55 protein-coding genes and 2 pseudogenes (2 of these 57 cut by a window edge) are annotated in these 57,671 nt (G+C 43.9%); 44 read left to right on the top strand and 13 right to left on the bottom strand.

Features of this window, described 5'->3' with window-relative positions; translation table 11 throughout:
• Nucleotides 1-1,276, top strand: partial view of a dicarboxylate/amino acid:cation symporter gene (locus KIK04_RS08305; RefSeq protein ID WP_232277798.1) — the 3' portion only. It extends 110 nt beyond the left edge of the window; 1,276 of the gene's 1,386 nt are visible here — the last part of the coding sequence; its start codon lies off the left edge, out of view; the stop codon is at nt 1,274-1,276.
• A 146-nt stretch (nt 1,277-1,422) separates the two neighbouring features.
• Here the strand turns inward: KIK04_RS08305 and KIK04_RS08300 are convergent, their stop codons facing one another.
• Complete coding sequence (locus KIK04_RS08300) at nt 1,423-2,511, bottom strand: YheC/YheD family endospore coat-associated protein (RefSeq protein WP_232277797.1); 1,089 nt, start codon at nt 2,509-2,511, stop codon at nt 1,423-1,425.
• Between the two features lie 334 nt (nt 2,512-2,845).
• Here KIK04_RS08300 and KIK04_RS08295 point away from each other — a divergent pair, with 334 nt between their 5' ends.
• Nucleotides 2,846-3,685 carry a M15 family metallopeptidase gene (locus tag KIK04_RS08295; RefSeq protein ID WP_232277796.1) on the top strand — a complete coding sequence of 280 codons (840 nt, stop codon included), beginning with the start codon at nt 2,846-2,848 and terminating at the stop codon, nt 3,683-3,685.
• Nucleotides 3,686-3,891: 206 nt separating this feature from the next.
• On the opposite strand, the gene KIK04_RS08290 is transcribed toward KIK04_RS08295, so the two are convergent.
• Nucleotides 3,892-4,629: a GTP pyrophosphokinase gene (locus tag KIK04_RS08290; RefSeq protein ID WP_232277795.1), complete on the bottom strand. Its 738-nt coding sequence runs from the start codon at nt 4,627-4,629 to the stop codon at nt 3,892-3,894.
• Nucleotides 4,630-4,757: 128 nt separating this feature from the next.
• Nucleotides 4,758-7,232, bottom strand: a complete 2,475-nt coding sequence (locus tag KIK04_RS08285; RefSeq protein ID WP_232277794.1) for an ATP-dependent helicase — start codon at nt 7,230-7,232, stop codon at nt 4,758-4,760.
• 299 nt (nt 7,233-7,531) lie between these two features.
• Between KIK04_RS08285 and KIK04_RS08280 the strand changes: the two genes are divergently transcribed.
• From KIK04_RS08280 to KIK04_RS08270, 3 genes are all read left to right on the top strand, one after another.
• A complete protein-coding gene (locus KIK04_RS08280) occupies nt 7,532-8,215 on the top strand; it encodes a zinc ribbon domain-containing protein (RefSeq protein ID WP_232277793.1) in 684 nt (227 codons plus the stop codon).
• Nucleotides 8,216-8,384: 169 nt separating this feature from the next.
• Nucleotides 8,385-9,326, top strand: coding sequence for a helix-turn-helix domain-containing protein (locus KIK04_RS08275; protein WP_232277792.1), 942 nt, complete (start codon nt 8,385-8,387; stop codon nt 9,324-9,326).
• 204 nt (nt 9,327-9,530) lie between these two features.
• A complete protein-coding gene (locus KIK04_RS08270; protein ID WP_232277791.1) occupies nt 9,531-9,842 on the top strand; it encodes a dipeptidyl aminopeptidase in 312 nt (103 codons plus the stop codon).
• A gap of 78 nt (nt 9,843-9,920) precedes the next feature.
• On the opposite strand, the gene mscL is transcribed toward KIK04_RS08270, so the two are convergent.
• Nucleotides 9,921-10,418 carry a large conductance mechanosensitive channel protein MscL gene (gene mscL, locus KIK04_RS08265; protein ID WP_232277790.1) on the bottom strand — a complete coding sequence of 166 codons (498 nt, stop codon included), beginning with the start codon at nt 10,416-10,418 and terminating at the stop codon, nt 9,921-9,923.
• Between the two features lie 330 nt (nt 10,419-10,748).
• On the opposite strand from mscL, the gene KIK04_RS08260 reads away from it, so the two are divergent.
• Nucleotides 10,749-11,525 (top strand): sporulation protein, encoded by a 777-nt coding sequence (locus tag KIK04_RS08260; protein WP_232277789.1) that lies wholly within the window; start codon nt 10,749-10,751, stop codon nt 11,523-11,525.
• A gap of 178 nt (nt 11,526-11,703) precedes the next feature.
• On the opposite strand, the gene KIK04_RS08255 is transcribed toward KIK04_RS08260, so the two are convergent.
• From KIK04_RS08255 to KIK04_RS08240, 4 genes are all read right to left on the bottom strand, one after another.
• On the bottom strand, nt 11,704-11,985 hold the full coding sequence (locus KIK04_RS08255) for a transposase (RefSeq protein WP_232277788.1): 282 nt from the start codon (nt 11,983-11,985) through the stop codon (nt 11,704-11,706).
• A gap of 116 nt (nt 11,986-12,101) precedes the next feature.
• Nucleotides 12,102-12,707: a TVP38/TMEM64 family protein gene (locus tag KIK04_RS08250; RefSeq protein ID WP_232277787.1), complete on the bottom strand. Its 606-nt coding sequence runs from the start codon at nt 12,705-12,707 to the stop codon at nt 12,102-12,104.
• Between the two features lie 64 nt (nt 12,708-12,771).
• Nucleotides 12,772-13,950 (bottom strand): MFS transporter, encoded by a 1,179-nt coding sequence (locus tag KIK04_RS08245; RefSeq protein ID WP_232277786.1) that lies wholly within the window; start codon nt 13,948-13,950, stop codon nt 12,772-12,774.
• A gap of 125 nt (nt 13,951-14,075) precedes the next feature.
• Nucleotides 14,076-15,221 carry a serine hydrolase domain-containing protein gene (locus tag KIK04_RS08240; protein WP_232277785.1) on the bottom strand — a complete coding sequence of 382 codons (1,146 nt, stop codon included), beginning with the start codon at nt 15,219-15,221 and terminating at the stop codon, nt 14,076-14,078.
• Between the two features lie 252 nt (nt 15,222-15,473).
• Here KIK04_RS08240 and KIK04_RS08235 point away from each other — a divergent pair, with 252 nt between their 5' ends.
• Complete coding sequence (locus tag KIK04_RS08235; RefSeq protein WP_232277784.1) at nt 15,474-15,662, top strand: hypothetical protein; 189 nt, start codon at nt 15,474-15,476, stop codon at nt 15,660-15,662.
• Nucleotides 15,663-15,942: 280 nt separating this feature from the next.
• On the opposite strand, the gene KIK04_RS08230 is transcribed toward KIK04_RS08235, so the two are convergent.
• A complete protein-coding gene (locus tag KIK04_RS08230; protein ID WP_232277783.1) occupies nt 15,943-16,632 on the bottom strand; it encodes a hypothetical protein in 690 nt (229 codons plus the stop codon).
• Between the two features lie 573 nt (nt 16,633-17,205).
• On the opposite strand from KIK04_RS08230, the gene coxB reads away from it, so the two are divergent.
• The 31 genes and pseudogenes from coxB to KIK04_RS08075 all read left to right on the top strand — a co-directional run bounded on the left by coxB (nt 17,206) and on the right by KIK04_RS08075 (nt 45,212).
• Nucleotides 17,206-18,273 carry a cytochrome c oxidase subunit II gene (gene coxB / locus KIK04_RS08225; protein WP_232277782.1) on the top strand — a complete coding sequence of 356 codons (1,068 nt, stop codon included), beginning with the start codon at nt 17,206-17,208 and terminating at the stop codon, nt 18,271-18,273.
• 74 nt (nt 18,274-18,347) lie between these two features.
• Nucleotides 18,348-20,198: a cytochrome c oxidase subunit I gene (ctaD, locus tag KIK04_RS08220; protein ID WP_232278656.1), complete on the top strand. Its 1,851-nt coding sequence runs from the start codon at nt 18,348-18,350 to the stop codon at nt 20,196-20,198.
• Nucleotides 20,195-20,812: a cytochrome (ubi)quinol oxidase subunit III gene (locus KIK04_RS08215; protein ID WP_232277781.1), complete on the top strand. Its 618-nt coding sequence runs from the start codon at nt 20,195-20,197 to the stop codon at nt 20,810-20,812. The genes ctaD and KIK04_RS08215 overlap by 4 nt, the downstream gene beginning before the upstream one ends.
• A gap of 4 nt (nt 20,813-20,816) precedes the next feature.
• Complete coding sequence (locus KIK04_RS08210; RefSeq protein ID WP_232277780.1) at nt 20,817-21,140, top strand: cytochrome C oxidase subunit IV family protein; 324 nt, start codon at nt 20,817-20,819, stop codon at nt 21,138-21,140.
• Between the two features lie 119 nt (nt 21,141-21,259).
• Nucleotides 21,260-22,171 carry a cytochrome c oxidase assembly factor CtaG gene (ctaG, locus tag KIK04_RS08205; protein ID WP_232277779.1) on the top strand — a complete coding sequence of 304 codons (912 nt, stop codon included), beginning with the start codon at nt 21,260-21,262 and terminating at the stop codon, nt 22,169-22,171.
• Between the two features lie 82 nt (nt 22,172-22,253).
• The gene (locus KIK04_RS08200) at nt 22,254-22,718 is read left to right on the top strand and encodes a DUF420 domain-containing protein (RefSeq protein ID WP_232277778.1); all 465 of its coding nucleotides are present in this window, start codon (nt 22,254-22,256) and stop codon (nt 22,716-22,718) included.
• Nucleotides 22,719-22,985: 267 nt separating this feature from the next.
• Complete coding sequence (locus tag KIK04_RS08195) at nt 22,986-23,732, top strand: hypothetical protein (protein ID WP_232277777.1); 747 nt, start codon at nt 22,986-22,988, stop codon at nt 23,730-23,732.
• A gap of 52 nt (nt 23,733-23,784) precedes the next feature.
• Nucleotides 23,785-24,168 (top strand): GntR family transcriptional regulator, encoded by a 384-nt coding sequence (locus tag KIK04_RS08190; protein ID WP_232277776.1) that lies wholly within the window; start codon nt 23,785-23,787, stop codon nt 24,166-24,168.
• Between the two features lie 34 nt (nt 24,169-24,202).
• Nucleotides 24,203-25,114, top strand: a complete 912-nt coding sequence (locus KIK04_RS08185; protein ID WP_232277775.1) for an ABC transporter ATP-binding protein — start codon at nt 24,203-24,205, stop codon at nt 25,112-25,114.
• Complete coding sequence (locus KIK04_RS08180; RefSeq protein WP_232277774.1) at nt 25,111-26,016, top strand: ABC transporter ATP-binding protein; 906 nt, start codon at nt 25,111-25,113, stop codon at nt 26,014-26,016. Before KIK04_RS08185 ends, KIK04_RS08180 begins: the two co-directional genes overlap by 4 nt.
• The gene (locus tag KIK04_RS08175) at nt 26,009-27,283 is read left to right on the top strand and encodes an ABC transporter permease (protein WP_232277773.1); all 1,275 of its coding nucleotides are present in this window, start codon (nt 26,009-26,011) and stop codon (nt 27,281-27,283) included. Before KIK04_RS08180 ends, KIK04_RS08175 begins: the two co-directional genes overlap by 8 nt.
• A 252-nt stretch (nt 27,284-27,535) precedes the next feature.
• Nucleotides 27,536-27,754, top strand: a pseudogene (locus KIK04_RS08170) (IS3 family transposase); the annotation flags it as partial.
• Nucleotides 27,755-28,242: 488 nt separating this feature from the next.
• On the top strand, nt 28,243-29,256 hold the full coding sequence (locus KIK04_RS08165) for a siderophore ABC transporter substrate-binding protein (RefSeq protein WP_232277772.1): 1,014 nt from the start codon (nt 28,243-28,245) through the stop codon (nt 29,254-29,256).
• Nucleotides 29,257-29,275: 19 nt separating this feature from the next.
• Entirely contained in the window at nt 29,276-30,292 is a 1,017-nt protein-coding gene (locus KIK04_RS08160) for an ABC transporter permease (protein WP_232277771.1), read from the top strand.
• Nucleotides 30,289-31,353, top strand: coding sequence for an iron chelate uptake ABC transporter family permease subunit (locus KIK04_RS08155; protein WP_232277770.1), 1,065 nt, complete (start codon nt 30,289-30,291; stop codon nt 31,351-31,353). Before KIK04_RS08160 ends, KIK04_RS08155 begins: the two co-directional genes overlap by 4 nt.
• A complete protein-coding gene (locus tag KIK04_RS08150; RefSeq protein ID WP_232277769.1) occupies nt 31,350-32,102 on the top strand; it encodes an iron ABC transporter ATP-binding protein in 753 nt (250 codons plus the stop codon). Before KIK04_RS08155 ends, KIK04_RS08150 begins: the two co-directional genes overlap by 4 nt.
• A 275-nt stretch (nt 32,103-32,377) precedes the next feature.
• Nucleotides 32,378-32,538: pseudogene (locus KIK04_RS08145) on the top strand (RidA family protein); the annotation flags it as partial.
• Nucleotides 32,539-33,082: 544 nt separating this feature from the next.
• Complete coding sequence (locus tag KIK04_RS08140; RefSeq protein ID WP_232277768.1) at nt 33,083-34,246, top strand: hypothetical protein; 1,164 nt, start codon at nt 33,083-33,085, stop codon at nt 34,244-34,246.
• Between the two features lie 326 nt (nt 34,247-34,572).
• A complete protein-coding gene (locus tag KIK04_RS08135; protein WP_232277767.1) occupies nt 34,573-35,511 on the top strand; it encodes a ring-cleaving dioxygenase in 939 nt (312 codons plus the stop codon).
• Nucleotides 35,512-35,536: 25 nt separating this feature from the next.
• Nucleotides 35,537-36,148, top strand: a complete 612-nt coding sequence (locus tag KIK04_RS08130) for an alpha/beta hydrolase (RefSeq protein ID WP_232277766.1) — start codon at nt 35,537-35,539, stop codon at nt 36,146-36,148.
• A 72-nt stretch (nt 36,149-36,220) separates the two neighbouring features.
• On the top strand, nt 36,221-36,835 hold the full coding sequence (locus KIK04_RS08125; protein WP_232278655.1) for a flavin reductase family protein: 615 nt from the start codon (nt 36,221-36,223) through the stop codon (nt 36,833-36,835).
• A gap of 25 nt (nt 36,836-36,860) precedes the next feature.
• A complete protein-coding gene (locus tag KIK04_RS08120; RefSeq protein WP_232277765.1) occupies nt 36,861-37,082 on the top strand; it encodes a hypothetical protein in 222 nt (73 codons plus the stop codon).
• Between the two features lie 159 nt (nt 37,083-37,241).
• Nucleotides 37,242-38,531, top strand: coding sequence for a helix-turn-helix domain-containing protein (locus KIK04_RS08115; protein ID WP_232277764.1), 1,290 nt, complete (start codon nt 37,242-37,244; stop codon nt 38,529-38,531).
• Between the two features lie 401 nt (nt 38,532-38,932).
• Nucleotides 38,933-39,136, top strand: a complete 204-nt coding sequence (locus KIK04_RS08110; RefSeq protein ID WP_232277763.1) for an aspartyl-phosphate phosphatase Spo0E family protein — start codon at nt 38,933-38,935, stop codon at nt 39,134-39,136.
• Nucleotides 39,133-39,384 carry a helix-turn-helix transcriptional regulator gene (locus KIK04_RS08105; RefSeq protein ID WP_232277762.1) on the top strand — a complete coding sequence of 84 codons (252 nt, stop codon included), beginning with the start codon at nt 39,133-39,135 and terminating at the stop codon, nt 39,382-39,384. Before KIK04_RS08110 ends, KIK04_RS08105 begins: the two co-directional genes overlap by 4 nt.
• A gap of 131 nt (nt 39,385-39,515) precedes the next feature.
• Nucleotides 39,516-40,019, top strand: coding sequence for an SMI1/KNR4 family protein (locus KIK04_RS08100; RefSeq protein WP_232277761.1), 504 nt, complete (start codon nt 39,516-39,518; stop codon nt 40,017-40,019).
• A gap of 163 nt (nt 40,020-40,182) precedes the next feature.
• A complete protein-coding gene (locus tag KIK04_RS08095; protein ID WP_232277760.1) occupies nt 40,183-40,530 on the top strand; it encodes a winged helix-turn-helix domain-containing protein in 348 nt (115 codons plus the stop codon).
• A 124-nt stretch (nt 40,531-40,654) separates the two neighbouring features.
• Entirely contained in the window at nt 40,655-41,317 is a 663-nt protein-coding gene (locus KIK04_RS08090) for a hypothetical protein (RefSeq protein WP_232277759.1), read from the top strand.
• Entirely contained in the window at nt 41,295-41,714 is a 420-nt protein-coding gene (locus KIK04_RS08085) for a hypothetical protein (RefSeq protein ID WP_232277758.1), read from the top strand. Before KIK04_RS08090 ends, KIK04_RS08085 begins: the two co-directional genes overlap by 23 nt.
• A gap of 2,149 nt (nt 41,715-43,863) precedes the next feature.
• Nucleotides 43,864-44,190: a hypothetical protein gene (locus KIK04_RS08080; protein WP_232277757.1), complete on the top strand. Its 327-nt coding sequence runs from the start codon at nt 43,864-43,866 to the stop codon at nt 44,188-44,190.
• 377 nt (nt 44,191-44,567) lie between these two features.
• Complete coding sequence (locus KIK04_RS08075) at nt 44,568-45,212, top strand: HAD family hydrolase (RefSeq protein WP_232278654.1); 645 nt, start codon at nt 44,568-44,570, stop codon at nt 45,210-45,212.
• A 172-nt stretch (nt 45,213-45,384) separates the two neighbouring features.
• Here KIK04_RS08075 and KIK04_RS08070 read toward each other — a convergent pair whose 3' ends face one another.
• Both KIK04_RS08070 and KIK04_RS08065 read right to left on the bottom strand, forming a co-directional pair.
• Nucleotides 45,385-46,344 (bottom strand): leukocidin family pore-forming toxin, encoded by a 960-nt coding sequence (locus KIK04_RS08070; RefSeq protein WP_232277756.1) that lies wholly within the window; start codon nt 46,342-46,344, stop codon nt 45,385-45,387.
• Nucleotides 46,345-46,644: 300 nt separating this feature from the next.
• Nucleotides 46,645-47,355 (bottom strand): FHA domain-containing protein, encoded by a 711-nt coding sequence (locus tag KIK04_RS08065; protein ID WP_232277755.1) that lies wholly within the window; start codon nt 47,353-47,355, stop codon nt 46,645-46,647.
• Nucleotides 47,356-47,619: 264 nt separating this feature from the next.
• On the opposite strand from KIK04_RS08065, the gene bla (KIK04_RS08060) reads away from it, so the two are divergent.
• Nucleotides 47,620-48,471: a subclass B1 metallo-beta-lactamase gene (bla, locus tag KIK04_RS08060; RefSeq protein WP_232277754.1), complete on the top strand. Its 852-nt coding sequence runs from the start codon at nt 47,620-47,622 to the stop codon at nt 48,469-48,471.
• A 49-nt stretch (nt 48,472-48,520) separates the two neighbouring features.
• Entirely contained in the window at nt 48,521-49,330 is an 810-nt protein-coding gene (gene bla, locus KIK04_RS08055; protein ID WP_442951144.1) for a subclass B1 metallo-beta-lactamase, read from the top strand.
• Between the two features lie 438 nt (nt 49,331-49,768).
• On the opposite strand, the gene KIK04_RS08050 is transcribed toward bla (KIK04_RS08055), so the two are convergent.
• Entirely contained in the window at nt 49,769-50,272 is a 504-nt protein-coding gene (locus KIK04_RS08050) for a hypothetical protein (RefSeq protein WP_232277753.1), read from the bottom strand.
• Between the two features lie 233 nt (nt 50,273-50,505).
• Here KIK04_RS08050 and KIK04_RS08045 point away from each other — a divergent pair, with 233 nt between their 5' ends.
• The 4 genes from KIK04_RS08045 to KIK04_RS08030 all read left to right on the top strand — a co-directional run bounded on the left by KIK04_RS08045 (nt 50,506) and on the right by KIK04_RS08030 (nt 57,401).
• Nucleotides 50,506-52,191, top strand: a complete 1,686-nt coding sequence (locus KIK04_RS08045) for an SWIM zinc finger family protein (RefSeq protein WP_232277752.1) — start codon at nt 50,506-50,508, stop codon at nt 52,189-52,191.
• Nucleotides 52,188-55,280 carry a DEAD/DEAH box helicase gene (locus KIK04_RS08040; protein ID WP_232277751.1) on the top strand — a complete coding sequence of 1,031 codons (3,093 nt, stop codon included), beginning with the start codon at nt 52,188-52,190 and terminating at the stop codon, nt 55,278-55,280. The genes KIK04_RS08045 and KIK04_RS08040 overlap by 4 nt, the downstream gene beginning before the upstream one ends.
• Before the next feature lie 100 nt (nt 55,281-55,380).
• On the top strand, nt 55,381-56,475 hold the full coding sequence (locus KIK04_RS08035) for a hypothetical protein (protein ID WP_232277750.1): 1,095 nt from the start codon (nt 55,381-55,383) through the stop codon (nt 56,473-56,475).
• 65 nt (nt 56,476-56,540) lie between these two features.
• Nucleotides 56,541-57,401 carry a hypothetical protein gene (locus tag KIK04_RS08030; RefSeq protein WP_232277749.1) on the top strand — a complete coding sequence of 287 codons (861 nt, stop codon included), beginning with the start codon at nt 56,541-56,543 and terminating at the stop codon, nt 57,399-57,401.
• Nucleotides 57,402-57,624: 223 nt separating this feature from the next.
• On the opposite strand, the gene KIK04_RS08025 is transcribed toward KIK04_RS08030, so the two are convergent.
• Nucleotides 57,625-57,671, bottom strand: partial view of an MFS transporter gene (locus tag KIK04_RS08025; RefSeq protein ID WP_232277748.1) — the final stretch only. Its footprint extends 1,237 nt past the window's final position; 47 of the gene's 1,284 nt are visible here — the last part of the coding sequence; the start codon falls outside the window, past its right edge; it ends in the stop codon at nt 57,625-57,627.

Here is a 57,671-nt window from a genome sequence, read left to right as displayed (position 1 = left end):
TGGAACGCGCGTACTACTCGCGATGGCGTTCGGTTTAACCGTAGGTGCGGTCTTTGGTAAAGCTTCGGCAGATATCGGTATCATTGGCTCTGTGTATGTAAGCTTAATTAAAATGGTCGTTATTCCGCTCGTTTTTGCGGCCATTATTACGAGCATTACATCGGTTAAAGATGCGAGTGTGTTAAAAAAGCTAGGCACAAAGACAATCGCGATCTTCCTTGCTACAACAGCAATTGCAGCTGCGATTGGCTTAGGTACGGCACTTGTGATTGACCCAGGTGCAGGAATTGGTCAAAGTGCAGAAGCGTTGCAGAAGTTCGAGCAGCGTGAAATTCCGACATTTAAAGAAGTAGTGCTTGATCTGGTGCCATCGAATCCGATTAACGAAATGGCAGAGGGTAAAGTCGTTCCAGTTATCATTTTTGCGGTGTTTATCGCTATCGCTATTATTATTGAAGGATCACGAAATCCGGAGCGTGTGCAGCCGGTAAGAGCATTTTTCGAATCGCTGTCGCAAATTATGTTCCGCGTGACGAAGATTGTGATTAAATTGACGCCGTACGGTGTATTCGGCTTAATGACAGCCATGGCAGCTCGATATGGGTTAGCTACAATACAGGAGCTTGCATGGTTTATTGTAGCGGTGTACGTAGCGTGCTTGATTCATATGCTCGTCACATACGGTGTACTCGTTACGTTTGTAGCGCGCGTGAACCCGATTCGTTTCTTCAAGAAGGCGTATCCGACGATTGCGGTTGCCTTTACGACACGCAGCAGCTATGCGACGCTGCCAGTTAACTTGGAAGTGATTACGAAACGGATGAAAGTGTCTGATCGAGTTGCGAGCTTCGTTGCTCCACTTGGGGCAACGATTAATATGAACGGTTGCGGTGGTATTTATCCAGCAATCGTAGCGGTGTTCGTTGCTCGTGTGTACGGCATAGACTTGAACATCGCGGATTACTTGTTAATTATCGGCGCAGCAACATTGGCGTCGGTTGGGGTAGCTGGTGTACCAGGCCCGGCCTCCATTTCGACGACAGTTGTCCTCGTGCAAGCAGGCTTGCCGATCGAAGGCTTTGCCCTCGTGCTGGCAGTTGATGCGATTGTCGATATGGCGCGGACAGCGGTCAATGCGACTGGAACGACGGTTGCTGCACTCTTAGTGGGCAACAGCGAAGGTGAATTTGATCGCGCGGCGTTTAATAGTGAGCAAGACGATGATATTGACTTCGGTAACGAAGCAGGTCACGGCAAGAAGACAGTTGCTGTTTAAAGTTTAAAGAATGAAGAAGCCCGTTTCTCCGCGTAGGAGTGAACGGGCTTCTTTTTTGGCTTCTTTTTGCTAACTGGCTTAATGAACGTATGCTTCAAAAATGATGGATTGCGTTATGCTTCTCATTTTGCGTCGTCCCATGCTTCTTATTGGTGTTGGCGAGCCTTAAACATCGCATACTCCAGCGGAAGTTCAAGTCCTCTTTGATGTGCCGCATGATCGCCAACCGTAATTAATATATCTCTGCTTGGTTTGGGGTTAACCTCAATTAGCCAGACACGCCCATCAACATCGACTGCGAGATCGATTCCGATTTCATATAATTTAAACCCACGACTATCTATAACGGCGGCTAACTGCTTAGCTAGTTCTTCACAATCTTTTTCAATTTCGTCCGTGCGAGCTTCGCCAAACCGTTCAATTAAAAAGGGGCGGAATTTAGCGCCATAACTGTTGCGATTAATCAAGTTGGAATTCGGACTGCGCTCAGCGCTAATGCGCATGCCAATACCTGTCGTTTGCCATTTTCCTTCCGCATCCCGCTGATACATAAGTCTGGCATCAATAGAGCGATTGGGAATATGTTCCGTATTAATGCCTTGCTGGAGCATAAACCCTCCTGTACCTCTACGCTGATTGCGCGACCAATGGAGCAACCATCCGTTAACTCCAGCTATATTTTTAAACTTGATTTCCTGCAAACGAGCATTACGTTGTCGCCCCCACACTAAGTACGATCCCGTACTCGTACGCTTAATACGCACGACACCATAGCCCCCTGTACCGTTGCTCGGTTTCGCATATATCGTTGCATATTTTGCGGCCAACTGCTTGAGGTTGTTCGCAGTATACGGGGCTGTTTCTGGCACCCACCGAGCCGTGCGGTCGTCTGCGGCGAACATCTTAGTCGCGGGCAATTTTGAAATAAAAGGTCCATTGATAAAGGGAAATAGCTTCTTGCGCCGTAAGGCGCGGTAGTGAGGTGTAATTTTACTGCGTCGTCGATCAATAACGATATCTGGCCAAGGTTGCAGCTTGCCTACCCAGCCCTTGCCGTTATGGGTAAAGCCATAAATTTGGCGTGATTTCTCGCGTACATCGTAAGAGTCAAATATATACACGCTCACTCCTAACGATTTTCCGGCAGCTATCCATTCACGGAACATCTTTGGCTCAAAAAATCGAGTACCATTGCGGTAGGAGAGAATGCCGATCACGGTTTGCTTTGTGCTCATTTTGCGCCTCCTTTTAATAGATGCTGCGCATGCGAGTGAGGAGTTAAGGCGAGGTTTATATAGGGGGGATGATGTAATAGCATATATCATTGTATGGTCAAAGGTGCTAGGGCATATGACCGCATAACCGCGTAGTCATATAAACGTATAATCAGATGGCCGTATAACCGTATAAATGTGAAACGTGTAGCTATGATGGGAGAGGTTCTATTATTTTGTTAATAGGCGAACGACTTATTAAGTCTAGTGATAGTTCTAATAGAGAGGGAGAAAATGATATAATAGACTCTTAGTCTAATCTACTAATGACTAGACTGGGAGAGGGGATGCTAGCATGAGCAACAACGGAATGGCAGCAAAATGCCTTGCTTTTGCGCTTGGTACAGCGATTGTGTTGAGTGGATGTCAGAGTGAACAAATACCATCTAAGGAAGTGAAGGCAGCTGGACAAGCCGGCCAAGAACAAATAGATCCAGTTCTTACATCGCAAACGGGAGATTTAGCTAAGGATAACGCGGCTAGTAATGGACAAGGAGAGGTGGAGCGTTTGAAAGCGAAGCATACATTGGCCAGTACGACTGAAAATAAGGTCGGCAAAGCTGTCGTCACAAACGCAGAATCCGAGCTTGTTGTCGTCAATAAAAAGCGTTTCTTACCAGATGGATACACGCCAAGTGATTTAGTAGAGCCTAAGGTGCCATTTTCATTCAAAGGGCCGCATGAGAAGCGCCAGCTGCGACAAGTAGCGGCAACAGCGCTTGAGGAGCTGTTTGCGAAAGCCAAAGAAGACGGCATGAAGCTAAATGCTGTGTCCGGCTATCGCTCTTATAAGCGTCAGCAGTCGCTCTATAATCACTACGTGAACACGAAAGGCGAGCAGTATGCATCGCGTGTGAGTGCCGTTCCAGGATCAAGCGAGCATCAGACGGGCTTGGCGATGGACGTATCGAGCCCGAGTGCGAACAACGAATTGGAACAGCATTTTGGAGATACAGTAGAAGGTAAGTGGCTGGCTGAACATGCCCATGAGTTTGGATTCATTATCCGATATCCACAACAAGGGGAGAGTATTACTGGCTATATATATGAGCCGTGGCATATTCGCTACGTTGGCAAGACAGCTGCTGCTGCCATTTATGAGCAGCAAACAACGTTGGAGCAGTTTTTGCAATAATACGTTTATTAATATATAGACAAGAGAGCCTGATTGGCGGACAGCTTACGTTCCGCATCAGGCTCTCTTTATGTTGTAACAAGCTTATTAATTAACGATGTGAACGACGAGTTAGCATTTGCTTGCTCGTTACTTCATTCGTGCACTAACGGAATCCGTGTTGTTCCGGCGAGAGATGTCTGTTACGACACCCTTTTGCATCACGCTTAAGATGTCCAAGAAAAGCTGTTGCTATCCTTTTCCTTGTTCGTTTCGTTATGATCAGCCCCATTGCTTACCGCTATGCTGCGAACACCTTCGGCCCACTCTTCATTGTTATAGGACAATATTTCTTTGCGTAGCTCCAACATTTTGCGATCGAGCTCACCGACGGCATTGGCAGCGTCAGTCAATTCTTTCGTTACATGTGCAGGTACTTGCTGTTCGAATTTATAAAATATAATGTGCTCTAGACTAGCCCAAAAATCCATCGCCAACGTACGCATTTGTACTTCAACATGAATCCATCGTACGTCTTCGAACAATACGAGTGGAACTTGGACAATAACGTGCAAGCTTTGGTAGCCATTTGGCTTCGGCTCTGCGATATAGTCTTTAATCTCGACGATACGAATGTCGTTCCGCGTCTGTAGATGCTCTAGTATTAAATAAATATCTTTAACAAATGCGTAAACGATGCGCATGCCAGCTACATCATAAATTTTGTTCACAATCGAATCGAGTGTTAAAGGAAAACCTTTACGCTGCAATTTGTTGAAAATGCTGTTCGGCTCTTTCAAACGAGTTTTTATATGCTCAAATGGGGCATAGCCATTGCGTAATTTCCATTCAGCTTGAATAACTTTCATCTTGGTCTCCAACTGCTCTAGAGCCAATTGATAAAGAGTAGGCAACTCTTTTACTTGTTCATATTGATTCAGGATCAATTCAGACTGTTTAGACATATGCATCCCCTCAAACAAACGTATTGTGCAGGTAACAGATGCATCACATCTCTGCGACTATTCTATTGTAACGGAAAAGTTGCCTTCATTTCAAAACTAATGATCTGTGTCATACGCTTATTTTCCATTTACTGTGCTGATAACGTCCAAGCTTCTCGGATAAAGCGGCTAATTTCAGCTTTCTGTCCGTGTACAAGTGCAGGCGAGCTAATATAAAGCTGCTCACGAGCTCTCGTTACGGCTACATAGGCAAGCCTCCGCTCTTCTTCCAATAAGTTGTCTGAAGTAGATGCGGATTCTAATGCTCCTGACGGTGCCATGCTGCCTTTAGAGATGGAGCCTGCACCTTGCCTGTGCTGCACGTGGTTGAGACGCTTGGTTTGCGCATTGAGCTCACTGCGCTCAATACGCTCATTGCCGTTGGCGGACAAGCTCGCCGCTGCTTGCTTATCGGCGGGCGCTTTGTCACGCAGTGCCGTCCGGTGAGGCAGAATGCCTTCTGAGACTCCGATCATAAATACTTCTGGGAACTCTAATCCTTTGGCACGATGAATTGTCATTAGCGTGACAGCATCTTCATCGTTATGCTTGCGAACTTCCGCGTACGCTGCGGCTAAGCGGTCAATATGATTCAAAAAAGCTTCAACTGTGTCAAAGCGCTTAGCGGACGCTTCTAGCTCTTCCAGCGTTTCAGCGGCGCTGTCCTGATGAGCGGTCGCCTGCTCACCGGAAAGAGCCGTCGTATACTTGTCGTAAAATTCACGCCGCATATCGCGAATAGCTAGCGCTGGCTTCATTGCGGCCAGCTTTTTTATATAACGAATGCGCGGTTTAACCGCCTCGCGCTGAAAGTCGGCCAGCTGCGTCCATGATTGTAGATGGACGAGCGGGTACTTTTTGGCCTGTTGCTGATCCGCATCGCGTATATACGTCATTCCCGCATCACGGGAAACGTACAGCGCGGCAACGGCGCTCTCTAAGGCGTTGAAGTTCCGCGGCTGAAGCGCCAACCGCAAATGATCGATAAGCGGTCTAACAAGCCCGTGATCGTAGAACAACGGCTCAGCTCCGAATTGCCGGAACGGGATCTCGTGCATGGTGAAATACTCCACCACAGCGCGGCTTGCCTGCGCGGTGCGGTATAATACCGCGAAGTCACTCCACGGCCTTGCGCCGTTCGCGACGCGTGTTTGAATTCGTTCTGCGACGAATCGCGCTTCATCGTCCGCATCACGTGGGTTAACGTAGAGCGGAGCCGCTGGGACGGTGCTAGAATTAGCATCTTGTGCTACAGCAACCATCGTCTTCGCAAGCCGTTCGTTGTTATGACGAATAATCGCGTTCCCTAGTCCGACAATCGGCTTTGTTGAGCGAAAATTCCAGCTTAGCGTCACTTGCACTGCATCGGTGTAACGAGCTTTAAATTCCGTTATATATTTATGGCAAGCGCCATTAAACGTGTAAATCGTCTGATCATCATCCCCGAATACAGCCAGATTGCGGCTGTCCTTCGTAACGAGTCTTATCAATTCATATTGCACAGGCGTCGTATCTTGAAACTCGTCAACCATAACGTACCGAAAACGACGACGCAGCCGCATCAGAAGTGCCTCATCTTCTTGCAGCATGCGAACGATATCAACGAGCAAATCATCAAAATCTTTCAACGAACGCTCTGCTTTTTGCTCCTCAAAGCGAAGCATAGCCCGCTGCATGTCACGTTCCGTCATATCCGTCGGCTTCCATTCCCCGGGTGACAGCATACGTGCCTTTAGGGCAGAAAGTGCCGCCAATACGGTCTCTGCTTGCAGCGAATCATGCAAGCGCAACTCACGCAGCACACGTTTCATAAACCCGTGTCGAGCGCGTTCTTCCGCGAGCAGTGTGAATGGTGGTGCATAGGCTTGCAGCAAGGCGAGCGCGAAGGAATGGAATGTGCGTGCCTGAACGTTGCGTGCCATTTTGTAGGTCACGCCAGGCAGGCGGCCAAGGCGCGCACGCATTTCCGCAGCAGCCTTGTTCGTAAAGGTGACTAGCCACAGTGCTTCTGGCGCCACACCGTGAACGGCCATTAAGTAGGCTGCGCGGGTTGTAAGCACCGACGTCTTGCCAGAGCCTGCTCCTGCAAGGCAGAGCAGCGGGCCTGCATGATGGCGTACAGCATCGCGCTGTGCGCTGTGCAAGCGCATCCCCTGCTTTTCAAGGGATGCGAAAAACAGCAAATCCGCTTCGTGCTGCTCGCTATGTTGCCCACTCTGCTGCCCGTGCCCCAACTCGTGGCGCTGCCCACGCAACTGCTCGCTCTGCTGACCATGCCCTAGCTCATGCCGCTGCTCACGCAGCACACTCTGGCGTGACAAGCTTGACTGTCGCGGCTCAGTGAGCGGGTTCGTTATTTCATCGGCCATTGGAGCGGGCCAATACTTTGCTATGCCGCGCGGGCGATTATCCCATAATGCCTGTGCCGGCGGCGTGTTTGACGTACCATTAGATTTACCGTCCGTCGTATGTTTACCATAACCAGTGCCATTATATTTAACGTGCTTATCATTTTTAGAGCCTTGATCGCCTTTTGCACGTTCAGAACGTGGTAATTCTGTCATTGCCTCTGTGCTCCCTCTTGTTATAATCACCCATTTAGTATATCTATGTTAATATCTGTTCGATTTTTCGACAGCAACTTTCGACACAAATCTGCGTTAAAATAGACAAGGCATAATAGGTTTAATTATAACTTTTGGTGAATCAAAGATGGAATACATGTTTTTCCTCATTATTAGTAATGGTCAAGCATATGTTCACATAGATGCACACTATTAGGCGTTTCGTCTGTTAGAATCACGTTTAAATGTTTGAAATAAGGATGTGTTTATTAATGAAAGATGCGAATGGAGGAGCCGGGATGAACCGTTGGTTGCAAAAAATAAAGGATGGAGCGTCCAAGGCATCCGAAAAAGCTCAAGTTGTTATCGAAATTAACCGTATTGAGACGCAGATTTCGACACGGCAAAAAGATATTGATCATAACATTTTTAATATCGGTGAAATCGTATACGAAGCTTATAAAAAGGAAAACTTGGTGAAGGCAGAGGCAGACGTTAGTCAGCTAGTGGAGGCCAATCTGTTATTGGAGCGGGAAATTCGTGATTTAGAATGGCGTCAAAGCTTATTGAAAAATGAGAAGCGCTGCGAATGCGGTGAAATTGCCGCATGGAGCTCTAAGTTTTGTCCAGCTTGCGGCAGTAAGCTCCCCGAGCCGCCGCCTACTGCATTAACGAAGACTACGTTTACAATGGAAGATACAGATAACGACTTCTCCTCGTCAACGACGATTTTTGACGAACAAGAGGTAAAAGATGCTGAACCTAAGTATGTTACTTTGAATAAGTCGAATACACCGTCAAGCTACAACAAGTTCGATGAAGAGGACGATGAGCCGGTTCAGCCCTATCAAACACGACTAGGTGGTAATCGGATCGATGTGAAATCTGAACCGGAACTTTCGGCGCGCTGCTGCCCGAACTGTGCAGCTTACTCGGAGCTTGATGCGAAATGGTGCGAGCGCTGCGGTACACCGTTTATTTAGCAGACTGGGTAGAAAGAGTAGATAGCATAGATAGGCGCAGAGCATATACGTGACGTGCGAAGGGCAGGGGCTTGTCCCCTGCTTTTTTTAAGTGCGAACAAACGTACGATACGCTACAATAGAAGGTAGTCTACTTAGCATATACGGGAAGGTCGAAGGAGGATTTCGTGTGATAGACAGCCTGGTGCAACATCTACGAGCACTCGGATTGACAGAAATGGAAGCTAGAATCGTCGTTAGCTTGTCCGAGCAGGGGCCAATGACGGGGTACGAAGCAGCCAAAAAGCTAGGCGTATCCCGTTCAAATGTATATGCAGCCCTGCAACGGCTTGTTGACCATGGATTCGTCCTCCATCGACAAGGTGAGCCGTCTTATTATACATCGATTCAGCCAGAGGAATTAACACGAACGATCAATTCACGGTTGGAAGCATCGCTTCGCTATGTGGAGCAGCATATGCCTGCCACACAAGCAGATGACACGGACTTCTTCTCCATTGAAGGAGAGCGGGCGGTCACTGATGCGTTAAGACGGGCGCTGCATGAAGCGCAATTTGAGATTATTGCAGATGTTTGGCCGGAGGAAGCGACGGCACTAAGAACTGACTTAGAGCAAGCGGAAGCGCGCGGTGTGCGCGTGCTATGGTCGATTGCAGACATAGAAGAACATAAGCATGGGGTGAAACGGAGCGTTGCGTTACTGAAGCAAACGGCGCATTGGCGGAACCCCAATGTTAAGGGTGAGGGAGAAGAGCAAGCCGATCTTGGAAGTTTGATTCAAGATGAATCTAGTGCTACTACTGAAGAAGTTCAAGGTTCGTCCCAAGCGGCACTTCAAGGTATGTCACAACCTCAACAGCGTAAATTTTCAATCGTCATCGACCGCAAGCGAGCGATAATCGGAACTCGTGGTGAAGGCCGTATGGCTAAGGCGCTCGTAACTAGCCATGAAGCGGTAACTGATTTAGTGATGGGTCATTTTGCGCAGGAACTTATCTTGTATGAACTAGAGCAGCAGTGGGGCCCAGATCTAGAGCAAGTGTGCGGTGAACGGTACGAGCGAACGTTAAAACGTTATTTCGATTTTGGTGAAAATGATTCAGAACGTTAATGATCGTTTCGTTTACAACATGTTCCTGCAACGCTTATGACTATGTAACGTATTCCATATAAATGATATCGACAATAACGAATGCGTTGCACGCGATTATTCACGTCTTATGTGCATAGTTTCACGATTAAAGAGCCAGCATAATGTTAACGGTAAACTAATCGTATAGGTGTGAAATGCAATTCGTACCAGGAGGACTTCATCATGGAATACATCGTTCATTTTGACGTTGAACATAAAGGCACGAAAGAGGTATCTAAGCTGAGGGGACTTGTAATGGTTCCTAAAGGGGAGCGCCCGAGCGTTAGCGATTTGGTAGCGATGTTTAGCGCAATGGGCTATGATGTGCGTTGCGAGGACGAAGCAACTTATACGTTCGTGCCGAACGCGGCAGACACAGACTATACAGAAATTCATATTAAAAAAATGGACAACGGCGAAGAAGAGTTCGTCATTGACCCACATTTAAAAATGATGGTTGATCTGTTGGTGAATAAGCCGAATCGCCCGATGTAATTTAAATACAATGTAACGAACAAAGCCCCTCTATTCACTGCCAAGCAGTGGACGGAGGGGCTTATATATGTTCGCTTATTATGCTTTTGCTTCTGCTTCAGTAAGCACAGATGTACAATGTCCGCAGCGTGTTGCCGCTAGAGGAATTTCAGACACACAGTATGGGCATGTCTTTGTCGTTGGCTCGGCTGGTGCTTCTTCTTTGCCCTTTTTGCTATGCCACATGTTCATGCCTTTAACGACGAGAAACACGCAAAGTGCAACGATAAGGAAGTCGATTACGACGTTAATAAATTGTCCGTATGCAATAACAGGCACGCCTGCTTGTTGGGCTTGGGCAAGGGAGTTGATAGGTTCACCTGTTTTACTTGCTCCTAAAGGAAGGAACAAATCTTTGAAGTTTACTCCACCCAAGACTTTTCCGATCGGAGGCATAACTAAGTCGTTCACGATCGACGTGACGATTTTGTTGAATGCACCACCGATGATAACACCGACCGCTAAGTCGATTACGTTACCGCGCATTGCAAACTGTTTAAACTCATTCAAAAAGCCTTTAATTTTGGAATCGGCCATAGTTGGCTCCTCCTTTCCATCTCTTCATTACATTTACCTTCTCATCACGTCTTCATGCAAAGAAGGACGAGAAATTGTATGCTACGCCGTTTTGGACAAACTGTCAATGGTGCTATGGTAGCACGTGCTTGCTCATAGTAAGCCTGACGCGGGTTTGAATGGGTCGTACCCATTATTTAACTATCAGCTTAAGGGTTAATGCTTGAAACAATTGCTGATAATCGACCGTAATAGTATCATAAATATGTAGACAACATTCCATTTGCAGTGCTTATTGACTTGGCGTTACATGAAATGGAAAATTTCAACCGATAACAGGAGGTTTATGCTATGTCTATGTTCAATCGTATGTTAGCTAGCATCGGAATTGGGTCTGCCAAGGTAGATACGTTGTTAGAAAAAGCACGTTATGCGCCAGGTGAAGAAGTACGCGGTGTTGTGAAGCTAAACGGTGGACAAGTTGCGCAGCAAATTGACGGTATCCGCTTACAGTTAATGTCACAATATGTGAAAGAAGTGGACGACAGGAAGACGACATATCAGCACGAACTTGCTCGTTTTCGTGTAAGCGATGCTTTCTCCATCCAAGCGAGTGAAGCGCGTGAAATCCCGTTCTCCTTTATTTTGCCGTCGAATGTGCCATTAACGATTGGAACGGCCCCTGTATGGTTGAAAACAGAGCTGGACATCCCTAGCGCCATAGATCCGACTGACAATGACCGTATCGAAGTCGTACCGACTGTTGAGCAAAGCATCATCATCGATGGTGTAAATCGACTCGGATTTCGTCTTCGCAAGGCAGAATGCGAATATGCAGCTCGCTTAGGCGGCTCTTTACCGTTTGTCCAAGAGTTTGAATTCGTGCCAACATCTCATTTCCGTGGTGATCTGGACGAATTGGAAATTATGTTCTTCACAACGGAACAGGGCATTGAATTGCTTATCCAAATTGACCGTCGCGCGCGTGGTTTCGCGGGTCTGTTTGCAGAGGCAATGGATATGGACGAAACATTTGTCCGTTATCGTCGCAGCTTAAAGGAGTTGCGTGAGCTCGGAGCAGAAGGATTTTCACAAGAATTGGCTGATATTATTCGCCGTCACCTATAAGATAAGAAGTTACTGTTGAACAGGGCCTCCAATGTGAAATCGGAGGCCCTGTTGCTTTTTTAAAATCGAATTATATGTTGTTATTGCCATTACTCTCATTACTGCACTGCCTGAACTTCCATTACTATCCATAATATCCGTGCTGCTTGTACTGCTACCCGTAACAACCTAACCTATACTACTTGTCCCCGCGATCCGTGTGCTTGCGTGGATGTATCTGCTTAGGTGGTTCAATCTTGCTATCTGCCTTCGGCACAAGCCGCTCATCCGTATGGCCTTCAGCATGGGTATCGTAAATAAACTCCTTCAATTCCCATTCCGTAGCTCCGAGCTGATGATCGGCCGGATACTTTTGTCCGCGATAAAGCAATTCCTCGCGTCCCCATTCATTTGCGTAAATGCCGTCAACTTCCACCCGTTCTTTCGATATCGGGTTCATGCCTGATTGTTGGTTCGTCATGCGGGCGTTTACTCCTTTCATGAACTGCGTGTTCAGCTGCAAATCATTCGACTTGGCTTAGTTGACGCTGATAAGCTGTTCATAATTTGCCCGCATCCGTTTCAAACTATTCTGGCTTAGATGTGATAGCGGGCCTCCAGCTTCTTGCCGCCATACCACAAGCCCAACAACACGACTAAGGCCACTATAATTCTCCACGGCTGAGTAATAAAGCCCTGCCAATCATGGCCAATAAACGCCATCATAAAAATCATGACTGATTTTCCGGCCATTACGGCAATCATAAACATGCGGAACGAAATCGTACTGATCCCTGCGGCCACGTTAATTATCGATGACGGTACGAACGGAAAACATAAGAGCAGGAAGAGGGGAGTAAATCCTTTTTCCTGCATCCACTTAAATAACTTTTGTGAAGCAGGCATCTTCCTTTGGATATACGCGCCGAACCTTCCACCGAATAGGCGGGCAAGCCAGAATATAGCGAAGGCACCTGCACAGCAGCCAATCCATGAATATAAAAAGCCAAGCCCTAAGCCGTACGCAGCCGCATTCGCCATGACAAAGACGATCAACGGTAAAAATGGCAGGAAGGCTTCAATAAAAGGGAATAGAATGCCTGGCAACGGCCCTAATTCGGAGTATTGCTTCAGCCAATCCGCAACTTGATGCCTATCAATTTGTTTAAGCATGGTAATAAGTTCACTCATCCACTCCCACATATAACCATATTCACCTCTCCCATTTTTTCGAAAAGTTTAATTTTAAGGCTGCTCCTCTATGTAGTTAGCGTTCTGCAAACCAGCGTGAAGGGAACAAAATATAAATAATGGCGATGACAGCAAACAAGCTGGCACTCACCCATACGACCGTTGAAGCGGCAAAATAGCTGGCAATAACGCCCCCTAGCACAGGGCCGATTAGCACGCCGATCCCTTCAACCGTTGATAATAAACTCCATCCTAACCCCTTTTGCTTAGGTGGGACGTATAATGCAAGTAGCGCATTCCAAGCAGGTAATACAGCTGCATATGAAATACCAAGGATAACCGCCAGTGCGTAGGCCAACGGAATCGACGGTGTTAATGATAGTGAAGCTAGTGTAATAGCAAAAATCGAAAATCCTATCACTAAAAATGGCTTGCGCCCCTTATGATCCGACCATTTGCCTAGCGGAACAAGTCCTAACACGGTACAGCCTCCACCTATGAGCAGCAATACGGAGTATTGGCTACTTGATAGGGATAACGTTTCTGAGGCAAACGTAGGTAAAATAGGGACGAGCATACTTGCTCCCAATGTTTGCAGCACCATGCCTGGCAGCAGCGGCTTCATTGCACTGATTCGTTCCCGTAGTGCTACCCATTGCTCTTTGAATGGAACAGGGGAAGCAGGTGCTCCAGTGTGCACACCTCCAGAGATGAAAAAGCTAAGGCCCCATGCGAGTGCTGACAAGATCAAGATCAGCAGGAAAGCAGAACGTGGACTGAGATCAAGAATGACATTTAATACGACCGGTCCTGAACCCATTCCGACAAGCCAAATCATATATAAAAAACCCATCTGTGCTGCACGCTGTTCTTCGTTGACCTTGGTGAGGCAAACGAGCCAAATGGGAGATATTCCTACACCATATAAGGCAGCTGCAAGCACAAATACCCATGGATTCTCTCCAAAATAAAACAGACTTACGCCAATTAAGGATATCAGTAGCCCGATGTTAATGATGAGCCGAGATGATAGCCGATCAAGTAAATAACCGATACCAATTTTAAGAATCGTATCTGTTAAGTAATGAGCTGTAATCGCAGTCCCGATAATCGCTAAACTGATATGAAGTACGTCTTTTCCGTAAATAGGGATAAAGCTGACGATCGTAGCTCCTCTAACGAACTCCACCATAAATAATATGACGGCTAACAGCGCAATTTCTCTGCCTAGTCCAAGTGCTCGTAAACCTTTCACTGTCAACGCTCCTTTTATCTAGCTGTTTAACATTATAACGATTGATGACAAGACTTGCCAGTAAGCATAGCCTTTTGACAGCTTACATTACTGTAAGCAATCAGAAAAATAAAAAAAGTTGCTTGTTAATGACAAGCAGGCAGCAAATGTTCTTCAATCCATTGCCTAGGATGACGATATCTATTTACATGAGGATTAGACGCAAAAACAAGGGTCAACCCGTACTTTGGAATCACGTAAATAATTTGACCTCCATGGCCGAGTGCGTAGGCGGCATGTGTGTAGGTCTTTTTACGGGCACAGCGTAGCCGCTGAATCCACCATTGATAGCCGTAGTGCCCGTATGCAGGCAGCCCTTCAATTTGTTGCTTGAGAGACTCGCGCACCCAGTTTGCAGGGATTATAGATGTCGAGGTTAGGCTGCTATTGTTGTTATTGACGTTGCCGATGCTGTTGCAATCGACGTTGCTACTGCAATTGATGTTGCCGTTACTGTCGCTTTTATTGTGCTCATGGTGCCATTGACCTTGATTTAGGAAGAGTTGGCCGAATTTGAGCATATCTCTGCCTGTTAATTCAAGGCCGATATGGCCGGCAGCATCATCGTCAGGTGATAGCTGCCAGCGATAATTGGTAATGCCAAGCGGCCCGAATAAATGCTGCTCTGCGAATGTGTCCGCGCGCATACCTGTAATACGGGTGAGTAATACAGATAGAAGATGGCTATCGATACTGCGGTACTGAAATTGACCGATTGAATGTGCGCGTACAGGTAAACGAAAAGAAAATCCTCTCCAGCTTGAGCTTTGGTGGAAGCGCTGAATCCATTGTTCGCCAAGTCGTTTGCCAGTGTGCCACATGAGTCCAGAGGACATGGACAGGAAGTGGCGTATCGTCAATTGCTGCCATAACGGATCAGCAGCAGAACGTTTGTGATGAATGGATTCGAGTAATGGCAAGACAGGAATCTCGACATCATGCATGCGATGTTGGTGCATGGCGATGCCCAGCAAAGCGGCAATAAAGCTCTTAGTTGCAGACCGCAAGTCGTTTAGCGCTTCTGGGGCACCATCATTACGATATATTTCAGTAATGAGACGTTCGTTCCGAGCTAATAAGAAACAGCGTAGCCGAGGAAACAAGGGGTCAAGCAATGCAACTGCAGCCTGTAATTGATTCGTATCGATATTAACTTCAGTCGGACAGCTAGGTTTCCACTCGTTTACATATATTGTAGACGAAACATTTTGGGGTATTTGAGCGTTTATCATTTTAATTAGACACCTCGTCATAACAATTAGAATTTAAATTATGTCATATGAATGGGGCTATGCGTCAACAATTGCTGCTATAATTATCATGTCCAACGTATAAATAGACGAGTGATGTTGGTGTGTTTTTGCAGTACGTTTGAATATGATATAATAGGGCTAAAAGGTTGCAAATTCCAGTAAGTGAAGCGAAGAGTCTCAAGTTGTACTCCAGTCGGAGCATGATCTACAACGCTTTGGGAGGGAATTTTCATGGCAACAAAAGGTCACAACGAAGTGAAGGAAAGCTTGTTGGAGATGACTCGCATCTTCCGCCCGAAAAATCCACGGAAGTTTGTGAAGGAATATATCCGGAAGTATCGGATAATGGGAGGCTATGAAGACGAATTGACCCAATTAGTGGAGAATGAATTGGGGAAATTGGACTCCAGCGTGTCGTAGATCAGGAGTAAACACAATATATAAATATACAGGCGCACTGTTTCGATGTAGTGCGCCTCGTGTATGTCGCTTATTTGTGGGTGCTCGCGTCTAGCTCACTTACTATTTACTGATTTTGCTCATCATTTTTCATATAGACCACACATACAGACTATTCATACAAGCTATGCATACAGACCATTCCGTTCATACATACATGTGATTGATTAACGTAATGAAATACTTATTTCATTTATTACTTGCTGCATTTGCTACATGTGCTCCTGTTTCAACTGTTCGGCTACCTAAAATGGTCGCGAAGCGTCCGTTCAATCTCAGCGCGGTCAGCTTGTAATTGCTGTTGCGGGTACGCACGCATCACATAGTGCGTCAACTCGTTGTACAATGTGCCATTGGCGCTCACGTATACACGGCGGACGCCAGGTATATATTTGCGCACGCAGACACTAACGGTTTGCTTTAATTCATGTGACAAACCGTCGCTCTGTCTAGAGCTAAGCTGAGCGCTGTGCGGGGTGACGATCTGCGGCGTAGTCAAGCCAGGCTCCCGTGAGTAGGGTGCACTTTGTTGACTGGTAATGCCTATTTGCTCGCGTGAAGCTCGTCCACCGCGACCTTTCGTACCTAAGCTACCAGCCTCTAGTGTAACAGAGGCAAATGCATCACCGTCCATGACGATGACATGGGCGACATCAATTCCTGCTAGCTTGCTAACGGCAGTGCTAGTCGTTTTGTCTGCACGAACGCTGCCAGATTGCCCAGAATGGGGCTGTATGGACTTCGTCCGTGTGGAGTGATCATACATGGGATTCGCCCACGGTACTGATTGCTCTAAATCACCTCGCTCCGAATATGCTCGCTCTTCAGCAATTCGAGAATCGCGTGTCATGCGGTCTCCATAGTTGCCCAATGAATGCCCGCCACGCTCTTTACCGCTATCCGCGCGGTACTCCGCACAGGCTGTTGCCATGAGACAAAGGATAAATATGGCGGAAAATATGACAATCTTGTGAACTGTCGCATGCCTTTTTGATGTAAACATCGAATTCAAGGAGATCCCCCCTTATTTCATTTGTGTATTATTCCGAAATAACAGATAGATTATTCTAATTGGTGATTGGTGCTGAAAAGAGGGTGTTTTAACCGACATAAAACGACTTATTTCGACATGAACAATGCATGAAACCAAGCCGCCTGAAAGCGTTTGCAAGTGTTGATTTTATGGGAAAAACCATGTTTCTGAACACTTTGTGAACTCGGCGGGAATCATTGACAAATAAATATATGGAAATTATATTAAGGGTAGTGATTGGTTTCATTGACAGGATTACGACATCGAAGCTTGAATGACGACCTGCTTTTCTTTGTTCAGTCAAGGATTGGAAAGGCTTACGCGTCTACTGAAATAGGTCAAGCAGCCCTTCATTTCTGCAACAATTGCGTATATGTTCACTAACTGTGGACAGTATGCTTATGGTGCAGAGTTTTTGAATGGGCAAAGAGATGTGCTAATCTGCGAAAACGTAAAAAGTGGGGTTGATCAATGATGAAACGGTGGCATGCTATGAAACGACTCCTTCCGTTGTTCGCCGGACTCGTCTTGCTCCTGAGCGCTTGCGGTCGCGAGGATTTATCCACTCTCAACCCGCAAGGCCCTATAGCGGAGAAGCAATTAGGATTGATGCAGTTGTCGATTACGATTATGACTTTTGTAGTAATAGTTGTATTCGGTATCGCTATTTACGTCGTCATCCGCTACCGTAGACGGCCGGGATCAAACGAAATTCCGAAGCAAGTTGAGGGAAGTCATAAGTTGGAGATCATTTGGACGGTTATTCCGATCATCCTTTTGGTTATTTTGGCAGTTCCAACGGTTAAGTATGTATTTGAATTTTCAGAAGACTACAGTAAAGACAAAGATGCAGTTAAGGTCAAAGTTACATCACACCTTTACTGGTGGGAATTCGAGTACCCAGAGTATGGCATTATTACTGCTCAGGACTTAGTTATTCCTACAGGTAAGAAAGTTGCTATTGAGTTGAAGACGGCTGACGTTCTTCACTCTTTCTGGATTCCTTCTATTGCAGGTAAGATGGATACGAACCCAGAAGGCAATAAGAACAAAATGTACATCGAGACGAATCGTGATGGCGTATTCCGCGGAAAGTGCGCAGAGTTGTGCGGACCTTCCCACGCATTGATGGACTTCAAAGTGAAGTCGGTCAGCAACGAGACATTTACAGCATGGGTAAGCGACATGAAAGGCGAAGCGAAGCCGTTTTCTGACGATGAAGCATTGAATGAAAAGTTCAAACAAAACTGCTTGTCTTGCCACGCTATCGATAATGCACCTTCTATGGGTCCTAACTTGAAGGGTATCGGAAGCCGGGAGTCGGTTGCAGGTATTTTGCTAAATCGTGATAACGAGAACGAACCACTTGACCAAGCGAAGATGGAAGAGAACTTGCGTGAGTGGATCAAAGATCCAGAGAAACATAAGCCAGCTAACAAGATGCCAGCTGTTCCACTGACAGATTCAGAGATGGACGCTATCGTTGATTACTTGGCGAACTACAAGTTGGATTCTTTGAAGGCGATTAATAAGCAGTAATATTTATAGTAGTATTAGCATCTTCTAGGGAGGTAACGACCTTGGCTCATACGGTAAAGCGGTATACCGGCTTGATGGATTGGCTGACGACGGTCGACCATAAGAAGATTGGCATTTTGTACCTCATTGCCGGGGCGTTTTTCTTCGGTATTGGTGGTATTGAGGCCATCCTCATTCGTATTCAGTTGATTCAACCTATGAACGACTTCGTTGACGCTCAAACGTTCAACGAATTGATAACTATGCACGGTACAACGATGATCTTCCTTGGTGTTATGCCGATCATCTTCGCACTTATGAATGCGATTGTTCCATTGCAAATCGGGGCGCGCGACGTTGCGTTCCCGTTTCTTAACTCTCTAGGCTTCTGGACATTCTTCTTCGGTGGATTGCTCTTGAACTTGAGCTGGTTAGTAGGCGGTGTGCCTGACGCAGGTTGGACGGCTTACGTGCCGTTGTCCAGTACAGAATACAGCCCGCATCACGGGATGGACTTCTATACGATAGGACTTCAAATTTCCGGTATCGGTACATTGCTTGGTGGTATTAACTTCTTGGCGACAATCATTAACATGCGTGCGCCAGGTATGACGTATATGCGTATGCCAATGTTCACATGGGCATCCTTCATTACGTCAGCATTGATTTTGTTCGCTTTCCCAGCTATTACAGTTGGTTTGATTTTGCTGACGTTTGACCGTTTGTTCGGCGGAAACTTCTTCTATGTTCCGAACGGTGGTAGCGTCGTATTATGGCAGCACATTTTCTGGATCTTCGGTCATCCAGAAGTATATATTTTGATTTTGCCAGCATTTGGTATTATCTCGGACGTTATTAGCACATTCTCACGTAAACGTTTGTTCGGTTACAGCTCGATGGTATTTGCGACTGTACTGATTGGTTTTTTGGGCTTCATGGTATGGGCTCACCACATGTTTACAGTTGGCTTAGGTCCAGTCGCGAACGCATTGTTCTCCATTGCAACGATGCTTATCGCAGTACCGACGGGTATTAAAATCTTTAACTGGTTGTTCACCATGTGGGGCGGATCAATCAAGTTCACATCAGCGAACTTGTACGCAATCAGCTTCGTACCTACATTCGTTATGGGTGGTGTGACGGGCGTTATGCTTGCGTCTGCACCAGCTGACTTCCAGTTCCATGATACGTATTTTGTAGTAGCGCATTTCCACTACGTTATCGTTGGTGGTCTTGTACTCGGTTTGTTCTCCGGTCTCCATTACTGGTGGCCGAAAATGTTCGGTAAAGTATTGCATGAAGGTTTGGGAAAAGCTACGTTCTGGATGTTCAATATCGGTTTCCAATTGACGTTCTTTGTTCAGCATTTCCTCGGCTTGACAGGTATGCCACGCCGCGTATTTACATACTTGCCAAACCAAGGCTTTGATACGATGAACTTGGTAAGTACAATCGGTGCTCTTATGATGGGTGTCGGTGTACTGATGTTCATGTACAACGTTGTCATGACGACGATGCAGAAGCAAGTTGTTGCTGACGATCCTTGGGAAGACGGTCGTACATTGGAGTGGACGATTCCTTCTCCACCGCCAGAGTACAACTTCAAGCAAACTCCGCTTGTACGCGGTTATGATGCTTGGTGGAAAGAGAAGATGGACGGCAATAAAGAGATGACACCAGCTGAACCACTTGGTGACATCCATATGCCAAACGCTTCTATCTTGCCATTCGTTATGTCTGTCGGCTTGTTTATTGCCGGATTTGGCTTTATGTTTGCAAAAGATGACTTTGGTCAAAGCACATTGAACTTCTTGTTCAATAACCATATTGTAGCAATCTTCGGTTTGGTTGTTACGTTCGGAAGCATGTTCCTTCGTTCCGTTATCGACGATCATGGTTTCCATATTCACAAGGAAGAGTTGGAAGAAAAGGGGGTTAAACAATGAGTGCACCCGCACATCACGAAGGCCAATGGCCCCATGAACCGGAAAAAGCGACCTTAGAAGGTCGTAACAAGGTACTTGGCTTCTGGTTGTTCCTTGGCGGTGAAGCAGTATTGTTTGGTACGTTGTTCGCAACGTTCCTCGCCCTACGCAACAATATCGGTGATGGCCCTACAGCTGATGAGCTGTTTAAGCTTCCGATTGTTGCTATTGCAACAGCTATCTTGTTGATTAGTTCCTTGACGAGCGTGTTTGCCGTTCAGGCTTTGCATCAAGGCGATAAGAAGAAGATGCTTAACTGGCTTATCGTAACCGTTATTTTAGGCTTCGGATTCTTAGGCTTAGAGATTTACGAGTTCGTAGAGTACTATCATTTAGGACACACGTTTACAACTAGTGCGTTTAGTACCGCGTTCTATACGCTAGTTGGTTTCCACGGCGCGCACGTTGCGTTCGGGGTAGCGTGGATTACGATCTTGATTGTGCAAGTATACAAAAAAGGACTAAACTTCGTAACGGCGCCTAAAGTGTACATTTCAGCAATGTATTGGCACTTTATTGACGTCGTGTGGGTATTCATCTTTACCGTCGTTTACTTAATGGGAAAGGTGGCGTAAGTGAATGGCAGCACAGCATACGGTTTCGGATAACGAATCAAAGCGTCGTCATAAGCACGAAGGTCCACAAAAGCATATTGTCGCATTTATTATCTCCGTAGCACTGACATTGATCGCATTTGCGGCAGTCGGTTCTGTTGGAGAAGTAAACACGACGTTTATCATTGTCATTTTGCTCGTCATGGCTGTTATACAAGTATGCATTCAAATGGGATATTGGATGCACATGAAGGATAAAGGGCATATGCTTCCGATATTATTTATGTTCGGTGGCGCTTTTATCGCCTTCACTGGTATCATTATGGCTCTGTTCTGGGTATGGTGGTAAGCAGGTTATTCGATGATATAATGAAAAAGAGGGGACGCCGACAGCGTCGCCTCTTTTTCCGTAATAGCCCAAAATGTGGCGAAATGGTGGCGACTAACGGCTGAAAGGAATGATTTAGTATGTTCGGTTTAACGCAATATTTTAGTTTATACGATTTATGGAGTCCGTTACTTCTCCTTTCTGCGGTACTCGTTATCATTTTGTATTTAGGGCTTACGGGTATATATCGAAATCAATTTATAGGTTCGGCTCCCGTACCGCTGAAACGGAAGATTATGTTCATCATTGGCATACTGCTCCTTTACTTAGCGCAGGGTGGACCTATTTATATGATGAGCCATATGATGTTCACGTTTCATATGATACTCATGTCGATTACGTATATTATCGTGCCACCGTTACTTTTGTTAGGTATACCGGGTTGGTTATGGCGCTTCTTGCTGGAACGGGCATGGTTGAAGAAGTTGCTGCCACTCACGCATCCGATCTTATGTGCAGTGATGTTTAACGCATTTTTCTCTATCTATCATGTGCCTGATGTACACGATTTCTTAATGACGAATTATGCGGCTCATATTAGCTATTACGTCCTGTTGTTCGTAACGGCGCTGCTTATGTGGTGGCCTGTCGTTAATCCCGTTCAGGCTTGGACTCAAATAGCGGATGTTAAGAAGATGGGCTATATCTTTTTGAATGGCGTGCTTATTACGCCAGCCTGTGCGTTAATTATTTTTGCATCTGACCCGTTATATGCTACTTATAGCGACAAGGATGCTTGGATAGAAGCGATGGGGTATTGTATTACAGGCGATCCCGCAGTAGTGCTGGCGTCGTTTGATGGACCGCAATTTTTCAACTGGTTTAACGTAGTGGAAGACCAACAGCTCGGCGGAATCATTATGAAGTTGGTACAAGAGATCGTATATGGTCTGATCTTGGCCTACGTGTTTAAGCAATGGTTCACACGTGAAGGCAAAGATGATGACGATTTTGTGGCATCCACTCCAAAAGAGCGGTTGAATGAAGTTTAATGCTTTATAATGGATACGTACGTAGACTTCCCTACATAGGAAAGCCTACCTTGCTAAAGATTAAGAGGAGGGCGTTTAATCCGTGGATCTGCACAATCTAATGCCTGCAATGAGCACGACACTAATTGTAACAAGCGCAATTCTCGTTGCAATCGGTTGGGCGCAAATCGTAAAAGGCAAACGCGAAGCGCATAAGAAGACGATGATGTATGCAGCTGTAGCAGCACTAAGTTTCTTTATTATTTATGTGTCCCGTACTATTTTTGTAGGAAACACAAGCTGGGGCGGGCCAGACGATTTAAAACCGTACTATTTAGTATTCTTATTGTTTCATATTGTGTTGGCAACAGTCGCCGCTGTATTCGGCCTAACGACTTTGTATACAGGATATAAAGCAAAGTACAAAACGCATCGTAAGCTTGGTAGGGTGACGTCGATTATTTGGTTCGCCACAGCGATCACAGGCGCGACAGTATATACGCTGTTGTATGTGTTGTATCCGGGCGGACACACAAAACCAATGATTGATGCTATTTTTGGGCTATAGTACATCTAGCGCTATCCAGTGCTACATCGTGCTAATCAGTGCTAAACCGCGTATTTAAACAATCCGTTTTCAGGACAAGCAGTTATTGCCTTGTTCCTGTAAACGGGTTGTTTTTTTATATCCGCTAACGAATTTGTGATTCCAGCTATTGACACCGTGTATATACAGTCATTATACTGTGTATAAAGATATACACAGTAAGCACACTGGGCAGCACAGTCAGATCACTGTATTGCTACACTGCTGTCTGATAGGGGGAGAGGGATCGTGTTGAGTAAACTTGTTAAAGATTCTTGGATGCTTGTGCGTACAGATATTTCCCGGTTTCGGTACGGATTTTTGTTAACGCTAGTGTTTACTTTGTATATGAGTGGTATCGCGGCTATCGGTTTTTTCGGAGTCAATAGATCCGAGGAACACTTTAGCGTCATCAAGTGGACATTTGATTTTACGGTGTTGTTAGCTCTACCTAGCTTCGGTTTTTTCTTTTCGAGTAGATCTACACGCTTTATGAAAGAAGATACGTACACGAAATGGAATATGAAGCTTAGAACGCTACCTATCTCGTTGCAGACAATTGTAACGGCGCGAATTATGCACTTCTTTCTAGCTTTAGCAGTGAATTTCACCTTGTTCTTCGGTGTTCAATACACGATACAAATACTTGGAGCGGACTATTTTAATAATGAGCTTGTATTCACACTCAACAATAGCGCGACCGTATTACTTATTTTGCTGGCATATTCGATTGTTACGGGCACGATGTATATAACAATGGAAGTTTCAAAGCAGGGTAAAACGTATGCATGGTTTACGTGGGGGTATATGGTTGTTATTTCTATCGTCACTGGTGTTATCAGTTATAGTGGAGGCAGCATTTTAGCTTCGATTATGGTTGTCGCAAATCAATACGCTTGGATCGGTGGAGTGATTGCACTAATCGTGAGTGTGCTAGCCGTCGGGCTTGGGTATAAGACGATGTTTAGAGCGTTAAGAAGACGCGATTTTGTATAGATGTAGTGGAATGTAGAGTAGAGCATTCAGAGTAAGGGAGGTGGTCCAAGCGGTGTTTATTCCGATACAAATTAATGAGCATAGTGCAGAGCCGCTATACGCTCAAATTGAGCACCAATTGCGCGGATTAATATGGAGTGGTCACTTAGCAGAAGGAACATTGCTACCTTCCATTCGGGAACTGGCAAATCAAGTACAGTGCAGTGTCATTACAGTACGACGTGTATATCAGGACTTGGAGGCGGAAGGGTTGCTACGGACAAGACAAGGGACGGGAACATTTGTAGCACAAGTTCAAATCGATGAGCGTGATCGATTCAAGCGGAAGGCGGTAGAGGAAGCGCTTGAGACAGCCGTTAGTGCGGCTCAGCGTGTACAGATGAAGCGATCGGAACTAGAGGAATTATTCGTAGAGGTGCTTCAACGAAAGTGGTAGTAACAGTTTCGAGCTTCGATAAGGGGGGACGGACATGGTTGAGCAACACGTAATCGAATTACGGAATGTAGAAAAGAGCCGCGATAGGCTGAAAATAGGTCCGCTTAGCTTGAATTTTCCGCAAGGCTTTGTGACCGCTATTGTAGGTGAAAACGGTTCTGGTAAAAGTACATTTATGGGCATGTGCATGGGGTTACTGCATCCAGAACAAGGCGAAATAAGATTGTTCGATCAACGTTATTGCGATGAGCAAGATGTTCATATTAAGCAGCGAATCGGTTTTGTACCAGAATTACCGAATACGGATGATGATGATTTGACGGCTGAAAAGTTGTCTAAGTTTATTGCATACTGGCAACCGAACTGGGACTGGCAATTGTATCAGCGTTTGATGGCTAAGTATGATGTGCCACCTAAGACGAAGCTCAATAAAATGTCCAAAGGGATGCGGCGTAAGCTGGATATTATTTTAGCTTTATCCCATCATCCCGAACTGCTGCTGCTTGACGAGCCCTCATCGGGGCTAGATCCACTAGCATGGCGCACGATGATAGAAGAGTTGCAACAATTTATGGACCAAGGCGAAAAAGGACGGTCTATTATTATTGCAACGCACATTATCGAGGAGGTTAAACGTCTCGCCGATTATGTATTGTTTATGCATAAGGGCCGCGTACTTGCTTTTACAGAGAAAGATGCTTTGTTCGATAGCTGGAAACAGTTCTATGTTGAGGGAGATGCTCAAGATTTCAGCGAGGTACCTGGCTTAGCAGAAGCGATTCAGGAGCGTCAAATGGTGAGGCTAGTAGCTTCGGATGCGAATCGCTTGGAACATTTTTTACACACCCATGATATTGTACCTCTCCGCACACAAGCGCTGGAGTTGGATGATATATTGCTATACATGATTCGTGTTTATGAACAAGGGGGAGTTAAAGAGAGATGAAGCCTTTACAATTAACCGAAGTAATTAAGCAGTATGGCGACAAGAGAGCCGTTAACGGCATTAGCTTTGATGTGGAACAAGGAGAGATTTACGGTTTGCTTGGTGCCAATGGTGCGGGTAAAACGACAACGATGCGCATGGTGCTGGGCCTCATTTATCCAGATGAGGGACAGATCTTGTACAACGGCAAGGCGTACAGCAAGGAGCTACATTCGGTGTTTGGCTACTTGCCGGAGGAGCGGGGGATGTACCCGAAGATCAAAGTGAGCGAACAAGTGACTTACTTGGCGCAGTTGCGTGGCATGTCCCGCAAGGATGCGGACAAGAGTTTGAAATATTGGCTGGAAAGATTCCAAGTGCCCGAAAATTATAATAAGAAGATTGAAGAGCTGTCGAAAGGGAACCAGCAAAAAATCGGCTTCATTGCCTCCATTGTGCACAATCCGAAGCTCGTCATTATGGACGAGGCGTTTAGCGGGCTAGACCCGGTTAACGTTGAGTTGTTGAAAGAGACGGTCAAGGAATTGCGCGACCAGGGAACGACGATTCTGTTCTCGACGCATCGCATGGAGCATGTGGAAGAACTGTGCCGCAACGTCACGATTTTGAAAAAAGGCAATGCGGTGGTGCAAGGTTCTGTGCGTGAGATTAAAGCCAGCTACCCACGTGAGAAAGTTATTCTGCGCACAAGTGGAAATATCGATGGCTTGGGAAGCTTAGCTGGGGTGAACGCAGTAGAGCGTACCGAAGATGGCTACCATTTGATGATTCAAAATGAGTTAGCTGCAAAAGAAATTTTGCAAATGGCGATGGCACAAACGGATGTGTACCATTTTGAAGTGAAGGAACCGACAATGAACGAAATCTTTATTAAGGCGGTAGGTGGTGATTCGAATGCGTAGTATGTGGACCGTTGTTGGCTTTACGTTGCGTACGAAAATGATGAATAAGGCGTTCGTCGTATCGACGGTAGTGTTGGCCCTTATTCTAGCTTTGGGCACCAACTTGCCTTATATATTCTCGTTGTTTTCAAGTAACGAACCTACTGTAATTGGACTTGTACAGGGGAACGTTACGGATGTGGAGAAGTCGTTCGAACAGCAATTTGGCAAGAACACCGATTATAAAGTGGTATCGTATCCAAAATCTTCACAGGATCAACTGGATAAGGATGTTGAGAGTGGCAAGATCGAGGGCTACTTAACATTTGAGGCTAGTGCTGGGGGCAGTAAAGAGTTTCCTAAGGTCGTCTTCCGTGGTAAGGACAAACTTGATATGGGAGATGAAAGAGTAATTGCGACGGTGTTAACCGGTATTAAATCGGAGTTTCTCGTTAAAGACTTGTTAACGCCGGAACAGATCAAGCAGCTTAGCGTGCCTGTAGCACTGGAATCTGTGACGCTTGCGAAAGACACGGCAACAGGTCAAATGAAAGAAGAAGAGAAGCCAGATGGCGCGGCTTCATTCATCGTTGTATTTGCACTCATCTTCCTGTTTTTCATGACGAACCAAATTACAGGCAATATGATTGCTGCCGAAGTCACACAGGAAAAAAGCTCGCGCATCATGGAAATTTTAATTTCCAGCGTATCACCGCTCGCGCAAATGTTCGGTAAAATTATCGGCATGTTCATTCTCGGCTTGTTGCAAATCGTCGTATTTATTGCCGTGATTGCCGTAAACTTGTCTTTACCGCACAATATTGAACCATTGAAAGCTATCGATATCGATATTTCGACGATTGATCCGCTAGTTATCATTTACGGATTGTTGCTGTACATTCTAGGTTTCTTCTTGTATGCAACACTGTACGCGTCTATCGGGTCCATTGTAAGCCGGACAGAAGATTTGGCGCAAGCGATTGCTCCGATTACGATTTTGTCGTTGGCGGCGTTCTATATCGGTATTTTCTGTATCGGTACTCCAAATGCGATGATCGTCAAAGTAACATCGTTTATCCCGTTCTTCACTCCGGTGTCGATGCTGTTGCGTGTAGGTACGGGAACTGTAGAATGGTGGGAGTTCTGGATATCGATCGCGCTGCTGCTTGCTGCGGTAGTATTGTTCGGTTGGTTGTCTGCGAAAATTTATCGCACGGGCGTGTTAATGTACGGAAAACGTCCATCGTGGAAAGAAATCCGCAAGGCGATGAAGGCGTATAAAATTTAGATTAGCCTCGTTGTCTGATATGTGTGAGTAATACTTACAAATGAGACTAATTTTATCAACAGATGAGACTTAATATATTTAAAATTGTGACTAAAAATGAAAGTCAGATGGATCAGGCCTTGATCTATCTGACTTTTTATATGGAAATAATTTCTTTGTGTGAAGTAGTTTGTACAATGAAGGTAGAATGAAATAATTTGAATCGAATATCTAGAAATGACATTTTCTACATTCCAGATCAGTCGCTCATGAAGTATGAAAGGCTGTCCCTATGACAACGCCGTTGCTGAAGCTACCTTTAAAATTATGAAGACAGAGTTTATTAACCAAATGAACTTTCATAACCTACAACATCTCACGCTTGAGTTAAATGATTATATCAATTGGTATAACAAATACCGCATACATGGGACGTTAGGCTACGTGAGTCCGGTTGACTACAGAAGAAAAGTCCTTATAAAAGTTGTCTGATTTTATGTTGACAGTCCACTATTCGTTTGTTGGTAATAAGATTTGATGCACTCTATCAAACTTAAATTCGATGTAGACATTCCCATCCTTCAATAAATTCTTCTTCATCTCCACGTTTATTTTTTTCAAGTACTTAATAGAAAGACTGCGAATATTGATCATCGAAGATTTTGCATCGCCTTCTCATGCGAATGGTTTATCATACACTCATCTACAGTTATAGTTTGAAGGCACGCCCTTAAGCAGGTTCTAAACCCTCACGATTAAGATGGAGTCCTTTAAAAACACAACTGGAGCGATCTATTTATAGATACTCTTTCCTTAAATGTTATTGATATATTTTTTAGCCTTTGATATACTAAGTCATGTCATTGAAAGTGATAATCGTTATCAGTAATTTGAGTTATTGCAATGCACGATGTGAAATTGATATCTATATTATCAATTCAATAATCTATTGAAAGTGGAAAAGGGGAGAGATATAAGTAATGAAGAAGTTTAATTTTACTGTCCTTATGGCAATTTTGGTTGTGATGTTGGCAGCTTGTACAAATCCAAGTAATGAAACTAGCAAACCTGAAACAAATGGGAAAGCAAACGATGCTGCTAAACCTGCAACTGTTCAAATCACTGATGCACATGGAACGGTTACTGTTCCTGTAAACCCTAAAAATGTAATTGCTTTGGATAATAGAACGTTTGAAACTTTAGCTGCTTGGAATATTGAGTTAGCGGCTGTTCCAAAGCCTGTAATGCCTGCGGATTCACCCTATGTGACTAACGAAAAAGTTAAAGATGTTGGAAATCACCGTGAACCAAATCTTGAAGTTATTGCAGCTGCAAACCCTGAACTTGTCATTGTTGGTCAAAGATTTGCTGGCCATTATGAAGAAATTAAAAAATTAGTACCAACAGCAGCTGTTATTGATCTGAATGTTGATGTTTCTAAGGACGCTGCTAAGCCTGGAGAAAACTTAGTCAATGGACTTAAAGAGTCTACCATTACTTTGGGGAAAATCTTTGATAAAAATGAAGAGGCTAAGCAATTGACAGCTGATTTTGATAAAGCTATTGCAGACGCTAAGTCTGCCTATAATGGAAAAGATAAAGTGATGAGTGTTATTGTTGCTGGTGGAAGTATTGGTTATTCAGCTCCTAAAACGGGACGTGTTTGGGGACCAATGTATGAGATTTTTGGATGGACTCCGGCATTAGAAGTTAAAGCTAGTTCTACCGATCATCAAGGTGATGAAATTTCTGTTGAAGCAATTGCACAAAGTAATCCTGATTGGATTTTCGTACTAGATCGCGATGCTGCAATATCTGGTGAAACAAATAAAGTTCCTGCTAAGGATGTTATTGACAAATCACCGGCACTTCAAAAAACAACGGCTGTTTCTAAAGGAAGTATCGTTTATGCACCAGCTGACACTTACGTAAATGAATCCATCCAAACTTACTTAGAATTATTTAAAAACATTGCGAACACATTAGCTAAGTAGTGTAAAGGAGCATAGTATAGTGCCGAACAATATTAAAACTGGGGTTGAGATTAATTCTCAACCCCAGTTTTATAACCACAATAAAATATGGACAAAATCTTTTATACTAGCAATTATCGTTGTTATTACTTTAGGGATTATATCACTGTTTACTGGAGTTTATGATATACGTGGACAAGCAGATGGATGGGATATGTTTCTCATAACTCGTGTTCCAAGAACAGCTGCATTAATGCTTACTGGTGCTGCCATGGCAATGGCAGGACTCGTTATGCAACTGATTACACAGAATCGTTTAGTTGAACCTACCACAACGGGAACTATTGAATGGGCAGGTTTAGGACTCCTTACGGTTTATTTATTATTTCCAGCTCCAAGTTTAGTTCTAAGAATGACTGGTGCAATCCTTTTTTCTTTCATAGGGACTATGATTTTCTTTTTATTTTTAAGAAGAGTTAAGCTTCGTTCGTCTTTAATTGTCCCGATCATTGGGCTGATGCTTGGAGCAGTCATATCTGCGGTTTCCACTTTTTTGGGACTCCTGTATCAAAGAACGCAAAGTATTGAAAGTTGGTTCGTAGGCTCTTTTGCGGCCGTTCAAATTGGAAGATATGAATACTTATGGCTAATTGTTATCGTTACCATTTTAATTTTTATTTTTGCTAATAGATTGACTTTAGCTGGACTAGGGGAAGATGTTGCAACAAGTCTTGGCGTAAATTATGGCAGGCTCATTCTTTTTGCTACGGGTCTTATTTCTTTTGCTGTTGGCATTGTTGCGGCTGTTATTGGTAACTTACCTTTCTTAGGCTTAATTGTCCCTAATATTGTTTCCATGTTTAGGGGAGATGATCTTAGAAGTAATTTGCCTTGGGTATGCGTGATAGGCATGGGTACGATAACGTTCTGTGACATCATTTCTCGAACCATTATCATGCCTTTTGAAGTACCTGTCTCTTTAATACTAGGAACATTAGGATCAGCCGTATTTATTGCTATTTTATTGAGACAAAGAAAACATAGGGGGCTAAGATGAACGCATTGGAATATAGAAATAAAGAAAATGTCAAAATCTATTCTAGCCCTCCTAATAAAAATAGATCAGCTAGAGCTTTTCGTTCTAAGAAAGAGGAAAGACGTTATTGGATTTTGCTAATTACATTAATGGTTTTGGGCATTCTTTCTTCATATGGACTTTTAGTTTATAACAATCCGGTTCCAATAGATTCACCTTCTTTTATTCCAGTTGTTATGAGAAGGATAGAAGCTCTTATTGCAATGGTTATTGCTGCAATTTGTCAAAGCTTGGCGACAGTGGCTTTTCAATCGATTACGAATAATCGAATTATAACCCCTTCACTCTTAGGTTTCGAATCACTTTACTCAACCATTCAAACGAGCACCGTATTTTTCTTTGGTGCTGGTGCACTAATCAATTTTAGTGGTACTGGATCATTTCTATTTCAAGTCATTATGATGGTCTTGATGAGTTTGATCCTTTATGGATGGTTGCTTTCTGGAAAGTATGGTAACTTACAACTTATGCTTTTGGTAGGCATTATTATTGGTACGGGACTGAACTCTGTATCAACGTTTATGAGAAGACTTCTTGCACCGTCTGAGTTTGATATTTTACAGGCAAGATTGTTTGGTTCTGTCAATAATGCAGATGCTGATTATTATCCAATTGTAATTCCAATCGTAATCGTTGTCGCATTGTTACTGCTTGCTTATTCGAAGAAATTAAATGTATTGTCACTTGGAAAAGATGCCGCTACTTCTTTTGGAGTTAAACATCAATCTAGTATCATTTATACGCTTATATTAGTTTCTGTGTTGATGTCAATTTCAACGGCTTTAATTGGACCACTTACTTTCTATGGATTTTTAGTAGCAACATTGAGTTATCAAGCGGCGCCAACTTATGACCATAGATATATGTTTCCAATGGCTCTTGCGATAGGTTTTTTGATATTAACGAGTGCGTATTTTCTGATGTATCATGTATTTAATGCTCAAGGGGTAGTTTCAGTTATTATCGAGCTGTTCGGTGGAATTTTATTCTTATCTGTAATTTTAAGGAAGAGGGCTCTATGATAAAAATTAATAATGTTAGAAAGTCTTATACGGATAAGGTTAAAATAGGGCCTTTGGATATTGAAATACCAAAAGCTGGATTCACTTCTTTAATTGGACCCAATGGTGCTGGAAAGTCTACGACACTTTTGATGATTGGCAGACTTCTGGATATGGATGAAGGTCAAATTATGGTGGCCAACATGGATGTTACTACATCTAAATCGAATGACTTAGCCAAAATCGTGACTATTTTGCGACAAGAAAATCATTTTGTAACGAGGCTTACTGTCCGACAACTAGCTGGATTTGGACGTTTTCCTTATTCAAAGGGAAGGCTAACGAAAGAGGATGAGGCTATTATTTCGAAATATATCGATTTTTTAGATTTGACAGATCTAGAAAATAGATATTTAGATGAGCTTTCAGGTGGTCAAAGGCAAAGGGCATATGTTGCAATGGTTTTGTGCCAAGAGACGGAATATGTACTTTTGGACGAACCGCTGAACAATCTTGATATTGCTCGTTCTGTTCAAATGATGGAGCATTTGAGACATGCTGCTAACGAATTTGGAAGAACGATTCTGACTGTTATGCATGATATCAATTTTGCAGCCAAATATTCGGATCGAATTTGTGCAATGAAAAATGGACAAATTGCCGCTTTTGGCACGGTAGAAGAGATTATGGACCCAGAAATTTTAACAGATATTTTTGAAACAAAAATTGAAATTATCGCTGGTCCTTATGGGCCGATAGCGGTTTATTAGTCACAAAACATAAGTAAGCTGAGATAATGTGTGAATGTTTTGACTATATCCGATGAACTACGTATGCCACAGGAAAACTTTGTTATTTTTAGATAGAGGGGGAGTGTCCACAGATGAAAAAGAAATCGCGTAAATATTTATCATCCGGTTATGGATACTCCATTTCTTTTTTTTCTAGGAGTCATATTTTACGGTGAAGTGTGTCCAAATGACTTCCGCAATGAATATAGCATACAATCCAAAATGACGTGGTGTCGCTATTATGCACGGAAATTATGAGAACAAATCTTACCGCTATGCCAGCGCCAGTGGGGAATTACACGCACATCACAAAAATTCCAAGAGTGCGAAACTGTTTGTTGCATCGGGACAAATCGGAGTAAACACACAAGTAGAGATACCAGCTGTTTTGAATGAGCAAGTAGTTCATACATTTACCTAAAGTAGGCCGTATACCTTAGCACAGGGTGGTCTACTTTTTTAGCTTTTTGAATCAACCATGTTGCATACGGAAAGAAAAAACGACCATGTTCTATATGATATAAATAAGTCTGACATGATATAGTAAAGTAGTAACTTAAACTCAGCTGTAAATGAGCGTCTTTGTTTTGGCATAGTAAATCCGCTCCTTGGTTTTTTATGTGTTCATTCTACTAGCCCTTATTTTTCTGTCCAATATGAGCGAAATAAGCTCTGTGAGATCTGTTAAAGGACATTAGCGGATTAGCTAAAAAACCAACCCCGAGCAGGTTTTTGCTGTGCCGAGCAATGGACGGTAACCATATAACTGTAAGCCCTCACCAATCTGGTGAGGTTTTTTTATTTCAAAATTGTAAGTTTAATGTAAGGGGAATGCATTAACGTTATTGTCTTGTCTTGTTAAAATTGAGGCTGCCCACAAGATAATCCGATTTAGCGATAAATGAGGAAGACAACTATGAAGTGGGTATGTTAATAAAACGAAAGTGATGAGGTGTATAATGAAAAAGTCAAAAAAAGCGATTGTATGTATAGGCGTGGCATTAGTGGCGGTGCTGCTGCTAACGATCCTTTCAAATAAGTTTTATCGAACCACTTTTGAGTCATTAAATGAAACGGATCAACGCATGCTCCGGGAACTATCCACCATATATACAAATTTCGAAAAATCGAGTGATAAGCTGTGGGATAAGGATTATCGGTTTGATAAAGAGCCGTTAGTTCTTATTGGTACGAATAAAGATCGAGGATTTTGGCGCCGTGAAGCTTATGTGGTGAATGTCCCACAAATGGAGAGCAATTTATTTACCGCTGAAATTAAAACGCCTGACTCTTTGCGGTTGCCTAAGGTGTATCGTTTAAGCCGTTTTGATGTAAGGGCGCTTTCAGCGTGGTTCCCTGCTAACTTCTCGACGTTAACAATAAATGATACCGAGGTTATGTACTATAAATATCATCCTAAAATGTTGAATGACCCTGATCTTTATTTTGATTTTGCTTCATTTTTGTTGCATGAGGCGTTTCATACGTATAAGCAAAAAGAGTGGACGTATGATTTAAACGGTAGCGATCATATTGTTGACTATCTTGCCAATAAAGAAAATTATGCTCTAATGGGAGTTGAGTTTTCATTATTGGATCAGGCAATGACGAGCAACAGTCCAGAGACGATTCAGCAATTGCTGTACGATTGGACGCTCGTACGTAATTACCGTTATCAGAAGTGGCCACAATTGATTGCCGAAACCAAAACAGAGGCAATTGAAGGCTCTGCACGATACATCGAGTATCGTTATAGTCAGTTAACGGGCGGGAATTTAACGGTATTGGCCCTCAAAGAGAAACCGTACCATATTACGTTTATGCAAGCCTTTAATTATATTGCCAATGGGGAAGCCTATTCACCGAGCTTTTTACAACGAGACATCAGATATGAGACAGGCTCCGCGCTCGAATTATTGATGGATAAAGCTAATATTGCTTGGAAAGAAGCGATTGAAGATCGTTCAACACAACGAGGAAAGACACAATATGAAACGTTAAAGGCTTATTTTAAGCTCGATGGTGCTGCTGTTGATGAACTTCAGTTGAACCCAATCAAGGCGAAATACGATTACGAAAACTTGTTGCGACAGGGACAAAAATTGGTCAGCATCGGCGGCTGAAGTCAATAAGTCAGGTAAGCGAGTTTTATGGCAAAATTCAAGTGTACGCTATTAATCCGTAGTGGCGGGGGATAGTTAAATGAGGCGACCAACTCCTTTAAGTAGGGGAAGGTCGCTTTTTGCTATCTATTTGTAAAATGGGAGATGGATCGGGTCTGTATTGGAGTCTGAGTCTGGGTCTGAGGTGAGAGTCGCCCTCTTGACAGATGCATCACTTTAATTTATCTTTAATTAGAGAATATTAAAACTAAGATTAATTTATTTTGGATAGCCTATACGTATATATAAATTAAAGCACTAAAGCTGGTTGAAAAGGAGGGACTGTAATGACTTTACGCACAGCGGGCATTCATCATATTACGGCCTTTGCTAAACACCCTCAGGACAATGTCAACTTCTATGCGGGCATACTTGGTTTGCGACTCGTTAAGAAGACGATTAATTTCGATGCGCCAGACGTATACCATCTCTATTTTGGCAACGAGGAAGGAAGTCCGGGGACGATTATGACGTTCTTTCCTTGGCCGGATTCGCGTCGAGGCCGGATTGGCGGTGGTCAGGTAGGAGTTACTACCTTTATCGTGCCACCGGGTTCACTTTCATTTTGGGAAGAGCGCTTGAAACGGTTTAACGTTTCGGTTATGAAGGCGGCAAGATTTTCGGAACAATATTTACAGTTTACCGATAAGGAAGGCTTGCGGCTCGAACTCGTCGAGCGTGCTGTAGGTGCGAATAGCAAGTGGTCGTTCGGTGGCGTACCGACGGATAAGGCGATAAAAGGGTTTGGCGGTGCTGTGCTATTCAGCATTAATCCACTTCAAACGATCGAAGTGCTTGAGAACGTCCTTGGCTTGCAAAAAGTTGGCGAGCATGCAGGCTGTGTTCGCTTTCAAGCTGCTGGTGAGTTTGGCAACCTGATTGATGTTTCATCAACGAAGCTGGAGCGAGGCATTGGTGGAGCAGGTACAGTCCATCACATTGCATGGCGTGCCAAAGACGTTCAGGAGCATGAGCAGTGGCGGAGTAAAGTTGAGCAGCATGGCTTCAAGCCGACACCAATTATGGATCGACAATATTTCCAAGCGCTATATTTTCGTGAGGCAGGCGGCATTTTGTTCGAAATAGCTACCGATGAACCCGGCTTTGCACGTGATGAAGAGCATGATGCACTTGGTGAATCTCTTATGCTGCCACCATGGCTTGAAGAGCGTCGCGCCGAGATTGCAGCGAACTTACTACCGGTTGAAGTAAGAACACTAAAATAAGTACATTAGAGGGGGATAAATAATCATGCAACATATTTTTCAAAAAGGAACTGACCTAACAGCACCAACGCTTTTGCTACTTCACGGAACAGGCGGTACAGAGCGTGATTTGCTGCCACTTGCCCAAGAAATTTCACCACAATCGTCCGTATTAAGTGTCAGAGGAAACGTATTGGAAAATGGGATGCCACGCTTCTTCAGACGTTTGGCAGAAGGTGTGTTTGATGAGCAGGATCTCATATTCCGTACGAAAGAATTGAACGATTTCCTCGATCAGGCTGCTGTTGATTATGAATTTGATCGCAACAATGTTGTCGCTGTTGGCTATTCCAACGGGGCGAATATCGCAGGTAGCTTGCTGTTCCACTATAAAGATGCGTTGAAGGGCGCGATTCTGCATCATCCGATGGTGCCGCGTAGAGGCATTGAGTTGCCTGATTTAACTGGAACAGCCGTCTTTATCGCGGCAGGTAAGAACGATCCGCTAATTAGAGCGGGCGAATCGGAAGATTTGGAGCAACTGCTAAGCACCGCGGGTGCGACGGCTAAATTGCACTGGGAAAATTCCGGTCATCAGTTGACGTATTCGGAAGTTGATGCGGCAGCGGCTTGGTTTAAGGCGCAATATTTGCAATAATAAATGGGTGCGGAAACGTATAAGGACTGGGATGCAAACGAGGAGAAATAGGGGGACGAATATATGGTGTCTATGATTTCTATTGATCCAGCCATGCAAAGCGACCACGATAATTATAAGCTGCTCATTGGCAGTGTTGTGCCACGGCCGATTGCTTTTGTCACGACATTAGCGGAGGATGGGGTGCTGAATGCAGCTCCCTTTAGCTTTTTTTCGATCGTATCGAGTGCGCCGCCGATGTTGTCGGTATCTGTACAGCGCAAGCAAGGCGTGATGAAAGATACGGCGAGAAATGCAATCGCAACAGGGGAACTGGTTATCCACATTGTCGATGAGTCGGTGGTCGAGGCTGTCAATGTGACAGCGGCTAACTTGCCGCCGCACGAAAGTGAGGTAGCTTTAGCTGGCTTAACGCCAGTCACGAGTGAGTCTATACGCGTACCTGGTATCGCTGAAGCGAAGATTAGAATGGAATGTGTGCTTGAACGTTCCATACCGCTTGGTGGCAGCGACGAGGCATCGCCTGCTTGTGATTTGTTAATTGCCCGTGTAGTCCGCTTTCAACTCGCAGAAGAGATATATGAACATGGCCGCATCCACGCGGCGAAGCTCAATCCAGTCAGTCGGATGGCCGGAAATGATTACGCGACGCTTGGGAAATTATTTTCGATTGATCGCCCCCAATAATGATGAAAATGCCAAGAGGTGACACATGTCTAAACAACGCACAGGTCATGTACTGAAATTCGAGGACGGCCGTTATTACGTGGAAGAACAGCCATACTATACAGCTAAGCTGGACGAAGCCAAAATATATAACAAATATTTTGATCTCATGGAAGCGCAAGCTGCGGCGCTGCGACTGACGGGATCACCTGTGAGCATGGTGGCGGTATCTTTCCGCATTTGTGACATCGCAGAAGTGGTGAATTGACGCTTAGGGGATCGAAGGAATACTCGATATGAAGGGGAGCTGACATCGGTACTCAACCGAAGTCAGCTTTTTTATTTTTAAATAGTGCTGATTTACGAAGGAGGAAAGACATGGTAATATAAATACAAATATTACATGTTTGCAAGGAGGATAACGAATATGTCCCCCGGTCCGCTGCATTATTCATCTATAAGCGACCTCCTTAAACAACGTAGAGCGGAAATGAATATATCATTAAGGCGGCTTGCAGTACTTTCCCAAATTGATAAAGGCCATATTTCTAAGATTGAAAATGGTGAAGTTAAACAGCCCGAATTTGCGACAGTATATCGAATTACGAGTGCAATGGGTATTTCATTTGAGGAAACGGTGGAACATTATATTGAAGCATCATCACGATCCGATGAGCTTATTAGGATTCTAGAAGAAGCAATTACTAAATCAAACACGAAACTCCTGGCTAAAATATCGAATAAGTATCTCCAATCTACTCAAGAGGATAGCTACGAAGCTGTCGAGAAGCTATACAACATCACTATGAATCAAGATTCCCCCACAACAAAACTTGCATTATACAAAGTAATTAAAAATTACTCTCGTGATCATGGGGTTATGCCCTACCTAGCAAAAGGGATGTATCAAGAGTATTTAATTGAACGAGATGACTTTACCAGATTAAAAAAGACATACGAAATGGGTAGACGTATATTACAATTCACACAGTTTCTATCTGAATCAGAGAGCGTAACCTTTTATTATAAACTGGGGGTTCACGCCTACAATTTGCGATTGTTCGAAGATAGTATTGAACTGTGCAGTAAAGTCCTCGATCAAGAACCATCACTTAGCAAAATTAAAGTTGATTCTACTGGAATAATAGTTGATTCGCACGATCATCTGGGTAATTATGATTCGTGCAATGCATACTTGGAGCAGTATAGTAAATACACAGCCGCATTCCCGTACGTTCAAAATCATGTCGAAGTCACGACCGCATCACTGTATACCAGAAAAGGTGACACACAAGCTGCCATATCGATTCTGGAAAAATGCTTAGAGAATTGCAACGATAATTCGTTGCTGCATGTAGTGAACAAACTTGTAGGGTTACACCTTAGAAGTGAAGATTTGTCTCGAATCAATGAGTTGCTAAAACTGGAAGAAAAGATACTTGCAATTACTTATAGAACGCCGTATAAACAAATTGAGCTTGCCCATTTCTACAAGTTAAAAGGGCAATACAATATTATAGTTGGCGATATCATACATGGTGTTAATTGTTTTATTGAAAGTGGTACTAGGTATGCAAAGGTTAACGATTACGAGAACGAGCGTCATTGCTTGAGCTTGGTTTTAGACTTACATATCAAACATGGTGCTTTATTAGGAAATACAGCTTTAGAAATGCTCAGGAATTTGTTTAATATTAAGGAGGAATCACTAACATGAAACGATGGAAAACAGTTGTTTTATTTGCATTGCTATTTTCAACGATATTTTCCCCAGATGTTGTGATGTTTTCTGTTAATGATCCCGGCTGGAAATAAAACAATTTAAGCGTCTTTGGGGGTAATTTGTTTATACGTAAGGGGGATTCGTGATGAAACGATGGAAAGTAATCATTTTACTTGCACTGTTGTTTTCATTTCCAATAGCAAGTGATGTCCCAGATATAACCATGTTTAACAATGATCACGGTTGGCAGTAGAATAAATACAAGCGCCCTTTGGGGCGTTTTTTTGTTCTATTTTTTAGGTGTGGTGTAATCTAAAGTAAAAACAAGAGTTTGCTGAAACCCATGATAAACTTGGGTTATTCAAGCCAAAACTGTACATGAGAGGTGACAGACGATGAGCTTGGTACAGTGCAGTAACGAAGATATGTTGCTATACAAAATGAACAGCCTAAGGAAGCAGCTGGATAGGGCTGTACATGAACACCAGAGCTTGAGTGACGAGCGAGTCGTGCAAATTAGCCAAGAACTTGATACTTATGTACTACAGTTTCAAAAGAGTGTATGGTCACGAATTACGAAAAGGGAGGTTCTACAATGAAGCAGCCACGCAAATGGCTCATCCAACATCGCGGGGCTAGGACACAAATCGAGGTCGCAAAGATGTCGTTGATCCAACGCAGCTCTTATTCCAATATTGAAAATGGTAGGCGGATGCCGAGTGTTTCTGTAGCTATGCGTATCGGACAAGCACTAAATTTTGAATGGACACGTTTCTTTGAAGGGGGTGATTCACTTGCTTGTGACGAAGTAAAGGCTACGTCTACCCCAAATAGACGCAGCCATTAAAAAATCACTCATGTACAGTATACAAAATGGTGCATAACAAAGATCCTCTTCCCTCTGCATGCGCGAAAGCCACAACCATCGAGACTGCAACCCCTTATCCCATGTAATTACGCCATGAAATGGGGATTACGGTGAACAACAAGTACAGAACCGTCGATATTGTACATGGACTCAAACAGCGGTTACATCGCTATTCCTTAGTTGTTCCGAACGTCTATGGAGTCTGGCACGTTGCTAGATTCTCATTCCACCCACCAGCATCCACAGATCAACTACGTGCCTTCTACGAGCAACACAAGTTTATACTTCATAGTGATTACATCGAATTTTTAAAGCTTCATAATGGGGCTAGGTTATTTAGTATCGGTACAGATCCTGGAATTGAAATATTCAGCTTAGAACAGTTGGCCGAACAGCTAGAACAAAAATCACCGCACCATCTTACCATAGCCCGAAGTCAGTCAACGAGATTCTGTATTCGAAATACAGCAGCAGGTTTATATTTGGCGGGTAATACGGGCTGGGTAAATTATTATTTGCAGATGAGCTTCGCCCAATGGCTCGGGCATTTGATCACCGCCAATGGTGCGGATTTTTGGAACTGGAAGCTTGCACAACCAACTCCAACACATTAGGCTGTTCGTTTGAACACAAGTGTAATCTCGTATGTTTGTTATTGAAACTTCCGCAAAGAACAATAGGAACATATTTTACACTTCTCTTGTATCTGAACTCTTCTCTTTTTAATATACAAACCTGAATCGTCCTTACCAGTAAGGGCGATTCTTTATTATGATCATGAAGGAAGTGGTTGTAATGGCTGGAAGGCACGAGTTTATCACGTTGGAAAAAGACTGCTACATTGACATCGACAGGTCTTTAATCATCAAAAATGAGCAGCAAATTCCCTTGTCTCGCCTAGAGCTTAGACTACTGCAAAGACTTGCAAGGAATATGGGAGAGGTAGTGCCTTTTAACACTTTGATTGCTCATGTGTGGTGTAGTGACGAAGAGTGTGGCTATTTTGACATTCAGAAGCTACATGTGTTTATATACCGCCTCCGCAGCAAGATAGAGGACAATCCCCAACAACCTAAATACATTGTTAGGGCTAGAAAGTTGGGGTATGTTCTTAATCAAAAATGACATTTTACATTTTTGTATTTACCTGAACAAACTGTAAGGTAACTGCTGTTTTTTTCATGATATTATCTCCTTGTTCAAATATACGTGTTCATTGCTGAACACCAAATCCAAGGAGGGCAACAAAATGGTATTAAATACTGTACTTTCCACAGTAGTCGCAGTCAGTGTCTTAACTGTTCCACTGGGCAGTTCTTTTGCTCATGCAAGTGAGGCAGCACGAACTACATACAACGAGAGCGCAGCAAGCATACACAAAGTTGACTCCGAATACATTAATGGCATTGAAGTGTTTTTTGTGGGCGATGCAGATTTTGTTGACCAAAACTCAATCGACCGAAAGGAAGCAACAGCAAGTATTATTAAGAATGTCATTTCTGTTCAAGGTGATGTAGGCGCTGACAGGGAAGATCCTGGTGCTCCTGGTTGGGAAGTTATTCGAACAACGAATAACGATCATGTGAATCAAGGACTGCAAGCGATCACAACAAGCTTGAAAAATGCTTTCGGCTTTTTAGTTACTTTGGCGGCTCTCAGATGGGCTAGAGGTGAGCAAAGCCAAGCGGCCATAAGTGCTTCTGCTGCAACAGCAGCCGAAATAATGTCCATGTTCGTGAATTACAAATGGACAACAACAAAGTTAGTGAAAGAATATTCTTCTTACCACAAAAAATATGTTTATAAGTTTGTGGTGTACATTTATAGCAACTCAGACAGAACAAAGCTAGAGAAAGTGACAATAAGTCAACCGCATGAGGATCTGGGAAATGGTTGGCTCCATCCACTATAATCACAAATTTCAAAAAGACCAGTCTTATGCTGGTCTTTTTGGTTCGAAAGGAGACTATATGAAAAGAAAGGATATGTATACTGCCCTGTTCATTTTTGTGGTGATTCTTGCACTAAATCTATTTGGAGTTAACATCTTTATCAAAGCATTTATCATTGTAGGGCTTTTCTCGGGCCTATTAATATGGTCTGAGTCAAAGAACAGAAAAGCTGTTATCATCTTTGTTTTACAACTAAATTTAGTCTTTGCAGCGTTTTTAATTACAGAAGTCTACCTAATCGAAGACCACAGTATTATGGTATGGGAACTCTTTAGAATAATTGTGTACACGGGGTTGTTTTATTTTGTCTATTTTATAAATAAGGATAAACTTCGTTCTGTCGAGAAAAAGGATTAGACTGGACGTATTTACGGAAAAACCACGATCTCGTTTATATTCGGGTATGTACCGCACATTTTTGTATTCTACCTCGCGGATTTCGCCGTAAACTAAACCCATCCTATGAGCTGTCAGCTGATTCATTGAGCCTCCTCTTCTAACGGTCGCCACAGTTGTTATTTCAGCGAATACGAGCCCATTCAAAGTTTAACGGTTATGAGAGCATTTATTACGATGAAAACAGCTGGATTTTGAATGAAATTGGAGAAATAAGCTCAGCTATAACCGTTAGAAATCAAAACGAGGCAAATCTGGCGATATAGTCACTGTGGCAACCGTTAAGAACTGACTTTACTCTCTCGACAGCCTGAGGGCCAGCTTAGTCTGGCCCTTTTGAATGAAGGAGGTTCATGGTATGAAATATGTACTTCTAATGATGATTATGGTGGGTAGTCAACTCCTACTGGGAAAGTTGGATGCAAATCCTTACTTAAAAGCAATCGCGCTTGTTATTACGCTTTAAATTTTTTCTATTTTCAAGATGAAACTAAAAATATTAAAAAGCACTTGAGAGCTTCAATCGTACCACTTGTGTTTTTTCTAGCTATTTTCGCAGTTGAAGCCACATTTTTTACAGGTCAATATACACTATGGTGGGATCTCACCCGACTAGCATGTTATGGACTTATTTGTTTTTTGATTTTGAAAATAATTAATAAAAAAAGAAGCCGCTCGATTGAGCGACTTGGTCTTATCCCTCGCCAATTTTCAATTGGCCCTGATAATCTTAGGAGTCCCTCATGAATAAAAACGTGTTCTTAGGAACAACGTTCTTAACTGTATGTTTCTCACTTGTCGCTCTAGATGTAAATATATATCTCAGAGTCGTAATTTCATTAGGGCTACTGTTTACCTTTATATTATTTTCAGCAGAAAAAGAAAACTTTAAAGCTTACTCTCTTTATATTATGCAGCTCATAATGGTTATAACTTTGATCATTTGCATAGAAGAATTTGTTGTTGCACGATCTACTTCAATCCTAATAGATATTGTTAAATTTGGTATCTACTTCGGTCTAATATATGTAGTCTACATTTTAAATAAAAGGAAAATACGATGATACATGCTGATTGCAATAAGAATCAGTATCATGTGGCAATGGATTTAATTTTTCTTGGTTAACTATGTTTCGATGTAGTCGAAATCCACTCGGATTGTGAAAATGGGAAGGGTCGGTCTAGATGTTTATGTATAAGAGCAAGCTTTTTCAAACGAGTGTTGTTCTGGCATACCCGATTGTTGTGTTCATTTTATTATTAATAGGTGGATCGCTATCCTCTATGACTGTACCTATTATTGTTTCTATCATATTTTGTTTACTTTGGGCAAACGTACTGAGCATGATTGCTTCAACTATGTTGATGTGGTTGATTTCCGTACCTTTGTGGTTGTTTCTGATTGTAAGGCCAGAGTCCACAGTAAGATATGAATTTCTCACACTCAACCTTCCTTTTATTGTTTTATACTTTATTAGTCTCGTATTATTACCTGAAGTCTTTTTCATTTTAATTCGAAACGGTATTATAAGTAAATTGCTCTTGAAGAAGAAGCCTTGAAGATACAGGGAGGGACTACTCTAACAAAAATGTAGGGTTCCTTCCTGTTTTTCTTTTTCATACAACATATGGCAAGATACTGCCGTCAAACCATTTTCCAAATTGAAGTTAATGGGTATTGGAAACGGCGCTCTTATACTGCTATAAGCTTGGATTAGGATCAGTTTAGTCTGGCTCTCAGCTTGACGAGAAGCCTCTGTTTGTTAAGACGAGAGTTTCTCTTCATTGAGGTAACGGCAAGCAGCTTCGCACTTATCGGTTGGTAGTCAGCTGATTCACTCTGCCTCCACTCCTAACGGTTGCCACAGTTGTTATTTCAGCGAAAATGAACCCATTCAAAATTTAACGGTTATGAGGGCGCTTATTACGATGAAAACAGCTGGATTTTGAATGAAATTGGAGAAATAAGCTCATCTATAACCGTTAGAAATCAAAGCGAGGCAAATCTGGCGATATAGCCACTGTGGCAACGGTTAAGAACTAGCTTTGCTTTCTCGACAGCCTGAGGGCCAGCTTAGTCTGGCCCTTTTGAATGAAGGAGGTTCATGGTATGAAATATGTACTTCTTGTGATAATTATGGTGGGTAGTCAACTCCTACTGGGGAAGTTGGATACAAATCCTTACTTAAAAGCAATCGCGCTTGTTATTACGCTTCAAATTTTTTTCTATTTTCAAGATGAAACTAAAAATATTAAAAAGTACTTGAGAGCTTCAATTGTACCACTTGTTTTCTTTCTAGCTATTTTCGCAGTTGAATCCACATTTTTTACAGATCAGTATCCACTATGGTGGGATCTCACCCGACTAGCATGTTACGGACTTATTTGTTTTTTGATTTTAAAAATAATTAATAAAAAAAAGAAACCGCTTGATTGAACGACTTGGTCATATCCCTCGCCAGTTTTCAATTGGCCCTGATTAATCTTAGGAGTCCCTCATGAATAAAAACGTGTTCTTAGGAACAACGGTCTTAACTGTATGTTTCTCACTTATCGCTCGCAACAGTTAGAAGATGACTTTCTCTGGCGTGCTTGGATGTGCGCGTATTCGGACTACAATCTGTAACATTATTTAGCCCGGTTCCGTTATCTAGACAGCAAGGAAGACGAGAACACAACGTCGATTAAGAAAAATATGTTGGTCGTCTCGTCCCATTTTACTGTAAATGAGACAATCAATAAGCTTCGACGAACGGCTGCTTCTTGCTGAACTGACGGGCAGTTTAAGAAACATGTCTAGGGGGGATAAAATTGATTAAGGCAATCGTTTTTGATTTTGACGGCTTAATTATTGATACGGAAACGGTGTGGTATCTTGCTTTCAAAGAAGTGCTTCAGGGCTACAATGTGGATTTTCCTTTGGAGGTATTCGTTAAATGCATTGGCACGGATGATGCAGCGTTACATGCATTTATTGAAGAAAAGTTAGGTGTAGAAAGCATCGAAATAATTATGAATTTAACCAAAGAAAACCACAAAGCGAAAATGGAGCTACTGGATATCAGAGAAGGTGTGAAGGAATATCTGATTGAAGCTCAAAATCTAGGACTTAAAATAGGCTTGGCTTCAAGTTCTTCAAGGGAATGGGTTGAAGGATTTTTAAAACAACTTCAGATACTTGATTACTTCGAAGTAATCAAAACGGGTGACGAAGTCGAAAAAGTCAAACCAGACCCAACTTTGTACATAAAAACACTCGAAGCCTTGAATATTAACGCAGACGAAGCCGTAGCGTTCGAAGATTCAGCAAATGGGGCAAGAGCTGCAATAGCAGCGGGCTTAAAATGTGTGATTGTGCCAAATGAAGTGACAAAGGAAATCAACTTTGAAAAGTTTCACTTGAGAATAAATTCAATGAGTGAAATGAGTTTAACTCAGGTCATTTCACATCTATCATGAAGCTAGTATCTGCAACAAACTAACAATTTTCACGAGTGATAATCGCTAAGCTATCGCCTATAGTGAAAGTGAAATGCCCCCTAGAATCTGATCGGATAACCTAGGAGAGTTTCCAATGTCTGTTCTAAGGGGGCAAATCAAACGATATCCAGAAGCTTTTAAGTATTAACGATTAACTAGCCGTGTTCTTGTTCCAATCGATTTCAATGTAGCGGCCGTATGACGTGCTGCTTACATTTTTATCGTTTTGACCGACCCACTGTATATCGCCAAATGTACCTTGGTACAACGTGTACAAGTCATATTTTTTCTCTGTCTCCAAATAGACAGGAGTTACGCCTTTGTAGTCCTTGTCTACGATAACGACACTAATCGTAGAAGGGGAGAAGCCGTTCTTTGTCAGCTGGGACAAGGAATCAATGCCAATCAGATTCTGATTCGCAAAGCCGAAGTATGCGCGGCCCCACATAAACATTTGATTGCCATACAAGCCGTGATAGGAGTTGCGATCATACCCTTGGTAGCCTGTATAGTTCACGTTCCAGCGAACTTCTTTTGTATCCTGCTTAATCAAATCTGTCTTATAGCTAGGCTGGTCGTAGCTGATCGAATCCGACCAGTCTGCTCTAGCCTCGATCCCGAACGAAGGCTGCTCCGAAACATTAATGCTGCCGCCAATGCCGTAGCTAACCGTCTTCGTTACACGGCTCACCTCGTTTTCATTCGTTGGCGTTACGGAGTAAAACTTCGCGTGCGGATCTTCAATTTTTAACCCCACATGATATTCAGAAGGATACTTCATCGTAGAGCGCAAATTCATCGGACCGATGTACTCGTGGTTCACGATTGGATTCGCTTTCATGTAACTGCCGCTCGTGTTAATAATCGCTATTTTTTTGTCCGCGTTCGGATCATCAATGACGGTTACTTTTGTTGACAACGTTACGGAATTATCAGGATTTCTATTATCGGTAACATCATAGCTTGTAAATGTTTTTGCATTTTTGCCGATGTCTACGACTGCTGGAGCCGAAGTGGCGTGAACCGCAGATGTTGGGAACAAAATAGAGATGGACATCACGGTTGCAAGAAGGAGTTGCGTAACTTTTTTGACAGAACGATTTTTGACCATAAACTTCACCCTTTTTTGAAAGATTAAGTTGTACAAGAGTGAATCTTTTGCGCGCAAGAGCTCTTGTATATTCATCTATCGGATGGAGTTATGCAGAAATGAAGTTCAAAATAGGGGATGTTATTTTTTACAATGGATTCCATTATTCAAATGAATTAAAAATAGTATATTATTGGTTAATTTTATACGAATTTACTCACTTTCAATAATGAATGATAAATGTAAGTATTAAGAAGTCTATATTTGTTTACTATATAACAATGAAACAACAGCCGCAAGCGATCAATTCGCCTGCGGCTGTTACGCGTGAACTTGCAGCTGAAGTTCCAATATGTAGCCCCGTCCTCGCACCGACTTAATGTGCAGCGCACCTTGCGCTTTGCGACGCACTCGATATACGAGTGAGTTGACTTCCTCGAGCCCCACATGCGGGAGGTCGTCGATGACGCGCTCCGGCCACACTTCCCGTTTAATTTGGTCCAGCGAAACAAAGCTGTTCAAATTCGCGTGCAGTAGGTGAAGCAGGCACCACTCTTTTTGCGAGAGGGTAATTTCAGAGCCTTGGATGGAACAAACTCCTTTTTCCGCATCCAAGAAAAATGCGTTGTTCAAATCATCAGTTGGCTCTAGCAGCTGATCGGAACTTGGCACCGAAATGGGCGCTAATTCCATCGTGTAATCCACAAAGTTGTATGCCAGATGCAGCTCAACCATGCCTTTAGACAGTCGGATCGCGTCCGAGTGATTCAGCAAATAAGGTGTAAACGGCTTTAACATCATGCCGCCTACTTCTGTACCGTGCTTACTGCCAAGATCCGTAATATAAGCTTGATTCTGTTTGTAATGAATGACGGCGTGCTGACGGGAAATATAGGCGTTGGCGAACGAAATGTCAGGGGCTGAATCTTTACCAGCTCGTCCAATGATCGTTTCATCCTTCGTTAAGTTCATTCGTTCATTCGCCGTATACGGCTCCCCGTTTATGATGTAGAGACAGGCAAATGACTCCATTGAATTGATGCCACTCCTTACCAATTAGGAATATATATAATCATTTAACAAATGAGGGTAAAAATCAAGGCCATTTCTGTAAGAAATAAGATGTTAGGCATTTATGAGGAAATCATAATGGTCTGTTCATTGTTGTGCATCGGTTCTTCAGGCAAACTTAGAACTACCAACAAGAATATCACATATGCCAATTATATCATGTCGTTAAATAGCTAATCGAGTCGATGAGAAGTCCAATCTTACATCCGTTCAGGAGAGAAGAACATGAAATCGAGGAAACAGCAATCGTTATATAAAAAAATAGCAGCTCTGGCACTAACCATGCTTGTTACAGCGAGCTTAACCGCGTGCAGCGGTGGGCAGACGGATCCAGCATCCGACACGATCAAGCTTCAGGCGATGCCGACCAAGTTGAGCTCTTTTTCCGGACTAGTGACTGAAATTAAGAGCATGGATAACAAAGTGATCTTAAAAAAAGCAGGCAAAAATGTATGGATACATACGAGCTATAAATCGATAAATGGGAACAAAGTGCCTGCCAATGGCCTGATTGTGCAGACCAAGCAAGGCATCGTACTCCTAGATGCGACTTGGAGCGATAAGCTGGCAGGGCAACTTGTTCATATGATTGAGTCGTATTTTAAGCAAAAAGTTGTACTCGCTATTGTAACTCATGCGCATGAGGATCGAATGGGCGGCGTTAGTGGTTTGATTGAACGCGACATTGAGGTGCGAAGCACGGATATGACGGCAAGGCTGGCGAAAGAAGCGGGCTATGCAGAGCCAAACGCATTCTTGGATGGGGAGCCGCAGTTTATGGTAGGCGGGACACAGTTTGAAGTGTTCTATCCCGGCGAGGGGCATGGCAAGGATAATGTGGTCGTGTGGCTACCGCAAACGAATACGTTGTTCGGCGGTTGTTTAGTGCTTGGGCAAGATGCCAAGGCGCTAGGGAATGTAGCCGATGCGAATATGGCGGAATGGCCAGAATCGTTGCTACGCGTCAAACATAAGTATGGGCAAGCCAAACTTGTCGTTCCTGGTCACGGTAAATGGGGGAACGCCGGGCTATTGAACCGTTCGATTGAGTTAGTGAGCAAGAGCAATAACACATAGATTGCACATCAATAGGTTACTCAACAATAGACTACACAACGTGGAAGGAATGATTATTTTGAAAAGTGCAAAGTTGTTAAAAACAGGGGTCTGCGCAGCATTATTAGGTGGGAGTATCTTTGCGGGTGGAACGATGCAGACATATGCGCATGCGACAGAAACAGTAGAAAAAGTAGAGCATACAACGAACAAAAATCAAGTGAATGATGTATCTATTAAGCAGCTTAAACCGAATGTATGGATGCATACAAGCATTGGGGTAATCGGTGGAAATCGTATCCCTGCCAATGGATTGATTCTTGAGACATCTAAAGGCTTAGTGCTTATTGATACACCTTGGAATGATGAGCTTACCGAGCAGTTGCTGCAACTGTTAAAGAAGCAATTTCCTAAAAAAGAAGTCACAACCGCCATTGTCACACATGCCCACGATGATCGTGTAGGAGGCATGAAGACACTAAGTAATAAAGGGGTCAAGGTACATAGCACACCGCTAACTGCTGATTTAGCCGAGCAGCAAGGGTTTAAACGACCACTTGGGGACTTAAAGAACGTGTCCAAGCTGCAGTTTGGCGATGTAAAGGTGGAAACGTTCTACCCGGGAAAAGGGCACACGGAAGATAATATCGTCGTGTGGTTGCCACAGCATAAGATGCTATTTGGAGGATGTTTAGTAAAGTCCTTGGATTCGAAATCAATCGTGCAGACGCCCGGCTCGTATGTGGCGGAATGGCCACAAGCCATCAAAAAAGTAAGTAAGAAATACAACGGCATCAAGGCTGTTGTGCCTGGTCATGGAGATTCAGGAGATGCACGCTTATTGACGCACACCATAGACTTACTTAAAGCAACGAACTAGCGATATGATTTGGATAGGATATGACTTGGATAGTTAATGAATTAACGCACCCTCGTAAGTTGCCCCCCTTCCCTTTAAGGTGGATATGTAATGCAACTTCCCCTTATATACGACTATAGCCTTTAACAACAGTAATTGTTGTTAAAGGCTATCAGTCTTTCTCATCCGCAATTGCCACGATACAGAGTATGTTGTCGCCATCCTCATTCCCATTACATGCGCGAGTCCTTATTATTTTCAAAATGTTGCAATAGTTTGTTGAGTTTCTTAACAATAGATAATAGAAAGGCGATAATAATGATAAACCACAGGGTATAAGCGTCCCCGCCATCAAACATTAACGTGAGAAATAAGTAAATACTCACACCTAAGAACACATACCATCTTGTCACGAGGCACCGACTCCCTTCACTTTTTATGATGTTATGTATCGTTTAGTTATATATGCAGGGCAGCAAGGCTTAAAATAAAAAGGGACGGTGGTGTGAGCAGACTAATAAGCACGCATGAGAGTGGGAGAGACATATTGTCGTAACGAGTATACAGCCACATATCAGTGACATAATACAAGCTAGCGGCCAGAATCGTCACGATTGACCATATGGCAAACACTGAAACGGCTTCATCTATAATGACAAAGATGAGAACGGCAGAAAATAATACGCCGAATGCGGAATGGAGAAGCCATGCAAAAACTGATTTATATGGTATGTTTAACAGTGAGGTCATTTTTTCAGTAAGTGCAGAGGTTGTACTGCCATAGAGAAACATAACTGGCATGATGTAAATCATGTAAATGGGCAATATGCCGATAAACGAATTTGCATAAGTTTCAACGTTAACAAAGGGGTGTTCATACAAGGGGGCCGGATAGCAAGCAGCAATGATCAAAAGTGTCAATGTGGCTGAGATAGAGGCGCTCGTCATTTTTCTGACTAACATCTATTCAAGTCCTCCTAGTTATTTTTGGTAAATCATGCATTTATCCATATCTTAAAGGGATGACTGCACATTTTCAACCTGTTTACACCGTTTTAAACTTATTATAAATAAATAACTGTCGTTGCACCTTCTATGCAGGTCATATTTTGTGTAAACTGAAATAATAACGATGCGGCTAATTTTTGTCATAGAACGGCTTCTTAGGTCGATCACCGCAAAATGTGGAGGTTCTCTTGTCACAACAAGCATTGCTAAAAAACGTGGTCAATAGACTTACAGAACAGATTGCGAATACATTTGAATATAAAGTTCTGGAACGCGGCTGGCGGTATTATCGAGCTCATGCTGTAACTGCTCTGCGTGTCTCGGAAATGGGCAGTGATATGATTGTTACGGCGATTGTGAACGGAAATACGAATTATGCTGTTAGGATTCATAGCAGCCCCTTCGATAACAGTTCATGCAATTGCCCATACAACGACTATTGCAAACATATGGCAGCTGTCTTTTTTCAGTTGTGTGCAGAAGCAGGTTTGAGTCCCGAATTGTACTTGTCAGAGCTTCGTCAGGCTTGTATGTCGCAGGAACGCGCGGTTAGCGCGGCTCGTAAACGAGCGCTCGTGAAGGAAGATGCCGAGCGCCGTAAAAAAGTAAGGCAGATGTCGCTTGATCACTCGGGAACGGCTGAGGAGTGGCATCAGTTTTTCGAGCGGAAATTTGATCGTTCATTTACCGATTATCAATCCTCCGTTACAGAAATAACGGCATGGGTGAAGACTGAAATGGATCGGGAAGCTGAGGGGATGGATGAGGAGCTTTATGTGCTCTATCGCATGCATGGGATCATGTATGTGCTCCAGCAGTTGTCGAATCGAGCTAGCGGAGCGTCTTCCCGCGCTTATGCCTATAAAGATGCAGGCATGAAAGAACTGGCACAATCGAGTATTGAGGAACTGGGATCATTACTGACTGAAGCGAAAGAGGCTGAGCTGTCAGTTACTTATCCGACATACGTAAGTGCGCTCGGTATGAAAGCTGGTGAACTGGCTTTTAATGGCGAGATGGCGATCGTGGACGGTCAAGAAGTGTATGCGCTTTTTTGGTCAACCTTGCTGAATGAACCATCGATGCTCACGCAGGAGCGCGATCGTTTAGTTGCGCAATTGGATGAAGAAGCGCGAGTAGCAAGAATCGCTGCGGAAAGTAAGCCTAGAATGATGTTCGACAGCGATGTGGATCCGCCACGAGTGAATGATGCGGTGGAAGCTGCACTCATTCAATTGCAGGCCTTGCTAGGCGAGGATGAACAGGCAGTGGAGCGGTTAGCTAGAATAAATAAATATCGCGAAGCGGGACGTTATTTAGGTTATTTGCACGAACATGCTGATAAGAAGCAATATGACAAGCTCTGGATTTGGTTAAAAGGGCTTGCTCCACTCATTCGTCTTACTCGTAGTCGGGCAGACGTTGAGGCGTATTGGAGTTATTGGAAGCAGATGTATGAAAGAGAGCCTGACAATCCGATGTACGAGTCGCTGGCCATGACATTAATGCCAAATGTGACGCCTTATTTGTCGTCTTTCTTAATCGATAAGCAGCGTTTTCGCGATTGGGCAAATGTGCAGATCCTTCGTCGTGTAACACCAGATGAAATCGCTAAGGCGGAGCTACGTCTTATGCAGCGTGAAGCACCGGAATTGCTGCTACCGTTGTACCATCAAGCGATCGAGCGGCAAATTGAGGATCGCTCGCGTGAACAATACCGTGCAGCAGTTAAGTTACTGCACGAGCTGCGCGAACTGTATGCGGCAAGCGGTCGTGAACCACTGTGGGAGAGCTATGTACATAGCTTGCTCCATCGGTATGCACGCCTGCGTGCGCTGCGGGAGGAATTACGTAAAGGAGCGCTGCTGCCATGATAAATGTGTTGCCATGGAAGGTGGAATGCCACCGGACGACAGATGGCGGCTTCTTGATCTGGCCCGCGGGTATGCGGCGGGAGTTGGTTGAGTTCAAGCATATCTTGTTCGGCTGGCATGCGCCGTCGTTCTACGGTACGATGCTTGACGTTGTTGAGGGCCGCAGGCAAGAAGGTGTTGCAATATCGCCTGTACTTGCAATGGACTTGTTCGTGCAAGGCACGACCGTGCGTTGGTCGGACGTGATATGGGGAGATACGGCCCAAATCGTGAAGGAAGTTGCGCAGTTATATGCGCAAGTACTGACTGAGGGCCGACTGCGTCCTTCCTTTGCCGCGTGGCGGCAGGGCGGACTAGGCTGGGAGCCTTTATGGACAGCTGAGGAGCTTCAAGCGGTGGAACGGCTTCAAGCGCAGGCGGAACGATTAGAAGACCTTGGACTTGTAAACTGGTTCGACAGTTTAATGATAGAACTAAGCAAAGGTCAACTAACCGCTACGCCCGAGTCTTTCGTCGGTCAAGAGGTTGGTACCGCCTATACTCACCGTGCAGAGTGGTGGGAGCGTGCGATTACTGCACGCCCAGAATTGCTGCAATTCCGTGCGCCGCCGCCATATAAGGCTTCGGCAAATGGTGAGGCGACTGGAATGGATGCGGAAGATTGGCTGCAATCTATCGGTTGGATTCGCGATGATGCGCCTTGCCGTCTCGTCTTTCGTCTGGACGAGCCGGAGGAAGACAGCGACCCGTGGAAGCTTCAATTATTATTGCGGGATCGGGAGCAGCCAGATGTGGAGATCGCCTGTCAATTCGAATTACGTGAAATAAGCGGGGAAACGAGTCAAGAACGGAGCGAGGCTGAGCGTAGTGAAGCGAGTGCGCTCGCGAGTGATGATGAGCTCATAGACGAAAGCACGCTTGCTACACCCATTGCACATATTCAGCCCGTTACGGGCGCGTTCCCAGAGTCATGGGCTGATGTCGCACCGCAAGTGCTGGAAAGAGCGATGGCCAAAGTATGGCGCCTGCTGCCTTGGCTTGAGTTGAAAGAAGATAATGGCAGCCAATTAAAGCGGCAGCTTACAGAAGCGGAGGCGTGGACGTTCTTGGCCGAAGGTAGCCTAATGTTGACGGAGGCGGGCTTCATTGTCGTCGTGCCAGCATGGTGGCAGCGGGTACAGCAGCTGAAGACAAGGCTGCGGGCCAAGGTGAAAACGTCTGCGGGCGGTAGCTCCCAATCGTTAATCGGACTCGAACATATGATGGATTTCGATTGGAAAGTGGCGATTGGTGATTTAGAGCTGACCGAAACAGAGTTCCGCGAGTTGGCGGAGCAAGGACGTAGGTTAGTACGGATTCGTGGGCAATGGATTCAGCTTAGCCCAGATGATTTGGCGCAAATACGTCGTATGGTGCGCAAAGTGGGCACAGAAGGACTGACGTTGGGCGAAGTGCTTGAGCTGCACTTGGCTGAAGCAGCGGCTCAAGCGAAGACGGAGCAGGACGAAGAGTGGGAAATCGACGACATGAACAGCGCGTGGCTTGAAGTGGAGTTGAATGACCATTTGCGGGCACTGTTCGAGCAGTTGCAGCGGAATACCTCGTTGCCTGTGTTCGATCCACCGTCTAAGCTACTAGGCACGCTGCGTCCTTATCAGCAGGAAGGCTACTCGTGGCTTACGTTTCTGCGTCGCTTCGGGCTTGGCGCTTGCTTGGCCGATGACATGGGACTCGGCAAGACGATTCAATGGATCGCCTACTTGCTGCGCTGTGTAGAGGAAGAACCATCCGGGCCGCCTTCGTTGCTCGTCTGCCCAACGTCGGTGTTGGGCAATTGGCAGAAGGAGCTGGAGCGCTTTGCGCCTAGCCTACGCATTTATATGCATTACGGCAGCAAACGTGCGCAAGGCGAGCAGATGATTGCCGAGATGTCAGCAGCACACTTAGTGCTGACCACCTATACAACGGCGCTAAATGACCACGACGGGCTTAGCGCCATCAAGTGGTCGACCATTTGCCTAGACGAAGCGCAAAATATTAAAAATCCGTACACGAAGCAATCGATTGCGATGCGCAAGCTTAACGCTCACCATCGCATCGCGCTCACGGGTACGCCGATGGAAAATCGATTGACCGAGCTATGGTCGATCTTTGACTTCATTAACCCAGGCTACCTAGGCACGCTGGCACAGTTTCGCCGCACCTACGTGAACCCGATTGAGCGGACACGGGACACGGAATGGATCGGGCTCGTGCAGAAGCTGGTGAAACCATTTTTGCTGCGGCGTCTGAAGAAAGATCCGGCGATCCAGCTTGAGCTGCCGGAGAAGAACGAAGCGAAAGCGTACGTCACGCTTTCTGTTGAGCAGGCAGCCTTGTACGAGCAAGTGCTGGACGACATGTTTAATCGGATTGACCAATTGGAGACGATGGAGCGGCGTGGCGCTATTTTGGCGGCGTTGGCGAAGTTGAAGCAGGTGTGCAACCATCCTGCACTTTATCATAAAGAAGATGCTACAGGCTGGGAGCCCGAGCGTTCTGGCAAGCTTGTCCGACTGCTTGAGATGGTGGACGAGTTGCGGAGTGAGGGTGACAGTTGCTTGATTTTTACCCAGTATGTAGAGACTGGGCATATGCTGAAAGCCGTGCTGGAGCAGGGCCGACAAGAGCGCGTGTACTTCCTGCATGGCGGCGTGCCTAAGGCGTCACGTGACGAGATGGTCGAGCATTTCCAAGACGCGTCGCTGCCTGAAGCGGAGCGAGCGAGCATTTTTATACTGTCATTAAAGGCAGGCGGAACAGGCTTGAACCTGACAGCCGCGAACCATGTGTTTCACTATGATCGCTGGTGGAATCCGGCGGTCGAGAATCAAGCGTCTGACCGCGCCTTTCGTATTGGGCAGACACGCGATGTACAGGTGCATAAGCTTATTGCACTCGGCACGCTGGAGGAGCGCATCGACGAAATGATCGAGCAGAAGCAGCATTTGAGCGATCAAGTGGTGGGCAGCGGTGAAGCATGGGTGACGGAGCTGTCTACATCTGAGCTGCGGGAGTTGTTCGCGCTGCGTGCCCAGTGGACGGAATAATTAAATTTACAGTCAGAAATAGGAAAGTTATATACGCACAACTTCGTTTAATAGACGAGGTTGTGTTTTTTTATATATCAGAAGAGGGAGAGTTCCAACAATGTTACTCAAAAAAGCACCTATTATCGCATCAACATTGGCATTAAGCTTACTTTTTACGGTTAATCCTGCATCCGCACAAGCATCTGAAATGAAAAAGACGGAGATGAAGGTGACGAAGCCGGGTGAATATAATTTTGCGAAGATTATACCAATCAAGGATATCGACAAGAAGGTTGTAGACGCAGCTTACAAGGCAATGAAGCCACACAGTAACGGCAAGGTGTTCAAGCTTGAATACGGACACTATACAGAAGTAGATCGGTTAGATGGTACGAAACAAGTAAGGTTAAGTCTGCAAGCGAAAAAGCGGGCTGCCGTGATCGAATTAGACATGCCCACAGGGAAGATAGTTTCTATAGGCTTAAAATTTAACACGTCTGAGCTGAAGGGCGAGCATGAGAAGCATTATAAGATGGTCAAAGACAGCTTGCAGAAGATGCCGCTGGCAGAGCCTATCCAATGGAAACAAGCTGCGTTGTTTATTAACAAGGAAAGAAACCGAGAAATGATTTCCTTCAGCGAAGGGGAATATAACGCGAGTGATAAGAAGATTTTTCAATATGTAACTTTTAATATAAAAGATCGTAAGTTGTTGGATTATCAGTTTCATTTAGATATCGATAAAATGGACCCTAAATATAGCACAATCGCGAATAACGCTCTTAAGAAGGTGCTGAATGGAACGGAAAAGCCATTTAGAGATGTGTTTGTGTCAAAAATGGGGGAATCGCATGTATATCAATTCCAACATCTTCGTCTAGAGCAGCAGGGAAAGCCGGAATGGCGAGCTAAGCAAAGCGTAATGATGAGTGCGGCAACAGGCAAGGTGTACTCCGTTAGCAACGGGTCTGAGGTGGATGCTCCTGCTGCCGAAAAGAGTTTAACGAATCAGGAGGTGATCCAAGCAGCTAGCCCGCTGGCTAAAAGTGTGTTCGGTATTGATCTGTCCACATATACGGTAAAGGCTGATAATCCGAAGTGGAGAGAGTACCGGTTATCGAAAAAAGGAAAAGAATCGGTTAAGGTTCAGTTTAGCCCAGCGGGAACAGTATCGCGAATGGAATTAGATATTCCGTTAGATAAGCGCGTGTAGGGAATTAGAAGTACGCAGAAATTAACTTATATATCAAATTAAATATCACAAAGGAGAGTTCACAAATGGTACTTAAAAAAGCTATTATCATCACATCGACACTAGCGTTAAGCATGCTGTTGACTGGATTTAGTGCGGATACAAGTGTATCTGCTTCTGCGATGAAAATAAGTGAAACAACGGTAGCGGCATCAGCGAAAGCGAAAGGATTTTCCCCTATTGCCAAGATAGATAAAAAATACGTAGACGCAGCGAATAAAATCATTAAGCAGTACAGCAATGACAAAGCTTTTAAGCTTGAAGAAGGTAAAATCATTACGCGCGAAATGGGCGAAAACAAGAAGCTTGAAATAGTTAGCCTACAATCTAAAAATGGTGATGTAACAATCGAATTAGATAAGTCTTCGGGTAAACTTCGTCAATTATTTTTACAGTTTAAAGTGTCTGAGTTAAAGGGAGAGTATCGGGCCATTTACAAGCAAATCGAAGATACACTTAAGAGCAAGCCGCTAAAGGCACCTTATCAATACGATAAAGTAGAAGTGAGCGTCATGCCACAAGTAAATGAGGAATCGATGTTTATCCTCCCAAAGGATAACCCTAGTTATTCTCAGCAATCTTCTCAATATATAGGCGTCAATTTGAAAGATAAGAAAATGGGCTATAAGCTGGAACTGAATTTGGATAAGATGGACGCCGAAATGAAATCAAACATAAATACGGAATTAAAGCAGCTGCTAGATGGGAAAAAACAAAAGTTCACAACGGTATACGAGGTGAAAAACGAACGTTCGTGGGAATATAATGTTATGCATTCCAATGAAGACCCGACTAAAAAAGTAGTAAACGTTACACAATCTGTAGGATTTGATGCTAAAACAGGGGAAGTCATATCAAGTTGGCCAGCGGCAAAACAAGCGAAGTAAGAGTTTGCGAACAGAACGTTTTCAGAATGCCGATCGACTAGCGAAAGCAGGAAATGAAACGGCCCAAAGTCTAGCATAAGGGCTTGTGGCTTGTAGTGGCGAAAAGTGTAAAAATGTAGGAATTCTCGATGCAAATTTTTTTAGGTGAAGCTTTGATAACTACGAGAGAGTCTCCTCAGCTATCTTAAATAAGAACTGGGGAGACTCTTTTTTCGCAAATGTACTAATTATAGTTTCTGATCTCTTTCAACTTCACAACAGCGACAAGTG

Origin of the sequence: Paenibacillus sp. 481 (assembly GCF_021223605.1) — a bacterium.
Classification (GTDB): Bacteria; Bacillota; Bacilli; order Paenibacillales; family Paenibacillaceae; genus Paenibacillus_B.
This window is presented reverse-complemented; position numbering and strand designations above follow the sequence as displayed.

Bases quoted from the DNA above. Each gene is read 5' to 3' on its own strand.
- KIK04_RS08035 (WP_232277750.1), top strand. From the start codon at position 55,381: ATGTTACTCAAAAAAGCACCTATTATCGCATCAACATTGGCATTAAGC.
- KIK04_RS08125 (WP_232278655.1), top strand. From the start codon at position 36,221: ATGATTTCTATTGATCCAGCCATGCAAAGCGACCACGATAATTATAAG.
- KIK04_RS08095 (WP_232277760.1), top strand. From the start codon at position 40,183: ATGAAGGAAGTGGTTGTAATGGCTGGAAGGCACGAGTTTATCACGTTG.
- KIK04_RS08050 (WP_232277753.1), bottom strand. From the start codon at position 50,272: ATGTTAGTCAGAAAAATGACGAGCGCCTCTATCTCAGCCACATTGACA.
- KIK04_RS08080 (WP_232277757.1), top strand. From the start codon at position 43,864: ATGAAATATGTACTTCTTGTGATAATTATGGTGGGTAGTCAACTCCTA.
- KIK04_RS08130 (WP_232277766.1), top strand. From the start codon at position 35,537: ATGCAACATATTTTTCAAAAAGGAACTGACCTAACAGCACCAACGCTT.
- bla (WP_232277754.1), top strand. From the start codon at position 47,620: ATGAAATCGAGGAAACAGCAATCGTTATATAAAAAAATAGCAGCTCTG.
- KIK04_RS08030 (WP_232277749.1), top strand. From the start codon at position 56,541: ATGGTACTTAAAAAAGCTATTATCATCACATCGACACTAGCGTTAAGC.
- KIK04_RS08180 (WP_232277774.1), top strand. From the start codon at position 25,111: ATGAAGCCTTTACAATTAACCGAAGTAATTAAGCAGTATGGCGACAAG.
- KIK04_RS08070 (WP_232277756.1), bottom strand. From the start codon at position 46,344: ATGGTCAAAAATCGTTCTGTCAAAAAAGTTACGCAACTCCTTCTTGCA.
- KIK04_RS08105 (WP_232277762.1), top strand. From the start codon at position 39,133: ATGAAGCAGCCACGCAAATGGCTCATCCAACATCGCGGGGCTAGGACA.
- KIK04_RS08040 (WP_232277751.1), top strand. From the start codon at position 52,188: ATGATAAATGTGTTGCCATGGAAGGTGGAATGCCACCGGACGACAGAT.
- KIK04_RS08215 (WP_232277781.1), top strand. From the start codon at position 20,195: ATGAGTGCACCCGCACATCACGAAGGCCAATGGCCCCATGAACCGGAA.
- KIK04_RS08280 (WP_232277793.1), top strand. From the start codon at position 7,532: ATGAACCGTTGGTTGCAAAAAATAAAGGATGGAGCGTCCAAGGCATCC.
- KIK04_RS08165 (WP_232277772.1), top strand. From the start codon at position 28,243: ATGAAGAAGTTTAATTTTACTGTCCTTATGGCAATTTTGGTTGTGATG.
- KIK04_RS08240 (WP_232277785.1), bottom strand. From the start codon at position 15,221: ATGATAAACGCTCAAATACCCCAAAATGTTTCGTCTACAATATATGTA.
- KIK04_RS08260 (WP_232277789.1), top strand. From the start codon at position 10,749: ATGTCTATGTTCAATCGTATGTTAGCTAGCATCGGAATTGGGTCTGCC.
- KIK04_RS08110 (WP_232277763.1), top strand. From the start codon at position 38,933: ATGAGCTTGGTACAGTGCAGTAACGAAGATATGTTGCTATACAAAATG.
- KIK04_RS08115 (WP_232277764.1), top strand. From the start codon at position 37,242: ATGTCCCCCGGTCCGCTGCATTATTCATCTATAAGCGACCTCCTTAAA.
- coxB (WP_232277782.1), top strand. From the start codon at position 17,206: ATGATGAAACGGTGGCATGCTATGAAACGACTCCTTCCGTTGTTCGCC.
- KIK04_RS08140 (WP_232277768.1), top strand. From the start codon at position 33,083: ATGAAAAAGTCAAAAAAAGCGATTGTATGTATAGGCGTGGCATTAGTG.
- KIK04_RS08155 (WP_232277770.1), top strand. From the start codon at position 30,289: ATGAACGCATTGGAATATAGAAATAAAGAAAATGTCAAAATCTATTCT.
- KIK04_RS08085 (WP_232277758.1), top strand. From the start codon at position 41,295: ATGGTTGGCTCCATCCACTATAATCACAAATTTCAAAAAGACCAGTCT.
- KIK04_RS08285 (WP_232277794.1), bottom strand. From the start codon at position 7,232: ATGACAGAATTACCACGTTCTGAACGTGCAAAAGGCGATCAAGGCTCT.
- KIK04_RS08185 (WP_232277775.1), top strand. From the start codon at position 24,203: ATGGTTGAGCAACACGTAATCGAATTACGGAATGTAGAAAAGAGCCGC.
- KIK04_RS08250 (WP_232277787.1), bottom strand. From the start codon at position 12,707: ATGTGGGAGTGGATGAGTGAACTTATTACCATGCTTAAACAAATTGAT.
- KIK04_RS08150 (WP_232277769.1), top strand. From the start codon at position 31,350: ATGATAAAAATTAATAATGTTAGAAAGTCTTATACGGATAAGGTTAAA.
- ctaD (WP_232278656.1), top strand. From the start codon at position 18,348: ATGGATTGGCTGACGACGGTCGACCATAAGAAGATTGGCATTTTGTAC.
- KIK04_RS08175 (WP_232277773.1), top strand. From the start codon at position 26,009: ATGCGTAGTATGTGGACCGTTGTTGGCTTTACGTTGCGTACGAAAATG.
- KIK04_RS08090 (WP_232277759.1), top strand. From the start codon at position 40,655: ATGGTATTAAATACTGTACTTTCCACAGTAGTCGCAGTCAGTGTCTTA.
- KIK04_RS08295 (WP_232277796.1), top strand. From the start codon at position 2,846: ATGAGCAACAACGGAATGGCAGCAAAATGCCTTGCTTTTGCGCTTGGT.
- KIK04_RS08300 (WP_232277797.1), bottom strand. From the start codon at position 2,511: ATGAGCACAAAGCAAACCGTGATCGGCATTCTCTCCTACCGCAATGGT.
- mscL (WP_232277790.1), bottom strand. From the start codon at position 10,418: ATGGCCGATTCCAAAATTAAAGGCTTTTTGAATGAGTTTAAACAGTTT.
- ctaG (WP_232277779.1), top strand. From the start codon at position 21,260: ATGTTCGGTTTAACGCAATATTTTAGTTTATACGATTTATGGAGTCCG.
- KIK04_RS08135 (WP_232277767.1), top strand. From the start codon at position 34,573: ATGACTTTACGCACAGCGGGCATTCATCATATTACGGCCTTTGCTAAA.
- bla (WP_442951144.1), top strand. From the start codon at position 48,521: ATGATTATTTTGAAAAGTGCAAAGTTGTTAAAAACAGGGGTCTGCGCA.
- KIK04_RS08235 (WP_232277784.1), top strand. From the start codon at position 15,474: ATGGCAACAAAAGGTCACAACGAAGTGAAGGAAAGCTTGTTGGAGATG.
- KIK04_RS08290 (WP_232277795.1), bottom strand. From the start codon at position 4,629: ATGTCTAAACAGTCTGAATTGATCCTGAATCAATATGAACAAGTAAAA.
- KIK04_RS08210 (WP_232277780.1), top strand. From the start codon at position 20,817: ATGGCAGCACAGCATACGGTTTCGGATAACGAATCAAAGCGTCGTCAT.
- KIK04_RS08120 (WP_232277765.1), top strand. From the start codon at position 36,861: ATGTCTAAACAACGCACAGGTCATGTACTGAAATTCGAGGACGGCCGT.
- KIK04_RS08230 (WP_232277783.1), bottom strand. From the start codon at position 16,632: ATGGCAACAGCCTGTGCGGAGTACCGCGCGGATAGCGGTAAAGAGCGT.
- KIK04_RS08255 (WP_232277788.1), bottom strand. From the start codon at position 11,985: ATGACGAACCAACAATCAGGCATGAACCCGATATCGAAAGAACGGGTG.
- KIK04_RS08270 (WP_232277791.1), top strand. From the start codon at position 9,531: ATGGAATACATCGTTCATTTTGACGTTGAACATAAAGGCACGAAAGAG.
- KIK04_RS08065 (WP_232277755.1), bottom strand. From the start codon at position 47,355: ATGGAGTCATTTGCCTGTCTCTACATCATAAACGGGGAGCCGTATACG.